Annotated in this window: 61 protein-coding genes and 1 tRNA gene (1 of these 62 cut by a window edge); 32 read left to right on the plus strand and 30 right to left on the minus strand. The window is 57.7% G+C overall.

Annotated elements, in window-relative coordinates; all coding sequences use genetic code 11:
* Nucleotides 1-267: 267 nt before the first annotated feature.
* The 3 genes from DXY29_RS11430 to DXY29_RS11440 all read right to left on the minus strand — a co-directional run bounded on the left by DXY29_RS11430 (nt 268) and on the right by DXY29_RS11440 (nt 2313).
* Nucleotides 268-465 carry a hypothetical protein gene (locus tag DXY29_RS11430; RefSeq protein ID WP_115025169.1) on the minus strand — a complete coding sequence of 66 codons (198 nt, stop codon included), beginning with the start codon at nt 463-465 and terminating at the stop codon, nt 268-270.
* A 376-nt stretch (nt 466-841) separates the two neighbouring features.
* Nucleotides 842-1042, minus strand: coding sequence for a 50S ribosomal protein L33 (rpmG, locus tag DXY29_RS11435; RefSeq protein WP_115025170.1), 201 nt, complete (start codon nt 1040-1042; stop codon nt 842-844).
* Nucleotides 1043-1785: 743 nt separating this feature from the next.
* A complete protein-coding gene (locus DXY29_RS11440) occupies nt 1786-2313 on the minus strand; it encodes a hypothetical protein (RefSeq protein WP_371411087.1) in 528 nt (175 codons plus the stop codon).
* A 40-nt stretch (nt 2314-2353) separates the two neighbouring features.
* On the opposite strand from DXY29_RS11440, the gene DXY29_RS11445 reads away from it, so the two are divergent.
* Nucleotides 2354-3064 carry a putative 2OG-Fe(II) oxygenase gene (locus DXY29_RS11445; protein ID WP_115025363.1) on the plus strand — a complete coding sequence of 237 codons (711 nt, stop codon included), beginning with the start codon at nt 2354-2356 and terminating at the stop codon, nt 3062-3064.
* A gap of 42 nt (nt 3065-3106) precedes the next feature.
* Complete coding sequence (locus tag DXY29_RS11450; RefSeq protein WP_115025171.1) at nt 3107-3358, plus strand: hypothetical protein; 252 nt, start codon at nt 3107-3109, stop codon at nt 3356-3358.
* Here the strand turns inward: DXY29_RS11450 and DXY29_RS11455 are convergent.
* Genes DXY29_RS11455 through DXY29_RS11465 form a run of 3 tightly spaced genes read right to left on the minus strand, consistent with a single transcriptional unit; the run spans nt 3321 to nt 4592 of the window.
* Nucleotides 3321-4115 carry a metallophosphoesterase gene (locus DXY29_RS11455; RefSeq protein WP_115025172.1) on the minus strand — a complete coding sequence of 265 codons (795 nt, stop codon included), beginning with the start codon at nt 4113-4115 and terminating at the stop codon, nt 3321-3323. The two genes, DXY29_RS11450 and DXY29_RS11455, sit on opposite strands and share 38 nt — an antisense overlap.
* Entirely contained in the window at nt 4093-4326 is a 234-nt protein-coding gene (locus tag DXY29_RS11460; protein ID WP_115025173.1) for a TIGR02450 family Trp-rich protein, read from the minus strand. The genes DXY29_RS11455 and DXY29_RS11460 overlap by 23 nt, the downstream gene beginning before the upstream one ends.
* A complete protein-coding gene (locus tag DXY29_RS11465) occupies nt 4326-4592 on the minus strand; it encodes a DUF3764 family protein (RefSeq protein WP_115025365.1) in 267 nt (88 codons plus the stop codon). The genes DXY29_RS11460 and DXY29_RS11465 overlap by 1 nt, the downstream gene beginning before the upstream one ends.
* Before the next feature lie 145 nt (nt 4593-4737).
* Between DXY29_RS11465 and DXY29_RS11470 the strand changes: the two genes are divergently transcribed.
* Complete coding sequence (locus DXY29_RS11470) at nt 4738-5193, plus strand: Fur family transcriptional regulator (protein WP_115025174.1); 456 nt, start codon at nt 4738-4740, stop codon at nt 5191-5193.
* An 18-nt stretch (nt 5194-5211) separates the two neighbouring features.
* Here the strand turns inward: DXY29_RS11470 and DXY29_RS11475 are convergent, their stop codons facing one another.
* From DXY29_RS11475 to stpA, 6 genes are all read right to left on the minus strand, one after another.
* Nucleotides 5212-5406 (minus strand): hypothetical protein, encoded by a 195-nt coding sequence (locus tag DXY29_RS11475; RefSeq protein WP_115025175.1) that lies wholly within the window; start codon nt 5404-5406, stop codon nt 5212-5214.
* Between the two features lie 119 nt (nt 5407-5525).
* Nucleotides 5526-5921, minus strand: coding sequence for a hypothetical protein (locus DXY29_RS11480; protein ID WP_115025176.1), 396 nt, complete (start codon nt 5919-5921; stop codon nt 5526-5528).
* 3 nt (nt 5922-5924) lie between these two features.
* Nucleotides 5925-6104: a DUF3721 domain-containing protein gene (locus DXY29_RS11485; protein WP_226422415.1), complete on the minus strand. Its 180-nt coding sequence runs from the start codon at nt 6102-6104 to the stop codon at nt 5925-5927.
* Between the two features lie 84 nt (nt 6105-6188).
* Nucleotides 6189-7133 (minus strand): arsenosugar biosynthesis radical SAM (seleno)protein ArsS, encoded by a 945-nt coding sequence (arsS, locus tag DXY29_RS11490; protein WP_170952222.1) that lies wholly within the window; start codon nt 7131-7133, stop codon nt 6189-6191.
* Nucleotides 7134-7231: 98 nt separating this feature from the next.
* Nucleotides 7232-7441: a hypothetical protein gene (locus tag DXY29_RS13120; RefSeq protein WP_136987765.1), complete on the minus strand. Its 210-nt coding sequence runs from the start codon at nt 7439-7441 to the stop codon at nt 7232-7234.
* Nucleotides 7442-7520: 79 nt separating this feature from the next.
* Nucleotides 7521-8738: a glucosylglycerol 3-phosphatase gene (gene stpA / locus DXY29_RS11495; protein ID WP_115025179.1), complete on the minus strand. Its 1218-nt coding sequence runs from the start codon at nt 8736-8738 to the stop codon at nt 7521-7523.
* Nucleotides 8739-8916: 178 nt separating this feature from the next.
* On the opposite strand from stpA, the gene DXY29_RS11500 reads away from it, so the two are divergent.
* The gene (locus DXY29_RS11500) at nt 8917-10221 is read left to right on the plus strand and encodes a Rieske 2Fe-2S domain-containing protein (protein ID WP_115025180.1); all 1305 of its coding nucleotides are present in this window, start codon (nt 8917-8919) and stop codon (nt 10219-10221) included.
* Here DXY29_RS11500 and DXY29_RS11505 read toward each other — a convergent pair whose 3' ends face one another.
* Nucleotides 10222-10674: a hypothetical protein gene (locus tag DXY29_RS11505; protein ID WP_115025181.1), complete on the minus strand. Its 453-nt coding sequence runs from the start codon at nt 10672-10674 to the stop codon at nt 10222-10224.
* Between the two features lie 301 nt (nt 10675-10975).
* On the opposite strand from DXY29_RS11505, the gene DXY29_RS11510 reads away from it, so the two are divergent.
* The 8 genes from DXY29_RS11510 to DXY29_RS11545 all read left to right on the plus strand — a co-directional run bounded on the left by DXY29_RS11510 (nt 10976) and on the right by DXY29_RS11545 (nt 19355).
* A complete protein-coding gene (locus tag DXY29_RS11510; protein WP_115025182.1) occupies nt 10976-11539 on the plus strand; it encodes a glutathione S-transferase family protein in 564 nt (187 codons plus the stop codon).
* Nucleotides 11540-12058: 519 nt separating this feature from the next.
* Nucleotides 12059-13573 carry a hypothetical protein gene (locus tag DXY29_RS11515; RefSeq protein ID WP_115025183.1) on the plus strand — a complete coding sequence of 505 codons (1515 nt, stop codon included), beginning with the start codon at nt 12059-12061 and terminating at the stop codon, nt 13571-13573.
* A gap of 70 nt (nt 13574-13643) precedes the next feature.
* On the plus strand, nt 13644-14774 hold the full coding sequence (locus DXY29_RS11520) for a phosphotransferase enzyme family protein (RefSeq protein ID WP_244279385.1): 1131 nt from the start codon (nt 13644-13646) through the stop codon (nt 14772-14774).
* A 1-nt stretch (nt 14775) separates the two neighbouring features.
* Entirely contained in the window at nt 14776-15351 is a 576-nt protein-coding gene (locus tag DXY29_RS11525; protein ID WP_115025184.1) for a DOMON-like domain-containing protein, read from the plus strand.
* 39 nt (nt 15352-15390) lie between these two features.
* Nucleotides 15391-16374: a lytic transglycosylase domain-containing protein gene (locus DXY29_RS11530; protein WP_115025185.1), complete on the plus strand. Its 984-nt coding sequence runs from the start codon at nt 15391-15393 to the stop codon at nt 16372-16374.
* A 43-nt stretch (nt 16375-16417) separates the two neighbouring features.
* A complete protein-coding gene (locus DXY29_RS11535; protein ID WP_115025186.1) occupies nt 16418-17089 on the plus strand; it encodes a hypothetical protein in 672 nt (223 codons plus the stop codon).
* Nucleotides 17090-17118: 29 nt separating this feature from the next.
* The gene (locus DXY29_RS11540; protein WP_115025187.1) at nt 17119-18444 is read left to right on the plus strand and encodes an O-acetylhomoserine aminocarboxypropyltransferase/cysteine synthase family protein; all 1326 of its coding nucleotides are present in this window, start codon (nt 17119-17121) and stop codon (nt 18442-18444) included.
* Between the two features lie 17 nt (nt 18445-18461).
* Nucleotides 18462-19355 carry a homoserine O-succinyltransferase gene (locus DXY29_RS11545; protein WP_115025188.1) on the plus strand — a complete coding sequence of 298 codons (894 nt, stop codon included), beginning with the start codon at nt 18462-18464 and terminating at the stop codon, nt 19353-19355.
* Between the two features lie 35 nt (nt 19356-19390).
* Here the strand turns inward: DXY29_RS11545 and DXY29_RS11550 are convergent, their stop codons facing one another.
* On the minus strand, nt 19391-19708 hold the full coding sequence (locus DXY29_RS11550) for a hypothetical protein (RefSeq protein WP_115025189.1): 318 nt from the start codon (nt 19706-19708) through the stop codon (nt 19391-19393).
* Nucleotides 19709-19767: 59 nt separating this feature from the next.
* On the opposite strand from DXY29_RS11550, the gene DXY29_RS11555 reads away from it, so the two are divergent.
* Complete coding sequence (locus DXY29_RS11555; protein WP_115025190.1) at nt 19768-20352, plus strand: alpha-ketoglutarate-dependent dioxygenase AlkB; 585 nt, start codon at nt 19768-19770, stop codon at nt 20350-20352.
* On the opposite strand, the gene DXY29_RS11560 is transcribed toward DXY29_RS11555, so the two are convergent.
* A complete protein-coding gene (locus DXY29_RS11560; protein WP_115025191.1) occupies nt 20343-21245 on the minus strand; it encodes an AEC family transporter in 903 nt (300 codons plus the stop codon). The two genes, DXY29_RS11555 and DXY29_RS11560, sit on opposite strands and share 10 nt — an antisense overlap.
* Before the next feature lie 180 nt (nt 21246-21425).
* On the opposite strand from DXY29_RS11560, the gene DXY29_RS11565 reads away from it, so the two are divergent.
* From DXY29_RS11565 to DXY29_RS11575, 3 genes are all read left to right on the plus strand, one after another.
* Nucleotides 21426-21641, plus strand: coding sequence for a hypothetical protein (locus DXY29_RS11565; RefSeq protein WP_115025192.1), 216 nt, complete (start codon nt 21426-21428; stop codon nt 21639-21641).
* A gap of 203 nt (nt 21642-21844) precedes the next feature.
* Nucleotides 21845-22234 (plus strand): AbrB family transcriptional regulator, encoded by a 390-nt coding sequence (locus DXY29_RS11570; protein ID WP_006849603.1) that lies wholly within the window; start codon nt 21845-21847, stop codon nt 22232-22234.
* 163 nt (nt 22235-22397) lie between these two features.
* On the plus strand, nt 22398-22673 hold the full coding sequence (locus DXY29_RS11575; RefSeq protein ID WP_136987766.1) for a hypothetical protein: 276 nt from the start codon (nt 22398-22400) through the stop codon (nt 22671-22673).
* 27 nt (nt 22674-22700) lie between these two features.
* Here DXY29_RS11575 and DXY29_RS11580 read toward each other — a convergent pair whose 3' ends face one another.
* Genes DXY29_RS11580 through DXY29_RS11595 form a run of 4 tightly spaced genes read right to left on the minus strand, consistent with a single transcriptional unit; the run spans nt 22701 to nt 26366 of the window.
* Nucleotides 22701-23444 (minus strand): amino acid ABC transporter ATP-binding protein, encoded by a 744-nt coding sequence (locus DXY29_RS11580; protein ID WP_115025194.1) that lies wholly within the window; start codon nt 23442-23444, stop codon nt 22701-22703.
* Entirely contained in the window at nt 23441-24415 is a 975-nt protein-coding gene (locus DXY29_RS11585) for an amino acid ABC transporter permease (RefSeq protein ID WP_115025195.1), read from the minus strand. Before DXY29_RS11585 ends, DXY29_RS11580 begins: the two co-directional genes overlap by 4 nt.
* Complete coding sequence (locus tag DXY29_RS11590; RefSeq protein ID WP_115025196.1) at nt 24415-25305, minus strand: ABC transporter permease subunit; 891 nt, start codon at nt 25303-25305, stop codon at nt 24415-24417. Before DXY29_RS11590 ends, DXY29_RS11585 begins: the two co-directional genes overlap by 1 nt.
* Complete coding sequence (locus tag DXY29_RS11595) at nt 25305-26366, minus strand: amino acid ABC transporter substrate-binding protein (protein WP_115025367.1); 1062 nt, start codon at nt 26364-26366, stop codon at nt 25305-25307. The genes DXY29_RS11590 and DXY29_RS11595 overlap by 1 nt, the downstream gene beginning before the upstream one ends.
* 90 nt (nt 26367-26456) lie before the next feature.
* Between DXY29_RS11595 and DXY29_RS11600 the strand changes: the two genes are divergently transcribed.
* A complete protein-coding gene (locus DXY29_RS11600; protein ID WP_115025197.1) occupies nt 26457-26780 on the plus strand; it encodes a hypothetical protein in 324 nt (107 codons plus the stop codon).
* A 15-nt stretch (nt 26781-26795) separates the two neighbouring features.
* On the opposite strand, the gene DXY29_RS11605 is transcribed toward DXY29_RS11600, so the two are convergent.
* Together DXY29_RS11605 and DXY29_RS11610 are read right to left on the minus strand one after the other, a co-directional pair.
* Nucleotides 26796-28358, minus strand: coding sequence for a SulP family inorganic anion transporter (locus DXY29_RS11605; protein WP_115025198.1), 1563 nt, complete (start codon nt 28356-28358; stop codon nt 26796-26798).
* Nucleotides 28359-28388: 30 nt separating this feature from the next.
* Entirely contained in the window at nt 28389-29678 is a 1290-nt protein-coding gene (locus DXY29_RS11610; protein ID WP_244279386.1) for an FAD-binding oxidoreductase, read from the minus strand.
* On the opposite strand from DXY29_RS11610, the gene DXY29_RS11615 reads away from it, so the two are divergent.
* Nucleotides 29643-30758 carry a sirohydrochlorin chelatase gene (locus DXY29_RS11615; protein WP_115025368.1) on the plus strand — a complete coding sequence of 372 codons (1116 nt, stop codon included), beginning with the start codon at nt 29643-29645 and terminating at the stop codon, nt 30756-30758. The genes DXY29_RS11610 and DXY29_RS11615 overlap by 36 nt on opposite strands.
* A 402-nt stretch (nt 30759-31160) precedes the next feature.
* Entirely contained in the window at nt 31161-31427 is a 267-nt protein-coding gene (locus DXY29_RS11620) for a DUF2811 domain-containing protein (RefSeq protein WP_115025370.1), read from the plus strand.
* Here the strand turns inward: DXY29_RS11620 and DXY29_RS11625 are convergent.
* The 6 genes from DXY29_RS11625 to DXY29_RS11650 all read right to left on the minus strand — a co-directional run bounded on the left by DXY29_RS11625 (nt 31408) and on the right by DXY29_RS11650 (nt 35710).
* On the minus strand, nt 31408-33051 hold the full coding sequence (locus DXY29_RS11625) for a GMC oxidoreductase (RefSeq protein ID WP_115025369.1): 1644 nt from the start codon (nt 33049-33051) through the stop codon (nt 31408-31410). The genes DXY29_RS11620 and DXY29_RS11625 overlap by 20 nt on opposite strands.
* 59 nt (nt 33052-33110) lie before the next feature.
* A tRNA-Met gene (locus tag DXY29_RS11630) sits at nt 33111-33187 on the minus strand.
* A gap of 46 nt (nt 33188-33233) precedes the next feature.
* The gene (locus tag DXY29_RS11635) at nt 33234-34202 is read right to left on the minus strand and encodes an asparaginase (RefSeq protein ID WP_115025200.1); all 969 of its coding nucleotides are present in this window, start codon (nt 34200-34202) and stop codon (nt 33234-33236) included.
* 17 nt (nt 34203-34219) lie between these two features.
* Entirely contained in the window at nt 34220-34714 is a 495-nt protein-coding gene (locus tag DXY29_RS11640) for a CGLD27 family protein (RefSeq protein WP_115025201.1), read from the minus strand.
* 11 nt (nt 34715-34725) lie between these two features.
* Nucleotides 34726-35082, minus strand: coding sequence for a ribosome silencing factor (gene rsfS, locus DXY29_RS11645; protein WP_115025202.1), 357 nt, complete (start codon nt 35080-35082; stop codon nt 34726-34728).
* On the minus strand, nt 35075-35710 hold the full coding sequence (locus DXY29_RS11650) for a DUF3318 domain-containing protein (protein ID WP_115025203.1): 636 nt from the start codon (nt 35708-35710) through the stop codon (nt 35075-35077). The genes rsfS and DXY29_RS11650 overlap by 8 nt, the downstream gene beginning before the upstream one ends.
* Nucleotides 35711-35814: 104 nt before the next feature.
* Between DXY29_RS11650 and carB the strand changes: the two genes are divergently transcribed.
* From carB to DXY29_RS11665, 3 genes are read left to right on the plus strand one after another with little or no spacing between them, the layout of a single operon-like run.
* The gene (gene carB / locus DXY29_RS11655; protein WP_115025204.1) at nt 35815-39138 is read left to right on the plus strand and encodes a carbamoyl-phosphate synthase large subunit; all 3324 of its coding nucleotides are present in this window, start codon (nt 35815-35817) and stop codon (nt 39136-39138) included.
* A gap of 35 nt (nt 39139-39173) precedes the next feature.
* A complete protein-coding gene (locus DXY29_RS11660; RefSeq protein WP_115025205.1) occupies nt 39174-39839 on the plus strand; it encodes a DUF3386 domain-containing protein in 666 nt (221 codons plus the stop codon).
* 56 nt (nt 39840-39895) lie between these two features.
* On the plus strand, nt 39896-41248 hold the full coding sequence (locus DXY29_RS11665) for a sodium:alanine symporter family protein (protein ID WP_115025206.1): 1353 nt from the start codon (nt 39896-39898) through the stop codon (nt 41246-41248).
* A 58-nt stretch (nt 41249-41306) separates the two neighbouring features.
* Here DXY29_RS11665 and DXY29_RS11670 read toward each other — a convergent pair whose 3' ends face one another.
* The gene (locus DXY29_RS11670) at nt 41307-41540 is read right to left on the minus strand and encodes a DUF6447 family protein (protein ID WP_115025207.1); all 234 of its coding nucleotides are present in this window, start codon (nt 41538-41540) and stop codon (nt 41307-41309) included.
* Between the two features lie 49 nt (nt 41541-41589).
* Nucleotides 41590-43335 carry an ABC transporter ATP-binding protein gene (locus DXY29_RS11675; protein WP_115025208.1) on the minus strand — a complete coding sequence of 582 codons (1746 nt, stop codon included), beginning with the start codon at nt 43333-43335 and terminating at the stop codon, nt 41590-41592.
* Between the two features lie 39 nt (nt 43336-43374).
* Between DXY29_RS11675 and DXY29_RS11680 the strand changes: the two genes are divergently transcribed.
* From DXY29_RS11680 to DXY29_RS11705, 6 genes are all read left to right on the plus strand, one after another.
* Nucleotides 43375-43572: an RNA-binding S4 domain-containing protein gene (locus tag DXY29_RS11680; protein ID WP_170952230.1), complete on the plus strand. Its 198-nt coding sequence runs from the start codon at nt 43375-43377 to the stop codon at nt 43570-43572.
* A gap of 30 nt (nt 43573-43602) precedes the next feature.
* A complete protein-coding gene (tpiA, locus tag DXY29_RS11685) occupies nt 43603-44334 on the plus strand; it encodes a triose-phosphate isomerase (protein ID WP_115025371.1) in 732 nt (243 codons plus the stop codon).
* Nucleotides 44312-45157, plus strand: coding sequence for a dihydropteroate synthase (gene folP, locus DXY29_RS11690; protein WP_371411091.1), 846 nt, complete (start codon nt 44312-44314; stop codon nt 45155-45157). Before tpiA ends, folP begins: the two co-directional genes overlap by 23 nt.
* The gene (locus DXY29_RS11695) at nt 45154-46137 is read left to right on the plus strand and encodes a GlcNAc-transferase family protein (RefSeq protein WP_115025211.1); all 984 of its coding nucleotides are present in this window, start codon (nt 45154-45156) and stop codon (nt 46135-46137) included. Before folP ends, DXY29_RS11695 begins: the two co-directional genes overlap by 4 nt.
* Nucleotides 46138-46273: 136 nt before the next feature.
* Entirely contained in the window at nt 46274-47095 is an 822-nt protein-coding gene (locus DXY29_RS11700; RefSeq protein WP_115025212.1) for a hypothetical protein, read from the plus strand.
* A gap of 159 nt (nt 47096-47254) precedes the next feature.
* Nucleotides 47255-48019, plus strand: a complete 765-nt coding sequence (locus tag DXY29_RS11705) for a hypothetical protein (RefSeq protein ID WP_115025213.1) — start codon at nt 47255-47257, stop codon at nt 48017-48019.
* A gap of 177 nt (nt 48020-48196) precedes the next feature.
* Here the strand turns inward: DXY29_RS11705 and DXY29_RS11710 are convergent, their stop codons facing one another.
* Complete coding sequence (locus DXY29_RS11710; RefSeq protein WP_115025372.1) at nt 48197-52207, minus strand: magnesium chelatase subunit H; 4011 nt, start codon at nt 52205-52207, stop codon at nt 48197-48199.
* Between the two features lie 114 nt (nt 52208-52321).
* Between DXY29_RS11710 and dapB the strand changes: the two genes are divergently transcribed.
* The 4 genes from dapB to DXY29_RS11730 form a co-directional block, all read left to right on the plus strand.
* Nucleotides 52322-53155: a 4-hydroxy-tetrahydrodipicolinate reductase gene (dapB, locus tag DXY29_RS11715; RefSeq protein ID WP_115025214.1), complete on the plus strand. Its 834-nt coding sequence runs from the start codon at nt 52322-52324 to the stop codon at nt 53153-53155.
* Nucleotides 53156-53165: 10 nt separating this feature from the next.
* Nucleotides 53166-53816 (plus strand): hypothetical protein, encoded by a 651-nt coding sequence (locus DXY29_RS11720; RefSeq protein ID WP_115025215.1) that lies wholly within the window; start codon nt 53166-53168, stop codon nt 53814-53816.
* 76 nt (nt 53817-53892) lie between these two features.
* A complete protein-coding gene (locus DXY29_RS11725; RefSeq protein WP_115025216.1) occupies nt 53893-54147 on the plus strand; it encodes a high light inducible protein in 255 nt (84 codons plus the stop codon).
* 41 nt (nt 54148-54188) lie between these two features.
* Nucleotides 54189-54899, plus strand: partial view of an FAD-dependent monooxygenase gene (locus DXY29_RS11730; protein ID WP_115025217.1) — the 5' portion only. It continues 435 nt past the right edge of the window; the window shows 711 of its 1146 coding nt (coding positions 1-711); its start codon is at nt 54189-54191; its stop codon lies off the right edge, out of view.

A 54899-nucleotide genomic window follows, 5' to 3' on the forward strand; every position in this document is an offset into this window, starting at 1 on the left:
GAATCAATGGTGGTGGAGTGGCAAGGCTTGAGAGCGGTGTGACAAACCACAAGTAGGTTCTCAGGCTGGTACCCCTGGAATCCACAAGTCATTCTCGGCTAGCGCCTAAACATGAAGCCTGACTGGCTGGTCAGCCAAGAACATGATAGACGAGTCAGTGCCAAACCGAAGCAACAACAGTTCCCTCACAATGCGCTTCAGTGACTGCCATTAGCTTCACCCAACCATATCCACCGATGCCACAATCCCTTTTGGGTTGAGTCAAAATCAGTCAATCTTGAGTCTTTGCGATTCATTTTCAAGCCGCTCTTTCACCAACTCCGCAAAATCACAATAGCTTATATCTTCTGTCTGCTTATCTCTCATGATCTCCTGAGCCTCCTGCATTAAATAGTCATAGGTAGTCTTATCAGTGGTTCGGTTTGCCAAGTCAATGATATGGGCAAATGCTTCGATGTTTGTCATGACTAGAATGCAGTTGCCTAGAAATTAGCCTGATTGCTGCTCAAGGGTCGTCTTAAATTCTACCAATGACCAATCATATTGATACGCAAAAATATTCAAACACCTAAGAGCTGATCAATTAATAATTCGCCAATCATTGACAATGAGCATTGCCATGGTATTCACTTAGAACCAAAAGAGAAGAGGCACGCTGGCATGAATCGAATCCACTATCCCCTCATCGCCAATTGTGCTCATGGGAGCTCATCAGCGATACCTAGACAAAGATACATCAGGAAGATAAAACTGCTTATAAGCGTGCATCTTCCTATCTCACGTTAGAGCTTTTGAATAATTCAATTACTCCAAAACCAGCACAGATAAACTCTTGCTCTTATTACTTGATTTCACGATGCAATGTCATTCTGTTGAGCTGCGGGCAGAATTTCATGAGCTCAAGCCTATCGGGAGTATTTCTCCGGTTTTTTGTAGTCGTATAACGGGATACACCTGGCGAGCGTTTTTCGGAAGTTGCAGCTGTCCTGCACTCTGTACATTCAAGAGTGACAACAATTCGAACACCTTTGCTCTTAGCCATGAAAATAAAATTGCAATCAAAACAAAATTGGCTGGACTGACTCTCCGTCGCTCATGAAGAAGAGTCAGCTGTAACCCCAGCTTGATGACCCGGATAAGTCATCGAATTGAAGGTGCCTCGCGAGAACCTTCAAATTTCATCTTGCCTCCGGCTCACGCAGGCGTTGCATAAAAATGAGAAGTTGGCATCACTCAAATGAAACCAGGTCTCGTTTCAAAGCTTCCGAAGACAAATGCGGTAACGCTGGACTGACTCTCCGTCGCTCATGAAGAAGAGTCAGTTCTGCTCCAGCGCCCGATGGCTCGCCAGAATCATCGGGTGAAGAGGCGCCGTCAAGCTGCCCTTCAAAGCAACGATGACCTTGAAAAGTGGCAATTACCGTTCCGATGAAGCAGTGACTTTGACCAAATGAGACGGGAGCAAGTTGCAAGACGACTCATCAGGGTGAGATAACGCTGGACCGACTCCCCCTACGACGAAGAAGTCAGTTGGTGTACCAGCGCCCGATGACACGATCAATCATCGATTTGGATGCTTCTCCAAGCGTCCACTACGAATATCTCTCAGTGAAATGTTCGATGGCGTTCCGATGAGTCAACGACATTGTTCAAATGAGCCAAAGCCCTGTGACGATGAATTCAATACGTCTGCTGGTTTCAAGAAGCAGTCTGTATTGCTCAACAATCTCGCTGAAAACCGAGTTGACCCGTCAAGAGTCGATTTTTGATTAAGGCCGCAAAAAGTCAGTTCACCACCTTCAGAGTGCGAATTCCCGAGGCCTTAACCCAACTTGCGAGTGCATCGATGTCAGCCCTCTTTGGAATGCAGATGCACCCTGTGCCGGGGTAACAGCGGTGGATTCCCAGAGCACTGCGAGTGGTGTCGAAGCGAGGGGTCAGGTCAAACCAAAGATCGTTACCCCAAGGTTCGGGACGTCCCAAGCTGTACTCGCCGGCGGGTAAGGGGGCAGCATTGCCGGGACTCCAGCGGCGATCAGCGGTTTGGCGCCCGGCAACACCACTGGCTGCTGGCCAACTGGCCAGGAGTCGAGAGCCTCGATGCAGCTCAACCTTCCAGATGCGGTTGCCGTCAGGGAACCGCTCAGCAGTTCGGCGGGTACTGAGCTGCAGTGCCCCTCCCTGCAGCAAGGCTGTCGTGGGCCCCTGTTGCCCCAGTAGATCAGGAGCCGCCACAGCAACGGAGCCCACAAGCACCAAAGGCAGCAGGAGTGCGTGGCGCAGCATCACGATCCGCATGAACAGTCCACCCACTTTGGGGCTGCCACGATGACCTGCAGCAGACCAGTCATTGGTGGACGTTCTCGATCTGTTTCCACGCTCCATCCTTCGGGGCACCCTGCCGGACCCTTTGCTCCAGCAGCTGATTGATCTAAGCGAAAGCGTTCTCGCCAATCCTGATTCCAGCCCCGATGCATCAGCGAAGCTGGCCGGTCAACTGCGTCAGCAACGCGAACTGCGGCCGGACCAACCCGGCGTGCAGGACCTCAGCAACAACCACCTGCTGCCTGCCTGTGATCGTTGGATCCGCCATGTGATGGACCGTCAGCCTCCCCAAGGTCGCGGCCCCTGGGTTCCCGGTCGATATCGCTTGCAGATGATTGATCTCTGGCTCAATTGCCAGACCGCAGGCGATTACAACCCCACCCACACCCATGGCGGCAGCTTTTCCGGGGTGATCTTTCTAAAGGTGCCACCCCAGATCAATGCCGATAGTTTTGATGGCCAACTCTGCTTCCACGGTCCGGAAGACTGGCATCTGCAATCGTTCCGCACCGGAATGGCGCACTACGTGCTGCCCGTCCCCGGAGAGTTCTATGTGTTCCCGGCCTGGCAACCCCATTCGGTGATGCCCTTCCGTGGTGAAGGGGAGCGCTGGTCCCTCGCTTTCAATGCCATGGCAGCACCTGGTTCTGCACCAACCGCAACGCAACAGCCCGCCCAGCAGCAGCCCCTTGGCAACGTTTCCCTCTCGAGTCAGCGCCCCACCGCCAAGGGATTCTGAGGAGAGCTGCCAGAGTCAACTGGTTGCATCTGTTCAGGATTCATGAGTCAAACAGAGCCACTCGAGCAGGCCAAAGCGATCGCATCGGCGTTGGAGCAGTTGGCCGATCAGTTGCGCCCTGAAGTGATTCGCTCAGCGAGGCTGGATCAAGAGGGACGTCGGGATCTCGACCGGATCGAGTACGCCCTGGGCACCATTGGCAAGGCCTTGATCCTGACGGACTATTCCATCGACGAAGAAAAAGACATCGACAAGCTCAAGGCCTTCCGCGAATCCCAGAAAGGGATGGGCTGACGTCAGACCAACGCAGCACTTGATGCTGAAGATCTCCATCAGACGTCAGGTCGAGAAGCCTTCCGCCTGGATCACCAGCTCGGTCGAGGGGACAAGCCTGCACTGCCTTGAAACTGCAAAGCGTGGAAGGGCAGCCCAGAAGTGACACATCAGGACGCGTCGTCCAGTGGCCTTGCCAATGCTGATGAATATGGCCAAACAAAACCGCCCGCAGAGCGAGATGGGGACGTAACACAGCCTCAAAAGAATCTTGATCAAGCAACCGGATCGCATCCATGCCGTCATCACCGATGGCGATCGGAGGATGATGAAGAGCAACCACAAGGGGCAGATCACGGCGCTCTGAACGCTGCAAACGCCGTTCCAGCCACTGGAGCTGAGCCAAGCCGAGCTGACCGGCTGCAGAAGAAACCTTGTGGCTGTTCAGCAGTACCAAGCGCACTCCTCTGACCACAAAATCAGCGGGGCCTGTCACGCACGCACGCCCCAAAACCGCATCCAGCAACAGCGGGTGATCGTGGTTACCGGGCACCAGAGCAACCTTGCAGCGCACGTGGTTGGTCAGGGCTGTTCGCAGCCGGACATAGCCACCCCAGCTTTCGTCCTGGCAAAGATCACCCGTGACCAGAACCAGATCGGGGTCCATGGCGCAGCCAACCCGCAGAGCTTGCTCCACATGTGCGAGGGCCAGCCTTCCACGCACCAAACCTTGATCAGCTGCCACCAGGTGTGGATCACTCAGTTGGAGAATTCGCATCGTCCTCAGGAATGGACTGCCAGCCGCTGCTCCAGCGATTTGGATCTTTGAGCTCGCTCCAGAGCACCCGTTCCCGATGGGATGGCTTCAGGACAGCGGCCAATTCCACCCAGCGCTGATCACCGCTCCCACCCTGCGTGATCAACTCGAAATGGCGATAACCGGCAACCGGGCTCTGGCTGGTCCAGGCCCGCGCAGGACGCCAAACCATCAGCTGGCGACGAACACCTGGCTGATGGTGCTCTCAATCACATGCCCTGAAGCCTCGATCATGTCGGTGTTGTCGGCAATGAATTGCTCCATCACACCGGGAGAGGCTTGCATCACGGCGCAGACCTTGGTGGGGTCCTCCTTGCTGACTCCCCGGTAGAGGGAAGTTATACCAGCGATTTTCTGAAGCGGCAGAGATGCGTCATAGGTGGCGACCCATTCAGCAAATGACTTGGTGATCGTGAAGGTGAGGACGTGGGTTTCCATCGACCAGAACGACATCGCTGGCGGACGTTATCACCAGAATTCGTCTTGCTTCTCGGCAACCGAGGGGATTAGATCACGACAATGAAATAGAGGCGAGACGGCACTCTCATTAAGGACTACTATTGAGAACAAGCGAGGAGAAGCTGTGACATCGTCCTCCGCGCCTGCCTCAACTGACACAACTTTGCAGCGGGGCCTGCATCAGGACGGGCGTCGACTCACCCCGCAGCGCAAACGTGTTCTTGAACTTTTTGAACACTGTGGATCCGGTTGCCACCTCAGTGCCGAGGAGGTGCACCAGCAGCTGGCGGCACTCGACATGAAGGTGTCCCTGGCCACGGTGTATCGCACCCTGCGCCTCCTGGCCGACATGGGATTGCTCCAAGAACTGGAACTCAGTGAGGGTGGACGACGCTTCGAGCTAGCCGTCGAAGATCATCGTCAACATTACCATGTGGTCTGTATCCGCTGCGGACGGACAGAAGAATTTGAAAGCGAATCCGTTCTTGCAGCAGGGGCTGCTGCCGCAGAACATGTTGGCTTTCAACTCATTGAATCCAGCCTGAATGTGCGCGCGATCTGCCCCAAGTGCCAGGGATAAGCACTTAACAGCTGATCATTAAGCGCGAAATTCCCTGTCGTAGAGATCTGTCACAAGGAGGTCAATGAGCTGCACGGAAACAAGCTCTTTTTCGCGCCTCAAGGTGTTCAACAAGACTTGAACCTGGCGGTGATGCATCAACGACACCTCACCCATCTCCAGCCATCGGGCACTGAGTAGGGATTGAAGACGCTCACGTGGAGACGATGACATCGGGTACGCCCCTCTTTCTCACACTGAAGCCAGCAGAACGACCTCTGAGAAGGTGCCTGCAACAGAAGTCTTCCGAAGCTTTTGTGAAGCGAACCCTTGGAGACCTTCCTGTGGCGGCCTTACTGAGGGTGCTCGTTACAAGGCATCCAGTAGCGATCGCCCATGCGGTGCACTCCTTTGCAGCCCAACTTGCGTGCCTGCTCCTCCGCCTCCTCTCGACTTGGATAAGCCAGATAGCGCGGGTTGGTCGTGGAGCGAATCTGAATCAAGCCCATGCTCATCGGGCCTGCTGTGATCACCCCCATGGTGTTGACACCCACCGCCACCAATCCCATCCCAACGATGGCTGCATTGATCACGCCCATCGCCACCACACCGATCGAGACCACCCCCATCGGCACCACCCCAATGCAGATGACCCCCATCGGCACGATGCCGATGGAGATGGTGCCCAGAGGAGCTACCCCGATCGCAATTCGCTTCGGCTTGCTGCCGCAGTGCCCACCTTCACTCATGAATCAGTGCGCTCCATGGTGATCCGCCTCACCGTGCTTGTCGCAGACCATCCACATCTCACCCATCTGATGCGCACCCTTGCAACCAAATCCCGGGGCAGCCGCTTCGGCTTCAGCTTTGGTGCTGAACATCGCCTGTTTGGGTTGGCCATGCGCCTCAGCCATGGCTCCCGTCGCAGACATCAGAAGAACAATGGCAGCGAAACAAATGCGATTCAGCGGCATGGCATCGACACATATCTCCCCACTATGCCCATGAAGAGAGAATCAGCCCTGAAGTGCTCCACCACAACTTGACCCTGCGCCAGCGGTACAGCCGAAACAATGCTGAGCCGTGTGGATCGACTGATCCGCCGGAACGGTTGAGAGGCGCATCAGATCACGAAGGTGACGGACGTCTCCGGAACAGGGGAGTCCGAGCTGCTGGTTGAAATCGCAGTCATAAAGATGGCCTTGCCAGTCCACACTGATCAGCTGGCGGCACATCACAGACTCCAGATTGTCGGGGTTGTGCGCATCCTCCAGAAGGGCTTGATATGACTGCAATTCGCTGTTGAGTTCCAATTGCCTGGCGAACCGTTGGATGGGCATGTTGGCCAGCGTCAGTAGACGATCAAACCGAATCCCCAACCCAGCCAATGCGGTCTTGTAATCAGCCTCCAAGGCCTGCTGGGGGGGAGGCAAAACCGGCCCAAGGGGGTTGTAGACGAGATCCAGCTGTCTGTTGGGATCACCCGTTCCGTAGCCCAGAACATTGAGCTGCCGCAGCCCGCTGATGCTGCGTTCAAACACGCCATCACCCCTCTGGCGATCAACATTCTCAGCGCTGTAACAGGGCAAGGAGGCTGTGATGCAAACTCCGTGGTCTGCCAGGAATTCAGCCAGGTCCTCCTGATCCGGTTCACTCAGGATTGTGAGATTGCAGCGGTCAATCACCGCGGTTCCACGTGATCGTGCCTGCCGCACCAAATCACGAAAGCCCGGATGCAGCTCCGGTGCTCCCCCCGTGAGATCGAGGCAGGCGATCCCATGGCGCTCAAGAATCTGAGGAATCAATGCCAGAAGATCCGCAGCCATCATCTCGGTGCGGGTCGGCCCAGCATTCACGTGGCAATGGGCGCAGCTTTGGTTGCAGCGGTACCCAAGATTGACCTGCAACGTTGTGAGCTGTCCGCGCTTCAATGACGGGAAAACGCTCTCAACGACAGTCACCGGCACCCAACAGATAACGCTGATTCTTCCAGACAGCAGATCGAAGTGGAGTTGGTTCTTGTCGACACAATCAACGGGTCTTCTCTTGATCAGCTGCGTTAACCGGCGGAGGCGAACATTCCACTGCGGCGAAACTGATGGTCGAACTTGAGGCCGGTAACCGCATCCGTACAGATAGGTTCTGAAGCCGGCAAATCAATCGTGCAGTGGGGAATCTGAGCTTCCATCACCGCATGAATCGACAAGGCGGCGATCGGAAGGGCGGTACCGCTGAGGACAGCGAGAACAGCGAAAGTTTTGGCAAACATGAGAAGTGGGTTGGTGCTGAGGCAACCCTCCTCAATTCAGCGCTGATTCCTGATGACACCGGTCAAGCGCGGTTGTGATTTAGCGCACAGGGTCCCCAGAGCGACGCGCGGAAAGCTGGCGGAACCAGGCGATGTATTGGTCCGGACCGTCGGGCATCAGCACGTCAATCCGCAGGGAATCCTCTGGATCGGTGATTCCTTGCAAGCTCCCATCGGCATGGCTGGGCCGATCCACTTCGCCATGGCTGCTGTCGACGAGAACAACGCGGTTGGGTTGACCACACCAGGCCCCGAGGTCCTGCAACAGGTTGAGGAAGCCTCGATCACTGCCGCCTCTCAGCCACCCCGTGCCATCAGCTGATGCCGTGGAGGTAACGGTGTCGCCCACCCCCACCAACAAGGGCATCCGTTCCGCGGGGATCCGCTCCTTAACCAAGGCCAACAGCGCATCGGGGGAGTGGGGAGCCGTTCTCACATTGAAGGCATCACCCAAAGGGGATTCACCCCAACGGCGCTTGATGTGCTGATTGAGCAGCACCAGAAGGCCAGCCTCCTTGATGGAACCTGTGAGCATGAATTGAATGTCGGTGGTTCCGACATCCCCGAAAGCAGCGGGTTTGATCCGTTCATCCCCTTGTGCATCACGGCCCAGGTTGGGAGCCACATGCAAAAAGAAAGACCCCTCCAACCCCTGATCTGCAGCTTCAGAAAGCAACTGATGCATCAGCTCAGACAGCATGGTCTGAAGAGCCTGCTGACAAGTCACATCACCGGGGACAAAAGCAAAAATCCCATTGAGATTGATCGTCGGTGAGACCTGGGTGTCCAACACGGCGGCTTTGGCAACCTGAGCCAGGTCGTCTCCATGCAGCTGCGGAAGCAGGGCCGGCAGCCGTTCCATCAGCAGGGCTTCCATCCTGCTGGGGGCTTGAGCAAGGAAGGTCATTTCCTCCTGCGAGACGCCGGGATGGCTTAGGTCGCCAAAGCGATCCTGCAACTGCACCCCTCCAGCCGCCAGACCCGGCAGATAACGCCCCTCACGTTTGGGTAAATCGGGATCCGCCAGGGCCTGTTCCACGAGACGGTTCACCCCGCGACGGCCCTCATGTTCACCATTGGTCAACACAGCGAATTGGCCATCCAGGGCAGCGACTGCTTCCACATAGGCAGGATCCATGCACCGTGTCAGTGGATCCTTCACGAGTTGCATGCAGACGCCATCGAGGTCCTGCACGATCAACAGGTCTTCAGCACCTGTGAGCTCTTGCAGGAACTGGTCGGGCGTCAGACGGGGCATGGAGATTCAGAGATGTCGCTTCAGACGAATGCACAACAGTGCAATTTCTTCGCGCAACTCCTTAGTTCCAAACGAGTGAGAAGTCCAGTGGCGGAGGCACGGAGCAGCGCTGATGGCAAGCGAAATACCGCGGTCAAGCCATCCGGCTAGCGAACATGGCGGCCTTGATGCTCCTGCCATGAACCCCACCTGGACCGAACAGTGGTGGCCCATCAGCTATGTGCAGGACCTCGACCCTAAAAAGCCGAGTCGATTCACCCTGCTAGAGCGGGATCTGGTGATCTGGTGGGATAACAGCAAGGAACGCTGGCGAGTGTTCCCCGATGTCTGCCCCCACCGTTTGGTTCCCCTCAGCGAAGGTCGGATCAACGACGAAGGGCTCCTTGAATGTCCGTATCACGGCTGGAGTTTCGATGGCAGCGGCCAGTGCCAGCGCGTGCCGCAAGCGCTCGAGAACACTCAGCCCAACAACCGGCGGTCCCGCTGCGCCAGCTTGCCGACAGCGACGGGGCAGGGACTGCTGTTCGTCTGGATGGGTGCCCCCGATGCCGCAGACCCAAGTCAGCTCCCCCTGGTTCCAGCTCTTGAAGACAATCCCGAAAGCTGGACGGTGCAGGACACCTTCCGGGATCTCCCCATGGATGCGGTGACCCTGCTGGAAAACGTGCTCGACGTCAGTCACGTTCCTTTCACCCACCACAAAACCGTGGGCAAGCGGGACAACGCTGCCCCCGTTGAAGCCAAAGTCACCCATGAAGACGCTGATGGCTTCGAAGCGTTCTGGGAGGAGGGGCCTCGGCGGGGCAAGCTCGGCGCCCAGTCCACCTGCTTTCGGGCTCCCCAACTGATGTGGCACGACCTAACCGCCAAGGGGTTCGGCCGCATCCTCACCGTTGTGTATGCCGTCCCGATCCGACGCGGAGAGTGCCGCCTGTTCGCCCGCTTCCCCTTCCAGTTCCAATCAGCGTTACCTCGCATCCTGATCGGATTGCGTCCCCGCTGGTTGCAGCACATCGGGAACCACAAGGTGCTGGAGGACGATCAGGTATTTCTGCACTGGCAGGAACGGGTGCTCGAGCGGGCCGGCGGTAGCTCCGCCGTGGAGCGCAGCTTTTTTATGCCCACAACTTCAGACGTCTACGTCGCTGCCCTGCATCGCTGGTTGAACGCCAACGGCGGCGAGCCCTTTGCAGGGCAACGCCTACCACCCAGGCAAACCACAACAGAGCTCATGGATCGGTACCTCAGCCACACCATCCATTGCCGCAGCTGCTCTGCAGCTTTGGCGAACATTCGAAAGGCTCGTCCATGGACCTGGGCGTTGCTCTGGGGATCCTCAACTCTCGTGGGCATCGGACAGGGCACCCCCTGGAGCAGCATCGGCTTGGTCACCGCCGCAGTGACGGGCCTGGGACTGCGACAGCTCAACCTCTGGGAGCAAGGGCTCACTGTCGGCAACGGCTTGGCTCCTCGCAACGGCTGATCAAGGCAACGGCAGCAAGCTCGGCTTCACCTTGCCCTCAATATCGACCTTGCCTCCAATCGTGATTTTGTCTGCAACAGACACATCTGCTCGCACAGCAAGCGGTTGATCAGCCGTGACGGACAGCTGCCCTTCCACTCCGCTGACCCGAGCATCGGCATTCACCGTCACTGCTCCCGCAATCGATTTCACCGACACGGGGCCTTCAATCGCAAGAGGGACATCTCCGGAGATGGTCACCTGCTCCTGCACCACCACCGGTAAAGGCGTATCTGAGCGGATGGTGACGCTGGGGGGAAGGACCAGCTTGTCCACCTGCAATCCACCCTCAATCGCAATGGGGATAGGCCGACTGAGCAGCTTTATTGCCGTGGCCGCCAAAACCAGGCTGGACAAGACGACCGCCGCAGGCCAGCGGTACGCCATCAGCAGATCACGGCTGGACACAGGCATGTGAACAATGACTTGAGCGCATTACAGCGTGTTTGGAGCAAACACGCTCGCCAAGAGGCCATCGCCACCTCTCGATCGACACATCAAGGGGAATCAAGCGACAGAGAAATTCAAAAACCATCAAACAAGGGCAATTACTGAAGACTTCGAAGTACCGGATTAAAACTAAAAATTGAATACCTTTTAAACACAATCCTGCCTAGCAAACTCACCATAACCCCCGAAACAAACCAACCCCCTAGGCAATGTAAATGTCAGGGAGCACCATAAGAGCTAGCATAGTTTTGATCGCTAACCAGTGATGACTCTTTATCTCTACGGCGGCCCCAAGACCCGTGCATCGATGCCGAAATGGTATGCGGCAGAAAAAGGGATTTCCTACAATTACGTCAACGTTGACCTGGCAGCTCGCCAAAATCTTGCACCGAGTTATTTGGAGGTGAATCCTTTCGGCAAGTTACCTGCCCTTAAAGACGACAGCAATGGATTAATGCTATTTGAGTCAGGCGCCATTCTTCAATATCTCTCCGAGAACTACACCAACGAAGTCAAAGATCCAGCAACACGAGCCTCCATCAGCCAGTGGATTCTTTTCGCCAACTCCACACTGGCGATCGCTTTATTCGTTCCCTCCAATAAGGAACGGGAGTTTCCAAGACTGATGGCGACACTGAATGACCTCTACAGCAAGAAAAAGTTTTTAGTGGGGGATTGCTGGACAGCCGCCGATTGCGCAGTCAATGCATATCTTGGCTACCTCCCCATTTTTTATCCCAACGAAGATCTCTCAGCCTATCCAGAAATCCAGTCCCTCAATCAGCGAACACGTTCCAACCAAAATTACAGGCAGATCATGGGCCTTTGACCCAACCTGAGCTGAGGTTCACTTGTTAGCGAGAGAGCAAAATTCAAAACCTCAAAACCAGCAAAATATTCACCTCAGAGCTTAAAGAGCAAGAAGCAACATAAGGTCCACATGACTGCAAAATCACCCGATAACAAATTCACAGCTTGTTATTGACCACATCAGGGCTATCGTCCCGCACGATATCGGGAGCAGCTTTCGACTCTGGCCCCAACCAAGCTCCGAAAAAAAAGACGCACATTGCTGACTTCAAGAGATTCAAATAAAACTCCAGTCAGATCATTTATCTGTTCCTACATCCTCAAGCTTGGACCAACCAAGATTCACGAAGAGAATCATCATCAATTTCAAAGCATCTCACCATCGTCCTTGGAGTGAATTGATCTCTCCCACTCCAACATCAACCCATCGCCCCAATCGCACCAAAAAAACCATGACGGAAGCCTCCGCATCGTGATTGGGAACGGTATTTGTCTGCTATGAGCAGTTTCACGCAGGGCGCTGCTTAGTCTTGCCGCCATGCGCAACTCCTTCTTCGACCAAAGCCTGGATGCCGGAGCGATAAGGCGGCGCGTGCAAGAGCTGTCGAACGGCAAGGTCGGCTTCTACAGCGTCGGGCTCTACCCCGCATCCCTGGCTTACAACTGCGCCATGCAGAACGCGGAAGGGCGTCTGCTGTTAGCCCCACGTCCAGGCCGGGACCTGCTGGGAGCCTTCCCCAGAGAAACGATTGCCAACATGGATGACGAGCACGTGGAGACAGTGCTTGAGATGGGTGGCCATCGCAGCGGCGGTGAACTGGTGGCCAACACCCTGAGCGATCTCATCGAGCGCTGCGAACTCGTGGTGCTCAGCGCCAACAGCAATCACATCGAAGAAGACCTCCACGAAGCCCGTCGTTTAAAGGAAGAGCTCAATCGTGAGCAGGTGGTGCTGGCCTGTTTAGCGGGATCCTTCAACCATGACCCGATCAGCAACAGCGCCTATGTGCTCTGTGAACAACAACCGGAGCTCGCCTTCTTCTCCGGCTTCCACCGCCATGGAGCTCTGCGAAACCCCTTCGACAGCTTCACGGCCAACTTCTGCCATCCCAATGCCCTAACAGCGATGTTGGGTGCCCAGCTGATGGACCAACTGTCCCCCAACATCCAGGTCTCCGCCGGTGTTCACAACGTTGAGGGGCAATTCATCAAAGCCGCCAAAAACATGGCGTCGGTGTTCGCCGGGTTCGGCTACGGCTTCCATCAAGACAACCCAGGCGTGTTGCCAACGCTCCTAACTCTGCTGCTGAACCAGTGCCTGGATCAGGCAGCCACCGTATCCATGGCACGACCCGATCGGCAACGGCTGTACCACCGTCAGCCCTTTCCTCTTACAGAACTGGGATACGCCGTACCAAGAATTGAATCCACCCTGGTGCGCGACGGCGATTTCGAGCGGGTACGGGACCACACCTTTAGCCAGCTCACGGCCATGGTGGCTGATGTGCGCGGCAGCATGATGCTGCCCGTTTCCGGTAGCCCAACCCGTAATTTCCAGGCCGGTCAAGTGATGGCCCAGGAGATGCGCGATCAGGGCCGCTGTCCCCATTCCATGGAGGAGTTGGAACAGTGGTGTGAAGCTGCAGGCCTGCGAAAAGGTGGACTAGAGGGCTTGAAATCTCTGCGGTATTGGCCTCAAATCGCCCGTAAATACGCGATCCCAGCCCACGACGCTTCCATGGTGAATCTGCTGTACATGGCGATTTACGGACGTGCTGGCGTCAAGGACACCGCCTACCGGGTGATGACGGAAAGCCGGGAACTCTCCAGCTACTGCCAGGAATCAGTACGGCCTAGCCACAGCCGTCGGTATGCCGAGGCTCTGCAAAACCTGGAGGTCCCTAAAGCTCTCGACCTCGTGGTGAATGCCGTCATTGCGGACAATGCCAATCAGGCCATGCGCAGAAAGATGGCCCTCGACGAGAACGGTGAGACCGGAACACCGGCCTACCTGCAATTGATGGACGTCATCGAAAGCCAGCTCGAAGCCTGAGTCGGCTGCTGTTCTGCACACCTGAACGGGGCAGAACGCAGGAAGAGCGGCAAGGTGCGGCCTGAGACCCATGCGACCGTTCATGACCGAGGCCCTGGAAGCCATCGCTGATCGCTTCCATCCTCGCGAGGGGATCAAAGCCATTCGCTCCCTTGGCTCAGGCAACGTCAACGAAACCTTCCTCGTGACTCATGAGGGACAAGACGGCGCCTTCGTCATGCAGCGGCTGAACACGAGCGTTTTCGATCGTCCCGACCTGGTGATGCAGAACCTGCAGGCCCTGGGCGATCACATGGAGCGCCGTCTCGCCTCTCCACCTCCACAACTGAAGGGACGCCGCTGGGAAGTGCCCAGAGTGGTTCCCTGTCGTCGGGAAGCCTCCCCCTGGATCGAACAAAATGGAGAATTCTGGCGCTCGATCACTTACATCGGTGCAGCGACCACTAGTGATGTCATCAGGGACAGTGCTCACGCCCAGGAAGTGGGTTATGGACTGGGGATGTTCCACCACCTGATCAGTGACCTGCCGACCGATCAGCTGGCTGACACCCTGGAAAATTTCCATGTCACACCGGCCTACCTTCAACGCTTCGATGACATCGCCGCGTCCACGAGCCGCATAGGTCCCGCCGAACGTGACGCCTGCGCGTTTGTGGAGCAGCGCCGTCAGGGCGTGGATGTTCTGGAAGCAGCTCTCGCGCGCGGCGAACTCCTTCACCGTCCCATCCACGGGGACCCGAAGATCAACAACGTCATGATTGACGAGGCCAGCGGTCAGGCCATCGGACTGATTGACCTGGACACGGTCAAACCGGGACTCGTTCACTACGACATCGGCGACTGTTTGCGGTCCTGCTGCAATCCAGCCGGAGAAGAAACACTCTCCCTGGATGATGTGGAATTCGACATGAACCTCTGTGAGGCCATTCTCAAGGGCTATCTGTCAGTTGCTGGTGGGTTTCTGAGTGACTGGGACTTGCACTATCTACCCCACTGCATCCGTCTGATCCCGATGGAACTGGGGCTGAGGTTCCTCACGGATCATCTTGAGGGCGACGTGTATTTCCGCTGCGATCGACCTGGGCACAATCTGCAACGGGCCCTGGTTCAATTCCGACTCACAGAAGCGGTGGAACAACATTTCAGCGACTTGGAACACCTGGTCAAGCGGCTGCAGCGTCAGCAGGGACCAAGCCACTGAGATGGGTCGTTCTGCAGTGATGCTGCGTCAGGCATGCCGCCTGATCCCCTTTGAACGGTCCATGCCTCCAGGGTTCCAGATCAGCGCCGAGCTCGTCTGGACGCGCGATGGCTGGCTGGAACTCAGCTATGGAGTCCTGGCCCGCGCGGCCACAGGCATCAATGCGCTGCGTCTGCCGACGGATCTGAATGATGGGCCACAACAGGGACATCGCAGGGATGATCTCTGGACCACCACGTGCTTCGAGGCGTTTCTCGCCGCCCCTGGCGAGCAACGTTATTGGGAAGTCAATCTGGCTCCCAATGGGGATTGGGCGGTTTATCGCTTTGATCACTACCGCAGTGGCCAGACCCAGCAAGAGCTCAGCACACCCCCAACGGTGCGGCTGCAACGCGGGGCGCATCAACTGCGGCTGGACGCCAGGATTGCTTTGGAACCCTGGTGGACGCCAGGGGGCTGCCCAGACCTGGCATTGACGGCTGTGATCGATAGCAATCAGGACGGTCTGAGCCATTGGGCTCTCTGCCACGGACGCAAGCCGGACTTTCACGACCGCAGCACCTTCCTTACGGCCTGAACCGCACCGGTAGTGTCAGCACAGCGCCCCTGCCTCACCATGCGCAGCCGCAACGTGTTGATTGTCTCGGCTCTCACGGCAACCCTGCTGGGGGGGCTGTGGCTTAAACCGAAACAGCCACGGGCCGAAGCGTTAGTGACCGCACCGGTGGTAACCGCGGCAGTGATGACGGCGCCGGTAGCACTTCCTGCCCAAGCGACCCAACCCAAAACACGAGACGGCAGGCAATACCCCCTTGTGCCTGCCGACACAACTGAACTGGCAACGCTGCTGGCAGCTGTTGAAAAGGCGTTACGGGACCCAGCCACGCCGGCCGATGCACTGCCCGATCTTGGGCATCAACAACAGGTGATCTACCGGGTGCTGTCCACGGACCAGTCCAGAGCCCAAGAGGTCATCAACGGCCTGCCTCCGCGCTGGCGCAACGTGGCAGAAAGGCACCTCGCAGCACGGCGCGAATTCGTGCGTATGAGCCGTGGCCGTGGACCGTCCATGCTCCCCGCCTGGCGGATCATTCAGCCCGAAGCAGCGGAAAAGCTGCTCAGCCACTACCGCAAGGCCGAGGCGGCGACGGGGATTGAATGGGAGGTTCTAGCTGCGGTAAACCTCGTGGAAACCGGCATGGGGCGCATCGATGGCGTCTCCGTGGCCAATGCCCAGGGGCCCATGCAGTTCCTGCCCACCACCTGGGCAGAACCTGGGATTGGCGCCGGGAACATCCGCGATCACCACGACGCCATCCAGGCTGCGGCGCGATATCTGGTGCGCCGTGGCGGACTTCAGGACATTCGCCGCGGCCTATGGGGCTACAACAACAGCGATTACTACGGCCGCGCGGTGCTCCTGTATGCCTCGCTGATGAGGGAGGATCCCGCGGCCTACACCGGTTTATATCACTGGGAAATCCACTTCAATGCTGCAGCCGGCGATCTTTGGTTGCCGGTGGGCTACAACCAGCCGCAGCGGATCAGTGTTCAGGAGTTTCTTCAGACCAACCCCGCCAGCAGATCACCAAACCGGTGAGCATCGACACCTACGCTGAGAACTGGCGTGATCCAGGAAGCGGGTGTCCAAGGAAACCTCCCATCGCGGTGATGAACTGAAAGGTCTCGGATGGTCCGAGATTGATGTAGCTCGCTACATCGAGCTCTGGGAGTACCGGCAGCGCTGGGGAGCCATGAATTTGGAACGGGAGGATCGTCTGTTCCTGCGCAAGGCCGAAAAAGCTCTTCCGGCGATTGTGTCCGGAAGGGCTGCGGCCAAGAAACCAATCAAAGACAAGACCTACTACCGATGGCTGCGCTTCCATCTGGAGGCAATGACCGAGGCCGAGGCGGCGATGGGCCTGACCGAAGGCGAACGCGGTGCCTGGCCCGTGCTGCTGGAGGCCGAACTCCGTCTTCTCGACCATTACGAGCCTGTGCTTGGCTTGCCGGACACGCTGAAGGCCAAAGCCCTCAGCCCAGTGCGTGAAAAGCTCACCGCCCAGGTGGCCGCCCTCGGCAACACCAAGGCCTACGACTTCCAGGCTCCCCTCATCGCACTCAAAGCGGAAGACAGCAGCAACCGGTGGAAGCACCTACGCGAGGTGGATGCCAGTGATCGCACCTACCCCCTGCTCAGTGCCGACGGCGTGGCTGGATTCCGCAGCGAAGCCCACCGCGACATCCAGGCTGTCATTCGCAGCACGTTCCCTTCTCTTGCGGAAACCGACAAACCTGAGCTCGCTGACGACTAGAACAGGGGCAGTGTCCAACGCCGAGGACGATGTCTCACCGCTTCGAGACCCTGCAGCTTCATGCCGGGCAATCGCCCGACAGCGCAACCAACGCGCGGGCGGTTCCCATCTATCAGACCAGTTCGTACGTCTTCAATGACGCCGAACATGGGGCCAACCTCTTCGGTCTGAAGGAATTCGGGAACATCTACACCCGACTGATGAATCCGACCACAGACGTGTTTGAGAAACGCGTCGCCGCCCTCGAAGGCGGAGTGGCAGCTCTAGCGACCGCCTCAGGGCAGTCGGCTCAGTTTCTCGCGATCACCAACTGCATGCAGGCGGGAGACAACTTCGTCTCAACGTCTTACCTCTACGGCGGCACGTACAACCAGTTCAAGGTGCAGTTCCCGCGGCTGGGAATCAACGTGCGTTTTGCAGAAGGCGATGACGTCGCAAGCTTTGCCGCACAAATCGACGACAACACCAAAGCGCTTTATGTCGAAGCGATGGGCAATCCCCGCTTCAACATCCCCGATTTCGAGGGCCTTTCAGCGCTCGCCAAAGAGAAAGGTATCCCCTTGATCGTTGACAACACATTGGGAGCCTGCGGTGCTCTGCTGCGACCGATTGAGCATGGCGCCGATGTGGTGGTGGAGAGTGCAACCAAGTGGATCGGGGGCCACGGCACCAGCCTGGGGGGCGTGATCGTGGATGCCGGCACCTTCAATTGGGGCAACGGCAAGTTCCCGCTGATGAGCCAACCAAGTGCGGCATATCACGGCTTGGTGCACTGGGATGCGTTTGGCTTCGGCAGTGACGTCTGCAAGATGCTTGGCCTGCCGGATGACCGCAACATCGCCTTCGCGCTGCGGGCCCGAGTGGAAGGTCTGCGGGATTGGGGGCCGGCCGTCAGTCCCTTCAACAGCTTCCTGCTGTTGCAGGGTCTAGAAACCCTGAGTCTGCGCGTTGAGCGCCACACCGAAAATGCCATAGCTCTGGCCACTTGGCTGGATTCGCATCCCGCTATCACCCATGTGAGCTATCCCGGCCTGGCGCACGATCCTTACAACGCTGCCGCCAAGAAATACCTGACAGGACGGGGCATGGGATGCATGCTGATGTTCTCCCTCAACGGCGGCTATGACGATGCCGTGCGCTTCATCGACAGCCTCAAGCTGGCCAGCCACCTCGCCAACGTGGGCGATGCGAAAACGCTGGTGATTCATCCCGCGTCCACAACCCACCAGCAACTCAGTGAGGCTGAACAGGCCTCTGCTGGTGTCACGCCCACGATGGTGCGGGTCTCCGTCGGACTCGAACACATCGACGACATCAAGGCCGACTTCGAGCAGGCCCTCGCCGTTCTCAGCTGAATGCCAACACAGCCCCCATGGCGCTGATCCTTCCTCGCAACTACCACAAAATCGCGGAGGTTGAACGCAACCGGATCTCCTGGATTGAGCCTAAACAGGCCGAACGCCAGGACATCCGGCCCCTGCGTATTGGCATTCTCAACATCATGCCGCTGGGCAAGCAGTACGAGTTCAACCTGCTGCATCCGCTGGGTCTTTCGGTGCTGCAGATCGAACCGATTTGGATTCGACTCAACTCCCATGCCTACAAGAGTTGGGATCAGAACCATCTCAACCAGCTGTATGTGAGCTGGAATGAGGCCTTGTCCCAGGGTCCCCTTGATGGCCTGATCATCACCGGTGCCCCCGTGGAGCACCTGCCCTTTGAACAGGTCAGTTACTGGACAGAGCTGGTCAAATTGATCGAGGAAGCGAGACAAACCTGCGCCAGCACCCTTGGCCTGTGCTGGGCCGGTTTCGCCCTCGCCTACCTGGCTGGCGTGGACAAGGTGTCGTTCCCTCAAAAACTGTTCGGGATCTACCCCATGCGCAGCCTCGTTCCTGGTCATTCCTTAATGGGTACCCAAGACGATGATTTCGTCTGTCCCCAGAGCCGTCATGCAGGGCTGCCGGACGCTGCCATGGAAGCTGCACAACGGGATGGACGTCTCCGTCTGCTCGCCCACGGCGAGCAGGTGGGCTACACCATTTTCGAGACCCCGGATCAACGCCAGCTGATGCACTTGGGCCACCCCGAATACAACGTCGGGCGAATCGTCGGAGAGATGGAACGTGACGGGGCCCGGGGTGATGTTCCCCCGCCTGAGAATTTTGATCCCGCCCGTCCCCAGACCCTCTGGCGGTCTCATAGGAACCTTCTGTTCCAACAGTGGCTCTGGTTCTGCTATCAGCGAGTCAGCCTTAGGGTCTGATGCACCTCAGGCAAGTCAAGCTGTCCGGGGGCCCCTCAACCGGTTCGTTCCGGGGTTGCTTCGAGGGCGGCTGGGGGCTCAATAGAAACGGAGGCAGGACGCTGAGCGGACTTGCGGTTGAGTTCCCTCTCCAGCGAGGCAATGCGTCTTTCACGAAGACAGTGGCGGCATCCGCCCAAGGTTTGGAGATGCTTTTCCGGCGTGATTGTGATCAGTTGAACCGGATGCTCTTTGCATCGGATTTGAACAGGGCTCTTGTAACTACGCCAGCGGATCAGGCTGTAGTCGAATTGATCACCAAAACGCTGAACAGCGCGCTTGAGGAATTCTTCTTCAGTGATTCGGGCTCCCATGCATTCGAATGTATGGGACAGTCTCGGGGTGGAACCGACCTCGTCATCCGACGTCACGAATGAACGTCAATCCGGCCGCTCCCGAAACGGAATGGTCCCTGCAAGAGGGGTGGCTTCAGGCAAACGAAGCAAGGCGCTGGCAAACGCTTCTTGAACAACAGCTCCTGTGGCAACAGCCAGTCGTGCAGGTCTATGGCAAGCGTCATCCAGTCCCCAGGATGACGGTGTTTCTTGCCAACGAAGGCATTCAATATCGCTATAGCGGTGCTGTTCACAAGGGCTGTGGTTGGCCCGAATGGTTCAAGCCATTGCTGATTCAGGTCAATACAGCCTGTGAGACCGAGTTCAACGGATGTCTGCTCAATCTGTATCGCCACGGGGATGACCGCATGGGATGGCACGCTGATGACGAACCGGAGATTGATCAGCGGGCTCCGATTGCCTCCCTTTCACTCGGGGCTACACGCGATTTTCAGCTCCGCCATCGCAGCACTCCCCAACGCCGGATATCGCTGCCATTAGCCGATGGTGATCTGCTCGTGATGCACCCGGGGTGTCAGAGCCAATGGATGCACAGTGTTCCGCAACGGCGGAAAGTACAAACCACGCGCATCAATCTCACCTTTCGCCGTTTTCAAAACTGAGATCGCAGCAGCACACCCCAAGCAGGCGCCGTGACCAACGCCAGCAGCGTGCTCCAGAACACCAGACCTGCAGCCCGCTCCTGATCAGCCCCCACAGACTCCGCAATCAACAGCAGTGAGATCGCCGTCGGCGCTGCCCCCTGCAGCGCAACCGCCTGAACCATCAGCGGATCGAACCGCAGCAGAGATGCAAGCAGCAGCAGCAGCAACGGATAAAGCAGGAGTTTGGCTACCAGTGGCCTCAGCAGTTGCAACGGTCGGGCCGATGGAGTGATTCCCTTGCGATGGATGCTGCCAAGGCGCATGCCCACCACCATCAAAGCCAGCAAGATCACCAAGCGGGAAGGCCACCACAAAGCGTCGGTCACCAGTTCAGACCAGGGGGTCGCCTGAATCAGCAATGCACCGATCAGCCCGCGGGTCGCTGGGCTCGCCGCAACGCTGCTCATGAGACCGTGCAGCCTTTTAGAGCCATTGACCCGCTCACCGATCAGCAGCGGACCAAGACTCCAAGTCAGCAGTGTCGCCCCAAGGTCGTAGCCAATGCTGATCGGGAGGGCCTCATCAGGCAGAAAGGCCAAGGCCAGAGGCACTCCGAAATAAGCCGTGTTTCCAGTGCAGCTCCCCAACCGCAGCGTTGGAGAGACCAGCTCAGCCAATCCCGGTAACCGCGACGCCCCCACCAGCACAAGGCCCATGGCCAGCACCGCAAGACCCGCTGCCTGCAACATGTCGCCGCTCAGGCCACCCTTCAACAGCAGGCCCATCACACTGATCGGTACCCCGAACCTCACCAACGGCGTGGCCAAGCGGGCGGCGAGGGTTTCATGGCGTCCTCCAGCCCAAAACCCGATCAGCAGGGAAGGCGCAAGCTCCAGCAAAAACCGAAGCATCGGCACATCCAGCTCACATCACGACCCTAGAAAGCTGAGGCGGCTGACGCATCAGACCAAAACCATTCATTAGGGAAAGAACGACAACTTGAACGACAAGCAGATTCCATGAAGACACCGTCCTAATTCACCCACGGACGCGCCTAATCTGCGTTCCGACATGTCGCGTGAAACCAGCTGATGAATCCAGCTTCACGCCATCGCATCGTGCGTAGCGACAGTACGGAGGACCGCCTGACGCGGCAACGTTTTGACAGCTACGACGCTGCATACGATGAGCTTGAGCGGTACTACAGCGATTTCTGCTGTTCTGATGATGATCGTGTCGACTACACGATCATCTGTGAGGGTTCAGACAGTCTCCACGACGCGAGCCTGAAACGACCGCTTGAATGATCCTGAGGTAAAACCGCTGCACAGGACTCAATATCACCCAGTCAAGGTTCATAACAAGAAAGCAGTCTCAAGGGTCAGACCACAGAGACGCATCCCTAGATGCCAAAAATCAGGCCACTAAGTCATGGAAATATTGGGTCAACTGATTGACACCCAGCCAACCAATCAGTTATGAACTAATCATCCAATGAGATGCATTCACAATGCTGACCGGTTCCGAGCTGCTTGCAAAGGTCAAAGAACTAGGGGATGTTTCCAAATCCGATCTAGTGAGAGCTTGTGGCTACGTCTCTGACAAGAAAGACGGTGGCGATCGCCTGAATTTCACTGCTTTCTATGAGGCGCTGCTTGAGGCCAAAGGCGTCAATCTGAGCAGCGGCGGTGCTGCAATTGGCAAAGGTGGCCGCAAGTTGAGCTACATCGCCAAAGTGCAGGGCAACGGCAACCTGCTGATCGGCAAGGCCTACACCGCCATGCTGAATCTCGAGCCAGGTGATGAGTTTGAAATCAAACTGGGCAAAAAAGCCATCCGTCTGATCCCCACAGGTGCAGCTGCAGAGCACAGCGAAGCCGCTGACCAGGTAGACGAGTGATCTGCAGATCCATCTTCTGAAGTTTCCCAACCTCTTCCAACCCCTCCCATCCATGGGAGGGGTTTTTTATTGAGGACTGAACAACCAATACGCTCCTGCAGAGATCAGAGGGCTGGCACAGCAATTCTTGCTCGGTATGGTGAGCCGGAATGGAGCGACAGGGTTGAAATCCTTCAAGGAAGCCGTCGCTTCGGTCTTGAGCAATACGTTCCTATTTGGTGGTTCAGTTGCCCTGTCGATCCATATTGTGCTGACCTTTTTTCGGATGCATGGTCTGGTGATGACCCTCGCTTTTGTGATGTTTTGGCTGGTCAGCGTCACCGCTTACTTCCATTGGAAGGGGCAGCAGTCGAAGCGAACCACATCCAGCAAAGTTCCATTGCCTCAAGCCAACAGCAGAAAGGCCGCTGAACCGTGGAGGGAACGACAGTCAGCCTGATGGCTGAAACGAAGTCTCTCAGCTCTTTCAGTGCTGCATCTGGTTCAGGAATCTGCGGCTGCGTTCTTCTCTGGCATTGGTGAAGAACGTCTGCGGGTCGGAGGTCTCCACCACCTGGCCCCGGTCCATAAACATCACCCGATCCGCCACCTCACGGGCAAAGCCCAGTTCGTGGGTCACCACCACCATCGTCATGCCGCCCTGGGCTAATTGGCGCATCGCATCCAGCACTTCCTTCACCCGCTCCGGATCCAAAGCGCTCGTGGGCTCGTCGAACAGCATCACCTCCGGATCCAAGGCCAAAGCCCGGGCGATCGCCACCCGCTGTTGTTGACCACCACTGAGTTGCGCCGGGTACTTCCGTGCCTGCTCCCGAATTCCCATCTGGTCGAGAAGCTCGATGGCGCGATGCTCCGCATCAGCCTTTGCTCGCTTTTGCACCTTGATCGGGGCAAGGGTGATGTTGTCGAGGATCGAGAGATGGGGGAACAGGTTGAACTGCTGAAACACCATGCCCACACGTTTGCGAATCGCCCGCACCTGACGTTCCCCATGGGTGGCATCCAAGCGTTCCCCCAGCACATCCAAGGCACCGCCATCCAGCGATTCCAGACCATTGAAGGTACGGATCAAGGTGCTCTTTCCGGATCCCGAAGGACCCATCACCACCAGAACTTCGCCGCTGTTCACTTCCAAACTGACGCCATCAAGAGCTTTCACCCCTTGGGAGTAGCTCTTGACCAACTCAGTGGCACGAATGGCAACGGTCATGGGGCAGAGCGGGCAGGATCGAGCTGAAGTTCCAGGTGCCGGGCCAGCAGAGCCATCGCCGTACACGCCAGCCAGTAAACCGCAGCAAGCCAGAGATACACCTCCAAATAGCGACCGATGAAAGCGGGATTCGCCAACAGGCTGCGGCTGATGCCCAGCAACTCGACCAAACCGAGAATGGCCATCAGGCTGGTGTTTTGCAGCAGACCCACCGCCTGGTTGGTGAGCGACGGCAGTGCCACCCGCAGCGCCTGGGGCAGCACCACCAGTTGCAGTGATTGTCGTGGTGAAAGGCCAAGCACGGCTGCCGCTTCCCGCTGGGTGGGCGGAATCGCTTGCAATCCACCGCGCACATCCTCAGCGATGTAGGCCGCTGCAAACAAGGCGAAGGCCACGACCGCCCGTAAAACCCTGTTGATCTCAAGCCCTGGCGGAAGGAACAGCGGAATCAGCAATTGTCCGAAAAACAGAACGGCGATCAACGGGACAGCCCGCATCAATTCGATGTAAGTGGAGCTGCTCCAGCGCAACACCGGAAGGTCACTGCGGCGGCCCAAAGCCAGCAGGATTCCAAGCGGCAGCGCCAAAGCGCCGCTGCCTCCCGTGAGCAGCAGCGTGAGTGTCAGCCCACCCCAACGACGCGATCCCACCGGCAGAAGGCCAAGGCCTCCTGCCAACAGCCAAAGCCCCAGCGGTGCCATTGCGATCCAGAGCAGCGGCAGCCAACGGCGAACAGGACCACGCTTCGGACCGCAGAGGGTCAGCAACGTGAGGGTGATCAATCCAGCCATCCACAGCAGCGGGCGCCAACGTTGATCCGCCGGGAAACTGCCCACCGCATAAAGCGGCAGATTCGTTGTCACCACAGACCAGTCGGCCGTGTGCAGCAACCAATGCAGCAGCGACCAGCCGGCCCAACCGAGCAGCGCCACCAGGAGGAGGGTGATCGAGCGATCCAACCAACGGTTCATCAGCGGCTCCTGTTCAAACGGCCCAGCACCGCACTGTTGAAGGCGGCCATGCCACCGCTGATCAGCAAATTCAGCAGCAGAAAGCTGAGCAACAGAAGCAGGAATCCTTCAATCGCGCGGCCGGTTTGCGTGATGGTGGTGTCACTTACGGCGTAGAGATCGGCATAACCCACCGCAATCGCCAACGTGCTGTTCTTGGCAAGATTGAGGTACTGGCTCGTCAGCGCAGGAAGAATCGCCGGTAGCGCCTGGGGCAGCACAATGCGACGCAACCCGAGACCTTCTCCGAGTCCAAGACTGCGGAAGGCCTCCCATTGGCCCCTTGACACTGCATTGATGCCACCGCGCACAATCTCGGCAATCGATGCACCGGTAAATACGGTGAGTCCGACGAGAACAGCGCAAAATTCAACGCTGAGATTCAATCCCAACAACTGAATGCCCTGATTCGAGAGCCTGATCAAGCCACCGATCGGTGCTGCAGGAAGACCGAGGAAGGCAACGAAATACCAGAACAGCAACTGCAGGAGCAGGGGAACCTGACGAATCAGCGCCACGTACCCCCCGGCCAGGCTGCGAAGCAGACGGTTGCCGCTGCTGCGGGCTGCACCTGCAGCCACACCCAAGATGGTGGCCAGCACAAGACCAGCCACGATCACCTTGAGGCTGTTGAGCCAACCGATGGTCAGCGCCCAGAGATAGCTGTCGGATGGGGCATAAGGGAGAGCGGTTTCCGCCAGAGCGAAGCCTGCCGGTCGGCCAAGCCAGCCAAAACCCAGCCCCAGCCCCGTACGGATCAAATTGACGGCCAGATTATTGACCAACAGGGCCAGCAAGCCGAACAGAACCCCGGCAACACCAACCTGAAGCAGAAGACGACGATGCCGCATCAGGTGAAGGGTGGAGCAATCATCAAACCACCCTCACCGGCAAGGCGATTGGCACCCCTTGGGATGGCCACCGCACTCTCCGGACCCAGATGGCGGTTGTAGATCTCGCCGTAATTACCGGTCGAACGAATCACCTGAACGACAAAGTCATCGGGGAGCCCGAGTTTGCGACCCAGGCCTGCATCCACACCCAGGAATCGCCGCAGAGCCGTCTGGGAAGGGTCGGCTTCAACTTGCTGCACCAAGGCGTCGACATTGGCCTGAGTGATGCCCCGCTCCTCCGCCTCGATCAGGGCATAGACCACCCATGCCATGGCATCGCCCAAGGGCTGATCACCACCAACCACGGCCGGAGCCAAAGGCTCTTTGCTGATCCTGTCGTCGAGAATTAAATGCTGCTGTGGATCGCTGAAGCCAGAACGTGCAGCCGCCAGTTGAGACCGATCCGAAGTCATGGCTTCACATCGCCCCTGGAGGTAGCCACCGACCACCTGATTGAGATCCTGATATTTAATCGGGGTGTAAGGCAGCTCTTGAGACGCGAAGGCGTCGTTGAGGTTCTGTTCGGTGGTGGTGCCTGATCCCACGCAAATGGATTTGCCGCTCAAATCAGCCAGAGAGCGCACTCCGCTGGCTGCATTCACCATCAATCCCTGGCCATCGTGGAACACCACTGGAGCAAAGCGCAGACCGTTCCCGCCCACCGCATCGCGACTGAGGGTATGGGTCGTGTTGCGGGATAACAGATCAATCTCTCCCGATCGCAATGCAGTGAATCGCTCTGGAGCGGTCAAAGGCCGGTATTGAACCTTCTCAGCGTCCCCCACAAAAGCAGCTGCCATGGCACGGCAGACATCGACATCCAATCCGGTGTAACGCCCATCAGGACTAAGAAAACTGAAACCTGGAATTTTGCCGCTCACCCCGCAGAGCAACTCGCCTCGCGCTTTAACGAGATCCAGGCGCGAACCACCCGCACTATCCAGTGAGGCGCAAGAGCTGAGCAGGGCAGACAGACCTGCCAATGCAGCGATCAGAGCACGCGAATGGGATCGGAACATCAGCGTTGGTACGGATCGGGTGGGATTGTCCCAGATCCCGGGCAAATCGATTGGAACCGACTTAATTTCGCCTTAATTAAATTCACCGCAATGAAAGTCTTGGCCGGGCTTTTGGCCGGACTGATCGCTGGAACCACTGCCCCCGCTGCTCTCTCGTGGGAGGGCAGCGATCGGGGGGCTTACAACAACAAAATGGCTCTGTTGGGGGTTCTTTTAGAGAGTGCTCAGCAACGCGCTGGTGGTGACCTTCAGACGCTTTGCCTGTTGTTGAGCATCAGCAACGACGTCACCGAAAGGTACGTGGAGACCAACCCTGAAGATGCGCAGGTTCAGCAACGCCTCCTGGCCATGCACCAAGACCTCAGTGTCTGTCTCGCCACGATGGGGGCTCCCAATTCAGCCTCAAGATTCTGAAATCAAAGCTCAAGATCAGGCATGCGCTGATTCCTGCCCCCCAATCCGCTCGAACAGATCAAGGCTTTCTTCGTTGAGGCCTACAACGCTGACGACCGAACCACCGTTGCGATATTTGCGGATGACCTGATCCAGTGCAGCCACGCCGCTCTGGTCCCAGATATGGGCCTTGGACAGATCAAGAGTGATGCGCTCGGGATGGTCGTGAAGATCAAATGCCTGAAGGAAGTAGACCTTGCTCACAAAAAACAGCTGCCCCTCAACCCGGTACAGACGCTCCTGATCACTGATCTCGATGGTCTCCACCTGAATCACCTTGGCAACTTTGCGACTGAACAGAATTCCTGCCAAAGCCACGCCAGCCAAAACACCAAGGGCGAGGTTGTGAGGGGTCGTGAGCATGGTGACGGCGAAGGTCATCAGCATCACCGACGTGTCGCTCTTCGGAATGCGACGCAAGTTGAGGAGGCCATTGATGTCAGCCGTGCTGACGGCAATGCTGATCATCACGGCCACCAAAGCCGCCATCGGAATTTGCTTCAGCCAAGGTCCAGCCAGAAGGATCATCGCCAGCAGGCTGACTCCAGAAAACAAGGTTGAGAGGCGCGTGCGACCACCGTTATCCACGTTCATCACGGACTGGCCCACAAGGGCACAGCCAGCCATGCCACCAAACAAGGACGCGACAATGTTGGCAATGCCCTGACCCCGGGCCTCAACGTTTTTGTTGGTGGTGGTGTCGGTCTTGTCGTCGAGGATGTCCTGGGTCAGGAAGGTTTCCATTAGGCCCACGAGCGAAATGGCCAGGGCGGTGGGCAGCACCAGCCCCAGAGTGTCCAGGCTGAAGGGAACACCTTCGGCGCCGAAGGGAAGACTGAAGGAGGGGAGGCCAGAGGGAAGGGTGCCCAGGCTGCTGACCGTAGGGATGTCGAAGCTGAAACCCACGCTGATCGCCGTCAGCACAACGATGGCGACCAGCTGCGATGGCACCACACGGGTCAGCCTTGGAAGGCCATAGATGATGACCAGGCCGAGCAGGACCAACCCCCAGACGACTGGGATCTGCCCGCCATGGGGCAACAGAGAGGAGGCTCCGTGATCGGCTTCTCCAGCATGGAGATTCAAACCGAGCTGAGGCAACTGGGCCTGAAAGATGAGCAAGGCCAGCGCGTTCACAAACCCGCTCAGCACCCCTTGGGGAACAAAGCGCATCTGATACGCCAATCGCAGATACCCCCAAAGGATCTGGAGCAGGCCCGTCACCAGACCAGCCACCATCAGATATTGCACCCCAAGGCCTGGCCCCCGAGCCTCACCCGTCGCCACCAGGCCTGTCATCAAGAGCGCCGTGGAGCCGGTTGCCGACGTGATCATCGCCATCCGGCCCCCAACCACAGCGATGGTCAGCGACAGGCAAAACGCTCCGAACAGACCGACCTTGGGATCCACCCCAGCGATCCCAGAAAAAGCGATGGCCTCCGGGATCATGGCGAAAGCCACCACAAGTCCGGAAAGAAGGTCTTTGCTGGGATTAGCAAACCACTGATTCACCAGGGTTGGGTTGGATCGCTTGGCCATCAGCGGATGCCGGTTAGGGGCGACCGTAAATCAGAGCGCCGGCAGGATGCCTGCCGGATCCAAGCGCTGTTTCAGCTTTCGCAACTCCAGCAACCAGGGTCCAAACGCTGCCTCCAACTCCCTTTGGTGAAACGGCAGGTGGTCATGAAACTGCGCCAGATGCACTCCAGGGCAGACCGGTTGGAGGATCTGCCAAACCGCTTGCAGCCAAGCGAGGCTGCGGCATCGGCCATCGGCATCCCCTGGCGTCCAAGCCGCCGTGATCCAAGGTTTCCACTCGGCATCGCGGTGGACAAACGAGGTAGCCGCGACTGGAACCTTTTTTGTCACCACACCAAGCTGCTGACAGGCCAGGTTGCAGCCCGGATGCGGACGGTGCTGCAGCAGATGGCGTAGCTCCGGCATCAAATGTCCCCAGGCCTCAGCAGCTGCAGGGCCCAACAAACCAACGACCTCCGAATGACAACGGGGAGGCAGCGGAGCTGATCCTCTCAACGATGGGAGCTGATGCAACCCCTCGATCCGCTGCGCTCCGGCCCATGCAGCATGACCAACCCAAAGCGACTGCACCGCGTCGGTGCTCTCCCAATGCCATTGCAGGCTGGCGCTGGAGTCCGATGCTTCCGCCTGGAGCATGAGTGCAGCGAGTTGATCCGGAGAAACCGAACGCTGCTCCACCCACAGCGGCTGAACGGGATGGGTGGTCATGCGCACCTCGCTCACCACACCCAGAAACGGTGCAGCACCACACAGGCCGCGCCACTCCAACGAGCCACCATCAGCTGCTCGTGACAGCGCAAAGGGGGTGCCATCACCCCACACACCATGAATCTCCAGCAATTGGTCGACAGCCAGCCCCACTTGTCGACTCAGCGGCCCCATGCCGCCGGTGAGCACATAACCAAGCCCGGGCAGCCCCGACAAACCGGCAGCCATCGTTCGGCCGTAAGGAAGCAACGCATCGAGCACCTCTCCCATTCGGCACCCTGCACCGATCAACACCGTCTGATCGGCAGGCTCCCAATCAAGACGTTTGAAGTGGGTTTGAACATCCACCGTCCAGTTGTCGGCGGCGGCGGCGCGAGATGTGGTGCCACCCCCACAGAGTCGTAATGGCCGCGGACCACTCCAATCCCGAATGCAATCACTCAAGGTTTCCGGCCGTGGAGATACCAGGCCGGAGCACCTCGCATCAGCCGCCTGCGCATTGATGAAAACGGGACGGTCTGAATCCATCGCGATGCGACCGATATCGTCAATCCATTGGAACAGCAGAGCGACCTTTTGGCCGAACAGCACGCGGAAACCGGCAACGAGCATCTTGGCGTTCTGATCTGCGGCCACGGGAGTCGCAACCGACTGGCCGTTGAAGAGTTCGCCCAGATGGTGGAAGCCCTACGGCCTCGGCTCGCCCCGATGCCGGTGGAACACGGCTACCTGGAATTTGCCCGCCCCATCCTTCGGGATGGTCTTGAAGCGCTCCGCGAGAAAGGCGTCACCAAGGTGCTGGCCATTCCCGCCATGCTTTTCGCCGCGGGGCATGCCAAGAACGACATCCCCTCCGTTCTCAACACCTACACCGCTGAAACTGGTCTGCCGATCGATTACGGCCGTGAGCTGGGCGTGGATCGCCTGATGGTGTCGGCTGCCGGAGCAAGGGTTCAGGAATGTCTCGACGCCGCCACGAGCACCGTCCCGCTGACAGAAACCCTCCTGGTGGTGGTGGGTCGAGGTTCATCCGATCCAGACGCCAACTCCAACGTGGCCAAGGTGACGCGCCTACTGGTGGAAGGGTTTGGCTTCGGCTGGGGAGAAACGGTGTATTCCGGCGTGACCTTCCCGCTGGTGGAACCAGGGCTACGCCATGCGGTGAAGCTGGGTTTCAAACGTGTTGTGGTGGTGCCCTACTTCCTCTTTTCAGGGGTTTTGGTAAGCCGAATCCGCCAACACACCGCTCTGGTGGAAGCGGACCACCCTGAGGTGGAGTTTCTCTCGGCGGGGTACCTGGGCGACCACACACTGGTGGTGGACACCTTCAAAGAGCGGGTCGAGGAAGTGTTGCGTGGCGACACTGCCATGAACTGCTCGCTCTGCAAGTACAGAGCCCAGGTGCTGGGCTTCGAACAGGACGTGGGGCGTGCGCAGGAAAGCCACCACCATCACGTGGAAGGACTTGCGGAAAGCTGCACGCTCTGCGAATTGGAGTGCACAGGGGCTTGCCAACCCGACGGCCTACCGATTGCCCATGACCACAGCCATGAGGCAGATCACAACCATGGGGCAGACCACAGCCATGGGGCAGACCACAGCCATGACCACCATCACCCCCCTTATCCCCATGCCGATCACCCCTTGGGGCCCACCACGCTGAAGCGCACCAGCGACGCTCCTAAAGATTGAATCCATAACCCTTAAGCAAAACCGTTCCTCGGTCACCAATGACACGGTTCTTGAAAGCGACAGGAGCGACGGAGCAAAGATCAGATTTGCTTATCGAACATCCTTTACAGGGGTTCGCCCGCTTTCTCCACAGGAAACACAGCTCTTTTCCACAGGCTGAAGGTGGCTTGCCTGACGTGACGGTCAACCTGTGAATTTCCACGGGAAGGGCGCCATCGGGTTGACAGTCCGCTCTAACTCCCTAGGCCAAGCCATCTTCGTCGCCCTTCATGCGTCCAACCCAAGTCTCTGACTGCTGTCTCATCTCGTCTCATTCGTAATTCAGCAAATGGAGACGGCTTTGACGCAAATGGCGGTTGTGTGGCTTTCTTAGTGGCGTTGGACATGGGCGAGCTAGACAAAATGGATCGAAATCATCTCGAGCGATGCCATGAGATGGGGACAACGGAACGCGGAACCTCTGCAAAAGCCAGCTACGTGAGCCTGGAGACTGAAATTCCCGAGGTGCTCTATCGAGGCATGAAGGATTTCATCGGTGAGAACCCCACCTGGGATCAATACCGCGTCATGAGTTCCGCCCTTGCCCACTTTCTGTTTCAGAACGGCAGTGACGACCGCGCCGTGACCGAGCGCTATCTCGACGATTTGTTTATCCGCCCCGACCACTAAGGGCCAACAGACACGCCCGACGGCTGAGGGCCATCATGGTGAGCGTTGGGCTCTGCCAGGCCGAGGAGGGCCAACAGGCACCGTCAACCACCAGCACATTGGGGACGCGCCAGAGCCGGTTGAAGGAATCGAGGACGCTGCTTGTCTCGTTCGAGCCCATCGCAGCCCCTCCAACCTCATGGATGTAATAACCCGGTGGTGCTGCGCCGTCAGACAGAGCAACCGCCCCATCCAAGAAAGGCTCAACGAAGGGGAGATGGAAAAGGTCCTTAATCGGCTGGGCCTCACCTCCGGCAGCGTCGATACAGGCCTTGATGGAAGCGCGCATGTGCGTCACCATCGCCAGCTCATTGCGACTCCAACGACAGGAAATCAAGGGAACACGCACGCCCCAGCGATCCCTGCGCTCACTCAGCGTCACTTTGTTCTCAACTCTCGGGAGGACTTCACCGTGGCCAATGAGGAACCCGGTGATGCAGGACGGGCGACGCCTCAACCATCGAGGTGGGTCAAACCGCCCAATACCTCCCCAGAGTCCATAGCCTCCCTGAAATTCAGCAGATGAAAGGTGCCGCCCAAAGGGCACAAAGAAACTTCCGGCCCCCGTGAGAGGTGGCTGCGCTGCATGGACTTGCTCGGGGAAAGCAAAAAACTGCGACGTAGAGACGTGATCCATCAAGCGTGTACCGAGACGTCCTGAAGGGTCGTCAAAACCGTTGCTCTGCTCTCCACGACGGGAACGCAGCAGGATGGATACGGTCTGAATCGTCGAAGCAGCCAAGACCACGAGATCCGCCTTCAACTCCTTTCTGTTGCCATTGGCTTGATCAACGGCAACCACACCAGTGGCTTTATCGCCGCCTGCATCCACCAGTAGACGCTCCACCAGATGCTCAGACAGCAGCTGTGTGCGTCCTGTAGCCATGGCACGAGGAAGGCTGCTGCCGCGACTGCTTGAGCGAGGCCATGCGGGATCCCGCCCCTGCGGCGCCGGACCAAAGCCCCTTGAGGGAATCACGGGGTAACCCAACCGATGCCGCACAACCTCGGCAAAGCGCTGCTCTGCCGGCGTCGCCGCCAGAGCCGGTTGCGTGTCTCCATCCGGCAGATAATCCAAACCATCGCGCCCACCATGAACGCCGAGCCAGCGCTCCAGTTCGGCGTAATGCGGCATCAGGTCACGGCTACGCAGGGGCCAACCAACCTGTTCGCCGTCAACGTTGACACCGGCCAGATCCTCATCGGAAAGACGCAGGGTGATGCCACCCCAGGTCAGGCTGCGACCGCCAACCTGCAAACCTCGCGTCCAGAGAAAAGGCTGGTCCGTCGGGTGGTCGTAAGGGTGGATTCTCTCGTCGGCGTACAGCCGAGGGTTTGCTTTCCAGTAGCCAGGATGCTGGGACTGCCGGCGATGACTGCCGCTGGTCAGTCCCACGATCCGCCGCAACAGATTGCCCGGCTCAGACCCGAAGGCTTCCGTGCTGGTGAGGTCAGGGCCAGCCTCCACCACAAGCACCCGCGCGCCGCCCTCAGCCAGCGTCATGGCTGCCACACCTCCACTCGCTCCCGAGCCAACGACGATGGCGTCCCAGGGGCCATCGCAGTTCATAGAGCGACTGCTCATGGAACGACCACAGACAAAAAAAGATCCCCCCTGAGGGAGATCTTTCATTCAATCAGAGTTGGTGGCGGGGGGGAGATTTGAACTCCCGACCTTCGGGTTATGAGCCCGACGAGCTACCAGACTGCTCTACCCCGCGGCGACCTGAAAATCATACATGTCGGTGTCACGCATGACTGCAGAGGTCAGGTGTGCAAGGCGCCATTCACGGTGAGCTTGACGCTCGGGTTCACGACCAGCACCTGCTCGTCCAGCTCGTCGAGCCCCATGGGCGTGAGCCAATCCAGTTGACGCAACACATGCAATGCAACCGCCTGCTTGGCACGACGGGAGCCGTCTTCAACCTTGATGGCTACCCCAAGACCTTCACCAATGCGGCTCAGACATTGAATGCCCTCAGCTCCACCTTTACTCAAGACCTGACCATGGCTGCGGCGCATCAGCTCGGTGTCGAAACGCCCCTCGCCTGCCACCAGGTCGGGATGACTCAGCATGGCCCGACTGATCTGTTCAAGTTCAGCATGCTGTGAGGCCCCGAGATGGGCATACAGAAGCGCCATCTGGGCCAACTGCAGCACCAAGGTCGGAGCGCCGCAATCATCCCGTTCTGCAACCAATTCGTCGGCAGGCAGGCCTATCAGTTCAGCAACCCGACGGTTCACTTCAACCTGCAGCGGATGGTCGTTCTGCAGATACGACTCGAGCGGCCATCCCATCTTCCGACTGGTGGCCAGAAAAGCAGCGTGTTTGCCGGAACAATTGTGCTGAAGCGGACTGTCAGCACCATCCGGAACCGGACATTGAAGTGAAGCGCTGTCCAACTCCGCTTTCCACAGCAACCGGAAGGCTTCCCGCGCATGGGCATTGGTGCCCGCATGGGACGCGCAACTGATGGCGATGCCCCGGTCATCGACATCCATCTGGCCGGCGGTGCCACTGCTGAGAAAGGGCAGAGCCTGAAACGGCTTGAGCGCCGAGCGCATGAAACTTTCCAAGCCAGGATTCCCAGCCGACATCAGCACCCGACCACGTCCATCGCAGACCACCGCATGGACACGATGCACCGACTCCGTGATGGATCCCCGCCGAAGACAAACCTCAAGGGGCGCTGACCCGGACCGGGCTGCAGGGCTGAAGCCCGAGGGCAAAGTCATCGGTCACCCCGAGTGGTTCAAAGAGCCTGACAGAGACTGGCACCAGCAAGCATCAAACCGGCCGAGGTGGCCATTGCACGGCCTAAACGCCCAAGGATTGGTCGAACCTCATGCCGAGCTACAAGCAAATCTCGTTCTCGCCATGACAAGGGTTTTTCCCAGGTCTGCCCGTCGTACCAGCCGGATTCCTCGTAGTCGACGGATTCACGCAGCAGACGCTGCATGACGTAGGTCCATCCCAGCCATTGGCGCACAAGGAGCAGCAAAGGCAGAACGAGAGCCGCAACTGCGGCTGCAGCCACGAGCCTGGGCGGATCCTGCTTGAGAGTCCAACTGCCACTGGCGATCAAACTGCACACCGGCAGCATCAACAGCCAGCTGCCGGCAAGGTGTTGCATCAAACGAGGATCCTGGCCTGCCGGCCAAGAAAAAAACCACGACTCACAGAGCTGCTGAAACTCCTCAAGAGGCCGCTGCTCCGGAGGAACGGGGCAGGACACCGCTTCTGGCATAGGGAAAGCGGCTAGTGAGCTGACGGTAAGAAGGTTCTACTTTCACCGTGACTCCAGAAAGCCTCAAGGTCGTAGTAACCGCGCTCATCGGGCATCAGCACATGAACGATGACATCGCCGTAATCCAGAAGAGCCCAGCGCCCTTCATTGAGACCTTCCTTACGCAAGGGCAAGAGATCTGCCTCAGCCTCCAGCCTGTCTTCAACAGACCGTGCAATGGCACGAACCTGGACGTCGGATTGACCACCGGCGATCACCATCCAATCGGCCAGGCTGGAGACCTCATCAACGCGAATCAGACGGATGTCGGTGGCCTTGCGGTCATCGCAAGCGTCGGCGACCAGCTCGGCAAGCTTTTGACTATCCATAGACATTTTCGCTAGTGACTGAGCTGCGCGAGCCCTCTTGCTGAGCCATTTCGGCCCTGGCCTTGCTGGCGCTTTTCCGCAGGGCTTCCAGACGGTCCTCGTAGTAGCTGCGACGACTCTTCTTGCGGGTCTTTTCGACCAACTCTTTCAGTGCTCCCCCCAGACTCCGATAGGCGTTCGGAACGCTGTAACCAAACCGGCAGGCCAGATCAATCGCACGCTCATCGGCACTGATGGCGTCCTGAAGACGCTTTTCCGAATTGTTCTTCAGGTAGAGCCTGTATCCCGCGAAGCCAGAAAGGCCAAGGGCCATGAGCAGCAGCAGGCCGTCCTGAACCCACAATTCACCGATGGCACCGCCGAGGCCGATGGCCAGGGCGGCCATCTCCCACCCATCCCTGGGAATGGTGTCGTTCTGAATGCGACCAACCTCGTGCCAGAACAGCAAATTGCGGTGGTCCAACGCGAGGGAATCCCATTCGTCGAGATCCACCTGGATCTCCACTTCATCCCGACCGATCTCTTCAAGGGTGATTAAGGGAGGATCAACTGCAGCAGCTGATTCCACAAACACCCAGCTCTGCATTTCCGGTGGCAGCACCCCCTTCAGGCGCTGGAGCTCACTCATCGCAAATCTGGTGCTGATATTCCATCACCGTAGCGAGGCCAAGCTCGGGGCTCAGGGCTTGGCCGCGTGAGAGGCTTGAACTGTTTGGCCTAGGACGATTTCCCATGCCCAGGCGGTCTGACCTGAGTCGCATTCTCCTGGTGGGGTCAGGTCCGATTGTGATCGGCCAGGCCTGCGAGTTCGACTACTCCGGAACCCAGGCCTGCAAAGCCCTCAGAGCCGAGGGATATGAGGTCATTCTGATCAATTCCAATCCGGCGTCGATCATGACCGACCCGGAGATGGCGGATCGCACCTACATCGAACCGCTCACGCCGGACATCGTCACCCGGGTGATCGAACAGGAGCGACCGGATGCTCTTCTCCCCACCATGGGCGGTCAGACCGCTCTGAACCTGGCAGTCACCCTGGCTGAAAACGGCACCTTGGAGCGCTTCGGCGTCGAATTGATCGGTGCCGACCTCAAGGCGATCCAAAAGGCGGAGGACCGTCTGCTGTTCAAGCAGGCCATGGAGCGCATCGGTGTGAAGGTCTGCCCATCAGGGATTGCCTCATCTCAGGAGGAAGCCGAAGCCGTTGGGGCCGCAATCGGCAGTTTCCCCCGGATCATCCGGCCTGCCTTCACCCTCGGCGGAAGTGGGGGGGGAATTGCCTACAACCCCGAGGAATACGCAGCGATCTGCAAGAGCGGGCTTGAGGCGAGTCCGGTCTCCCAAATCTTGATCGAGCAATCGCTACTGGGCTGGAAGGAATTCGAGCTCGAGGTGATGCGTGATCTGGCGGACAACGTGGTGATCGTCTGCAGCATCGAAAACCTGGACCCGATGGGGGTGCATACAGGGGATTCGATCACGGTGGCCCCAGCCCAAACCCTCACGGATCGGGAATACCAACGGCTGCGCGACCAATCGATCGCCATCATTCGCGAGATTGGTGTTGCCACAGGCGGCAGCAACATCCAGTTCGCCATCAACCCGGACAACGGCGACGTTGTGGTGATCGAGATGAATCCAAGGGTGAGTCGATCCTCTGCTTTGGCGAGTAAGGCCACCGGCTTCCCGATCGCGAAGATCGCCGCACGTCTCGCCGTTGGCTACACCCTCGACGAAATCCTCAACGACATCACCGGCAAGACGCCAGCCTGCTTTGAGCCGACGATCGATTACGTCGTCACCAAAATCCCGCGCTTCGCCTTCGAAAAATTCCGGGGCAGTCCGGCGGTGCTCACCACGTCGATGAAGTCGGTGGGCGAAGCCATGGCCATCGGCCGCTGTTTCGAAGAGTCGTTCCAGAAAGCCATGCGTTCCTTGGAGACAGGGCTCTCGGGCTGGGGAGGCGACCGGGAGGAACCGAACCACAGCGACGGTGAGCTCGATCGTCGGCTGAGGACCCCCTCACCAGAGCGCATCCTCAGCGTGCGAACGGCGATGGTGCGCGGACGCAGCGATGAAGAGATTCATCGAATCAGCAAGATTGACCCGTGGTTCCTGGCAAAACTGCGGCGGATCATCGAGGCGGAAACAAGGCTCATCAAGGGCAAAAGCCTCGAGCAGCTCAATGCCGAGAGCCTGTTTGAAGCCAAGCAGCTGGGCTTTTCAGACCGACAGATCGCCTGGCAGACCAAAAGCGATGAATTGTTGGTGCGTCAGAGACGTCATCAGCTCGATGTTCGCGCCATCTTCAAAACCGTCGACACCTGCGCTGCGGAGTTCGCCTCATCCACCCCGTACCACTACTCGACCTATGAACGTCCGCTACAGACCCTGCAGGCGGATGGGTCCCTAAAGACCCTTCCAGCCTCTTCTGAAGTGACGCGTCGCCAGGACAGTCGCAAGATGATGATCCTGGGCGGAGGCCCCAACAGGATCGGGCAGGGCATCGAATTCGACTACTGCTGCTGTCATGCCTCCTTTGCCGGGCAGGAGCAAGGGATCACCACAGTGATGGTGAACAGCAATCCCGAAACGGTGTCCACCGACTACGACACCAGTGACAGCCTTTACTTCGAACCACTCACGTTGGAGGACGTTCTCAATGTGATCGAAGCGGAACGTCCCGATGGAGTGGTGGTGCAGTTCGGTGGACAAACCCCCCTGAAACTTGCCATTCCCCTGCTGCGCTGGCTCGAGAGTGAGGAGGGACGCGCGACAGGCACCAGCATCTGGGGCACCTCCCCTGAATCGATCGACCGCGCCGAAGACCGCGAGCAGTTCGAGGCCATCCTCCGCGATCTGAACATCCGGCAACCCCGCAATGGCCTGGCGCGCAGTGAGGAGGAAGCGCGGGCCGTGGCCACCAGAGTGGGCTATCCAGTCGTCGTTCGGCCGTCCTACGTCTTAGGTGGACGAGCCATGGAGGTGGTCTTCGACGAAGAAGAACTCAACCGCTACATGCGCGAGGCCGTTCAGGTGGAGCCCGACCATCCGGTTCTGATTGACCAATATCTGGAAAATGCCGTTGAAGTAGACGTTGACGCCCTCTGCGATCACAACGGCGCTGTCATCGTTGGGGGTCTGATGGAGCACATCGAACCGGCTGGGATCCATTCCGGTGACTCAGCCTGCTGTTTGCCCTCGGTCTCCCTTGGTGAAGCGGCGCTGAACACCATTCGCGACTGGAGTCGCTCCTTGGCACAAACCCTGGAGGTTCGTGGACTGATCAACCTCCAGTTCGCCGTTCAGCGCAACACCGATGGTTCGGAAGTCGTCTACATCATTGAAGCCAACCCCCGCGCCTCCAGGACGGTCCCCTTCGTCGCCAAAGCCACAGGACAACCTCTGGCACGATTAGCGACCCGTCTGATGGCGGGCGAAACCCTCAGCGACATTGGCTTGACCCGCGAACCGAAGCCGCCGCTGCAGTCGATCAAGGAGGCCGTCCTTCCCTTCCGGCGATTCCCTGGAGCTGACACGGTGCTGGGGCCAGAAATGCGCTCCACTGGGGAGGTGATGGGATGCGCCGACAGCTTCGGAATGGCCTACGCCAAAGCCGAACTCGGCGCAGGTGAAGCGCTGCCCACCCAAGGAACAGTGTTCCTCTCCACCCACGACCGCGACAAGCAAGCATTGGTGCCCATCGCCGCTCGGCTGATCGAACTCGGGTTTGATGTGACAGCAACCTCAGGAACCGCTCAAGCGCTCGCCAACGCAGGACTGAAAGTGCAATCCGTGCTCAAGGTGCACGAGGGTCGACCCAATATCGAGGACCAGATCCGCTCCAATCAGGTCCAGCTGGTGATCAACACACCGATTGGCCGTCAGGCAGCCCATGACGACAAATATCTACGCCGGGCAGCGCTTGATTACGCCGTACCAACCGTGACAACCCTCGCAGGCGCACGGGCTGCGGTGGAAGCAATCTCCGCGCTCCAGCAACAGCCAAGGCTCAGCATCCATGCACTGCAAGACGTCCACGCCATGCAGCGTTAAACCACCGGTAGGGTTGCAGAAGCCACTTCACTGCTGTGACAGCCTCCGTTCCCGTCAAGCCTGGATGCGACCTGCGTGATGTTTTTCGTCGCGCCTACGAGAACCGCTACACCTGGGCCCCTGGTTTTTCCGGCTATCGCGGACGCTGCATCTGGCAGCAGGACGATCAACGGGTCGAAGGCCAATTCGAAATCGGCGCTGATCTGAAGGCCAAGGTTGAGGGAATTGAGAACGAAGACATTCTGAAGGCGGTGAATTCACAACTTTGGGAGGTGGCGATCCATCGCGTTCGTCGCAGCTTCGATCAGACCCACGGGGAGAACACCTTCACGGCCGGTGACACCAACGAGGTGGGAACCGAAGTTCTGATCGGCGGCAAGGGAGCAGGTGACAAATACCGCATCAAGGATGACGTGGTGACCATGGTTCACCGACACATCCACGGCACCGTCGTGACGATCTACACCACCGATGTCACCCACACGGGCTCGGGATACCTCAGCCACACCTACACAAGTCAATACGCCGACCCAGCAACGGGAGAAGCCCGGGGCGGCCGCAGCAGCTTCAAAGACACCTTCGCTCCTCTTCCAGGGGATGGTCCCTGGGTGCTGACTGAGCGGGTCGTGACCACCGAAGCCCACGGCGACACCCCAGCCGGACGTCAGACCTTCCGCTTTGAAGATCTCGAATCACTCTGAGTTGATTGCCGGTACCAGCCGGCTATGAGACCATCCGCCCAAACTTGTTGAAAGGCATGGGCGGAGTCGAGTCGACCATTCAGGCCATCAATGGCCCGATCAACAGTGTCGTTTGGGGATGGCCCACCGTCATTTTGATTGCCGCGACCGGCATTCTCTTGATGGTGGGGTTGCGGTTCATGCCGCTGCAAAGGCTGGGATATGGCATCTCGATGATGCTCCGCCCTGCTGCATCACAAACCGAAGGGGAGATCACGCCCTTTCAGGCGCTGATGACATCCTTGTCCGCCACGATCGGCACAGGGAACATCGCCGGTGTTGCAGGGGCGATCGCCGTTGGCGGGCCTGGAGCCGTCTTCTGGATGTGGATCATCGCGATCTTCGGTATCGCAACCAAATACGCCGAAGCGGTGCTTGCGGTTCAATTCCGTGAAACCGACGGGGAAGGCAACCATGTCGGTGGCCCGATGTATTACATCCGCAATGGGCTCGGCAGCGGCTGGAGCTGGATGGCGGGCCTGTTTGCTCTCTTCGGCATGTTGGCTGGCTTTGGCATCGGCAATGGGGTTCAGGCCTTTGAGGTTTCGTCTGCCTTGAGCCTGATTGGCATTCCGAAGCTGGTCACCGGAATCGTTCTGGCAGCACTTGTTTTTGCCGTTGTGATCGGAGGCATCAAGCGCATCGCCCAAGCGGCTTCAGCCATCGTTCCCCTGATGTCGATCCTCTACGTAGCGGCATGCTTATTGGTGCTGCTTCTCAATCTGGGGGGCGTACCTGAAGCCTTCGCAACGATTTTCTCCAACGCCTTCTCCGGCAAAGCAGCTGCCGGTGGTGCTCTTGGTCAGGTGGTGCTGATGGGTTTCAAACGGGGCATCTTCTCCAATGAAGCAGGCCTCGGCAGCGCACCAATCGCTCACGCTGCCGCAAGAACCGATGACCCCGTTCGACAGGGCACGGTGGCCATGCTGGGCACCTTCATCGACACCCTGATCATCTGCACGATGACCGCTCTGGTGATCATTACCACCAAAGCCAATCTGATCCTCGATGCAGCTGGCGAAAAACTAAGCGGCGCAGACCTCTCCATCGCTGCCTTCAACACCGGAATCTCCGGCAGTGGCGTGGTGGTCACGCTGGGGTTGGTGGTCTTTGCCTTCACCACCATTCTGGGCTGGAGCTTCTACGGCGAACGCTGCACCACGTACCTGTTCGGTGAGTCTGCCGTGATGCCGTTCCGTCTGGTTTGGGTGGCTGTTGTTGTGATCGGCGCTGTGGCCGGTGACCGTGGCGTGATCTGGTCGATTGCCGACACGCTGAACGGGCTGATGGCCCTCCCCAACCTTGTTGCCCTTCTGCTTCTCTCGGGAACAGTGTTCAAACTCACCAAGGCTTACAAGTTCAGCGACTGATGCCGCAAAGATTCATCCAAAAAGGGGGCTCCTGGCCCCCTTTTTTATTGGCAGGCAATCAGTCCTGACCATCAGGCAGCGGGGTAACGGACTGAAGCTTGTCATTCAGCTGCGTGGCGAGGCTCTGACGTCCTACAGCCAGAACCTTGAGGGTGTCTTCATGCATCCGCAGCTGAGCATCGGCGACCTGCATGCCACGCACAAGCTCCTTGAGCTCATCAGGGAGTGTATTGAGGTCGTAGCGCTTGCCCTCAAACGTCAAGACAGGGTTGTTGGCTGCAGAGTCAGTCATCGTTCATCGCCGGGATTGCGTGGAACCGGCGGCCAGATCGTAGATGGATTCAGGACGTCTGCCGATCCCTTATGAACTGGCGTTCGCACAACTCGCGGTAACGCCCACCACGCTGCATCAGCTCATCGTGGGTTCCTCGATCAACAACAGCACCTTTCTCAAGAACCACAATTCGATCCGCCTCCTGCACCGTTGCCAAACGATGAGCGATGACCAACACCGTTCGTCCTTTCATCGCCTGCTTGAGACCGAGTTGAACCGCAGCCTCCGCCTCAGCATCGAGAGCACTGGTGGCCTCATCAAGCAGCAACAGCGCTGGATTGCCTAAGACCGCACGAGCAATGGCGATTCTCTGCAGTTGTCCACCAGAAACGTTGGTCCCTCTTTCTTCCAACTGGGTGTCGTAACCACGAGGCAAGGAACGGATGAACTCATCTGCATTGGCCAAACGCGCGGCATGACGAACCTCGTCGTCCGTCGCGCGACGTCCAAACCGGATGGCTTCCGAAATCGTTCCAGAGAACACGGTGGTTCTCTGGGGAACCAGGGCCACCTGCTGACGCAGCTCACGGGCACGCATCAGGCTGATGTCGGTGCCATCGAGACGAATCTGGCCCTGTTGCACCGTGTTGAAGCGCAGCAGGAGCGACAGCAGGGTGCTTTTGCCAGCACCTGAGGGCCCAACGATGGCCAACACCTGGCCCGCATCGACCCACAGATCCAGCTGTTGCAGCACCGGCTCGGCAGGGTCATAGCCAAAGCTCACCTGGTCAAAGACCAGATCCCCCTTGAGAGTGCCGATGGATTGCGCCTCCGCTGGATCAGCGGCCTCTTGTGGTTCTCTTTCGATCTGACGCAGACGTCGCAGCGATGCCTGTCCCTGCTGGAATTCGTTGAAGTTGTTGGTGACGTGCGCAATGGGATCGATCAGCACGATCAGTCCCGTCAAATAACTGCTCAGCCCGGCAATGCTCAGATCACCGGTCTGGATTCGCCAGGCGCCGAGCGCCAACACCGCAAACAGGCCCACCACCTCGATGATGCCGACCACCGGATGCTGGAGAGCCACAAGGCTGTAGGTGCGGTGACGGGCCTGCCGGTGCTGGTCAATCTCCGTCTCGAAACGGTCCTGCAGCCAGGGCTCAGCCGCGAAAGCTCGCACCAAAGGCAAGCCCTCAATCGCCTCACCCAGCAAACCGGCCAATTCGCTCACCTTTTGCTGACTGCGTTCGGTGGCTGCCATGACGCGAGCACCAAACAGGCTGATCAGCCAGACGATCACAGGCGCAAGCAACAGGATGGCAAGCGTCAGCTTCCAGTCGAGCCAGAGCATCATCCCCAGCACCGCGAGGAGCTGCAGCACGCTTGGGACTGTGTCGTGGATGGTCTTGTAGAGGACTTCACTGACGCGATCAGCGTCTTCCGTAAAGCGGTAGGTGAGATCACCGGCCGAGAGCTTCTCAAGCGCACCGAGCTCAACGGTCTGCAAGCGACGGAACAGATCCCGACGTAACCCCTGGCTCACCAGCAGAGCAGGACCGGCCAGCAGAGAGTCCTGGCCGAACTGAGCGATTTTCTGAACAGCAAAGATCAGTAACGCCAAGCCAATCAGGTGAAGCACTCGGGTGAGATCACCCGACCCCAATGCGGGAAACAGATCTCCTGCCAGCTGAACGAGGAGCGGAAAACTACCGACGTAGACGACCATGCAGCAGCCCCCCCAGAGCAGTTCACGCAGGTGGGGGCGGAGCAGCGGCAGCAGTCGGCGGAAACCGGCCTGGGATGGTGTCAGCATCGCGGCACAGTATCAATGGTGGGCTTAAAACTCTCTCCGATGAAGCTGGATCAGTTCCTGAAATGGAAGGGTTGGGTGTCCACAGGTGGTGAAGCGAAACAGCGCATTCAGATGGGTGAGGTGGAAGTCAATGGAAGCGTTGAAACCCGGCGAGGACGCCAACTTTCCTCGGGAGATCGGGTTGTGCTTGCTGGGGAGGAGTCCGTTGTGGGGAGCGAAAACGCGGCCGGGCCGTAAGTTGGCTGCCATTCCATGGGGAAGCAAGGCGTGCGAAGACCGGTGATCGCTGGCAACTGGAAAATGCACATGACGTGTGCCCAGTCGCGGGAGTTCATGGCGGCCTTCCTGCCGTTAATCGCTGACACCCCTGACGACCGCGACCTGGTCTTGGCACCACCGTTCACGGCGGTATCCACAATGGCGGATCTCAGCCAAGGCTCCCGCCTTTGTCTCTCCAGCCAGAACGTGCACTGGGAAGGCCAAGGAGCTTTTACTGGCGAGATCTCCCCTGCAATGCTCAAGGAGCATGGGGTCACCCACACGATCGTGGGCCACAGCGAACCAAGAAAATATTTCAGTGAAAGCGACGAGCAAATCAACCACCGAGCCAGGTCATCCCAATCGAACGGTTTAATTCCGATCGTTTGTGTCGGTGAAAGTGATGAGCAACGCGAACGCGGCGAAGCCGAACGGGTGATTCGACGCCAAATCGAGCAGGGTCTGGAGGGACTCGACGCCGAGAAGTTAGTCGTGGCCTACGAACCGATCTGGGCGATCGGAACAGGCAAAACCTGCGAAGCCGAGGAAGCAAACCGTATCTGCGGTCTGATCCGGAGCTGGGTCGGCTCCCCTGATCTCGTGATCCAGTACGGAGGGTCCGTCAAACCCACCAACATCGATCAGTTGATGGGCATGAGCGATATCGATGGGGTGCTTGTGGGGGGCGCTTCCCTGGAACCCGAAAGCTTTGCCCGCATTGCGAATTACCAAACCGCTTGACTCAGGGGCCTGGCCCCAGGGCTGGCGCCAACGCACGACGGTGATGGGGGTCATCAACATCACCCCCGACTCCTTCAGTGATGGAGGAAGGTTCCTTGCAAGCGAACGTGCCCTCGCTGAAGCGCAGCGGCAACTGAACAACGGGGCCGACGTGTTGGATCTGGGCGCCCAGAGCACCCGACCTGGCGCGGAGGAGGTGGGTGAAGAGGAGGAATTGCGCAGGCTCCTGCCAGCACTGAAAACCATCCGGGAACGGTGCCCAGACGCCCTGATCTCCGTCGACACGTTTCTCGCTCCGGTTGCCGCCAGGGCACTGGAGGCAGGTGCAAGCTGGATCAATGATGTGAGCGGTGGCAGACGCGACCCCGATCTGCTGCGGGTGGTCGCCGATGCCGGGTGTCCAGTGGTGCTGATGCACAGCCGCGGCAACAGTCAAAGCATGGATCAACTCACGAGCTACTCCGATGTCGTAGCGGATGTGAAAGGAGCGTTAGTGGAGCGCAGTGAGGCCGCCATCAAGGCGGGCGTCCAAGAAAGCCAGATCATCTGGGACCCAGGCCTTGGTTTCGCCAAGACTCACGAGCAGAACCTGCAACTGCTGCGGGATCTGGAACAACTGACCCGGGGGCCTCGACCTGTGCTGGTCGGCCCTTCACGCAAACGCTTCATTGGTGCCGTGCTCGACGAACCGAGACCAAAGGCGCGGCTCTGGGGAACCGCTGCGGTTGCCTGCCGTTGTGCTCAGGCCGGTGCAGCCGTGCTGAGGGTGCACGATGTGGGTCCAATCAGCCAGACACTACGCATGGCTGCCGCACTCTGGTGACTGTCACGATCTTCGTGCAGATTGCGGCTTACCGAGACCCAGATCTTCCGGCCACACTTCACAACCTGATCGAGAGGGCAGCCCAGCCAGAACGCCTGCGCTTCGGCATCTGCCTGCAACTTGCCGATAACGATCCGAACCATTGGGGGACCAATGCGTTTCCGGATCATCCTCAGATCAGCGTCTGCTCGTTTCGTGCTTCTGACAGCCTGGGAGCCTGCTGGGCGCGACGACAGGCTCAGAGTTTTTACGGCGGGGAAGATTTTCTGCTCCAGATCGACAGTCATATGCGCGCTGTGGAGCACTGGGATGAGCTGCTGCTCATGACCTGGGCGGAATGCAGCGATCCAGGTGCAGTTCTGAGTGTTTACCCCAATGGCTTCCAGCCACCGTGCTTCCTACAGACGTCAACACTGCCGGTCATGGGAGCCGACGGCTTTGACGACAACGGCATTCTCAGGTTCCAAGGCATCAGTCGTTTCCGATTGCCAGAACAACAGCCTGAGCGTCCAATCCCCGGGGCATTCATCGCCGGAGGATTCCTTTTCGGGCCTGGGTCGATCGCCAGCAGAGTGCCCTACGACCCAGGGCTCTATTTCTATGGGGAGGAAGTGGCCATGTCGGCACGGCTGTGGACCTCAGGCTTCAATATTTACGCCCCGAACCGTCTGCTGCTTTTCCATCTCTACAAAACGGAAGCCACACCGGTCGAGCCATCAGCCAACCATTGGAGCGATCACGACAACTGGTTGGAGCTGAACCGAAAATCCTTGGTGCGGGTGCACACGCTCCTGCAAAGCCTTGATCGCGCTCCTCAGCAACTGAGGCCGACGGCCCGTGACGTGACTGACATCCACGACTACTGGCTTGGAGAGCAACGCTCCCTGCATGACTACGAGCGATGGGCGGGGGTGAATTTCAGGACGTCAGAGATCAGCGAAAGTGCTGAGCGTGGTCATTTCAGCACAACGCAAAACTGAAGATGCATAAAAACTGACCACTCCCAATCAGCACACAGAAGTGAAGACCTGAGGAGCAAGCAAAAGCGGAGAACCGCTCCAAACTAGACATTAAGAGGAAATTAAGCTAAGGTTAGATTGAGGTCTAGATCGCTAGATGCAAATAGCAGAAACGGCTGAGCAAAAAAGAGCAAAAAAGAAAGGGCACAACGAAAAAGATTTAAAAACCTGCTTCATCATCGCGGGCTGTTCTGGAGCAGGGAAATCAACCATCGTCAAACATTCCCATGCTCTTGACGTAAAGCTCTTCGGGAAAGAATTCCATGAGGATTTCAAGAAAACAAGGAGTGGTAGCCCCCATCAAGAATTTGATAAATATTCCGATGCAATCAGAAATGGGGCAACCTTCGAAGGAAGGCACATTAAAAATCTAAAGGACGAAAAAGACCCACCAAAGCATATCCTTATGCATGTCGATCTTAAATCTTTAATCCGCACTCTTGGTCACCGTGCTGCATCAGAAAACGATAAAAGAAAAATCAAATCGCTCACCAAATTCCCCACACCCCACGAAGACAGAGTGAATCCGAAGGTCTGTGACTTATTAGTATCTAGCTTTCTCAAGCATCAATTTTTTTCAAGGTTTGACGCTATTGTTATCAACACAGTCTACACAGATTGCGATAAAAATTACGTGCAAAAAATGAAAAGAGATCGACCAAACGAAAAAATCAAAAGACACAAAAAAAGTGAAATATTTTCTAGGGAGCATCACGCCATGTACGAGGCGTGGGAACGAAATATTTACCTGCTTAAACCTTCCAGAATATCATTTACCACAGTCTGTGAAGACGGAGGGCTTTACTCTAACAATAAATGCATCTGCCCAGACTGGACTTCAAAAGTAAGCCCGAACAATGATCTAAATTATTTCAACAAAATTCTCGCCTATTTCAGGAAATCCGAAAGCAAAAACTAATTCTTTAATGTGAGCTGCAATTGTTGCTATCCAGGCTGACCACTAGCACATTCAAAACACAAAGCACATACCAGAGGAGCAAGCAAAGGCATAGAGCCCATCAAAACTAGACATTAAGAAGGAATTAAGCTAAGATTAGGATTAGGCCTGGTTTGCTAGATGCAAATATCAGAACCAATAAATCAGAAGAATAAAATTGAGTACAGATCAACTGCAAAAGATTTAAAAACCTGCCTGATTATTGCTGGATGCTCAGGGGCAGGGAAATCAACAATAATCAAACATTCTCACACTCTTGACGTAAATCTCTACGGCCAGAAATTCCACGAAGATTTCAAGAAAACAAGGAGTGGCATCCCCCATCAAGAATATGATGATTACATCGAAGCAATTAAAAATGGATCAACCTTTGAAGGCAGATTTATTAATAATTTAAACAACCAGAAGCAGCTCTCGAAGCATATTCTCATGCACATCGATCTAAAACTTTTAACCGCTATTCTTGGACATCATGCCTCAGACGAAAGCGACAGAAGAAAAATTGCATCGCTTACAAAAATTCCAGTACCTCGCAAAAAAAGAGCAGATCAAAAAATTTGCGATTTAATGGTGTCCAGTTTTCTCAAGCATCAATTTTTTTCAAGGTTTGAAAATATCATCGTCAACACAATATACACCAATTCAAGCAAGGCTTACATTCAAAAAATGAAGCGAGATTGCCCTGAGAAAAACATCAAATCCCAAAAAGAGTTGAAAATATATGCAAGGGAGCATCGTGCGATGTATAGAGCATGGGAAAAAAATATTTACCTTCTCAAGCCTTCAAAAATATTTTTTACCACAGTTGGCGAAGACGGAAACCTTTACTCCAACAACAAGTGCATTTGCTCTAATTGGACAATCAAAACAGGATTAAACCATTAACATTTGATAGAAGACAAAAGGCTAACAATTACAGGAATTAGCCAATAAAAGTCATCCTATCGATGCTTAATGCATTTCATTCATTCAACTATCATGCAAGGTAGAACTAAAAATAGCGCAAAGCTATTCAAGTATATATAGATCTAAGTTTGGCTTAATTGCATTAAAACAACGAGATTAGTCTGTAACAACACCCTCAATACGATCCTCCACTTCTTGATAAAGCTCCTGCAACTGCTCGATGTTTTCGTCTGAGGTCTCCCAATAACCCCGACCATGCACCTCGAGAAGCGTGCCCACAATTTGGCGGAAACTATTGGGGTTCAGTTCCAGCAGACGCTTGCGCATCTCCGGATCATTGATGAAGGTTTCATTGGCTTCCTCGTAGACAAAATTGTCGACGGCGCCACTAGTGGCACTCCAGCCCAGAGTGAAGTTGAGCCGTTTTGAAACCTCACGCACACCCTCATATCCGGAATTAAGCATGCCCTCATACCACTTGGGGTTCAGCAACTTTGTGCGTGAATCCAATCGAATGGTTTCGCTCAACGAGCGAACCTGGGCGTTGGCCGTGGTGGTATCAGCGATATAGCTGGTGGGAGCTTTGCCGTCGTCACGAAGTCCGGCAATCAACTTTGTGGGGTCGGAATCGAAGTAGTGGCTCACATCGGTGAGGGAGATCTCAGCAGAGTCCAAGTTCTGGAAGGTGACATCCGCGGTCTTCATCACGTTCTCGAACACCTCCCGCTTCTGGTTCATCTCGCCAGGATTGTCGGCATTGAAGGCAAAAGTCTTACGAGAGAGATACATCTCCTGAAGTTCGCCCTCCTCTTCCCAGGTGCTGTTTTCAACAGCCAGATTCACGTTGGAGCTATAGCTGCCGCTGGCATTGGAAAACACCCGGCAGGCTGCATCCCGAAGACTGGTTCCTTCCTTCTCCGCCTGCTCCAGGGCATGCTTGCGCACGAAGTTCTGCTCCAGGGGCTCATCGGCCTCGGCCGCCATTTTCACGGCCTGATCAATCAGGGCCATCTGGTTGATGAACAGATCACGGAACACACCGGAGCAGTTCACCACCACATCAACACGGGGGCGTCCGAGTTCTTCCAGAGGAATCAGCTCGAGTTTGTTGACTCGACCAACGGAATCCGGCATCGGCTTGACACCAACGAACCAGAGGATCTGAGCCAGGGATTCGCCGTAGGTCTTGATGTTGTCAGTTCCCCAGAGCACACAGGCAATGGTCTCGGGCCATGTGCCCTGCTCCTCGCGCTGACGGTCAATCAGCTTGTCAACAACACCCTTGGCTGCTGCGACCGCAGCGCGGGTAGGAATCGCCTGCGGGTCCAGTGCATGGATGTTCTTGCCACTGGGCAGCACGCCAGGATTACGAATCGGGTCGCCACCAGGACCCGGAAGGATGTATTCGCCATCAAGAGCCTTCAACAGACTCTCCATCTCCATGTCGGCACACACCTGCTCGAGACAGAAGCGCAGGTAAGCAAAGAGCTTGTCGAGCTCGGTGGCGTCGATCTGAACGAAGCCAGCGGTGCAGCAGGCCCGCAGCCAGGGGGAGGGCAGCTTGAAACCAAACTTGGCCAGGAGGTCGTAGAACCAGCCAAAGCTGTTGCGCAAGCTGACCCGGCCGTCACGACCGGTGAGCGTACGGACCATGGCTCCGATCGCAGCTCGGGATGTCTCCGTGATCGTGCGATTGAGCTCAACGTCGGCGAGCACACCCTCGTCATTGCCTTTGTAGACATCCTCGATGGAACGACCTATCGCTTCAGCCAACAATCCGGGAAGCGAACGGAGGCCATCCTCCTCACGCTCCAGAGCAGCGATGTTCACCAATGTGGCAATGGCTTCCTCTGCAGTGGGAGGTTTACCGATGGTGTGGAGACCACAGGGCAGAAGACGGCTCTCGATCTCCATCAACTGTCGGTAGACGGCACCGACCAAGGCATCGCGCCCTTCCAGGTCGATGGAAGAGGCGTCGTCTTCGGGCAGGTCGACATCCTTATCGAGGTTGCACTGACGCGCCGTCTCAATGATGGTGTTGACGATTTGAACGCCGCGGCCACCTTCACGCAGCTGTTGGTAGGAACCAACAAGCTCACCCAACTCCTTCAGACCCCGGTAGAGGCCTGCATTTTCAGCCGGTGGGGTGAGGTAGCTGATGGTCGAGGCGTAGCCACGACGCTTGGCGATGGTGGCTTCCGAGGGGTTATTGGCGGCGTAGTAATAGAGGTTTGGGAGGGCACCGATCAATGAATCGGGGTAGCAGGTTTCACTCATGCCCATCTGCTTGCCGGGCATGAACTCCAGGGAGCCATGGGTGCCGAAGTGGAGCACCGCATCGGCCTTCCAGATCTTCTGCAGATAGGTGTAGTAGGCAGCAAATCCATGGTGGGGACTTGCACTACGGGAGTAGAGCAAGCGCATGGGGTCGCCTTCGTAGCCGAAGGTGGGCTGAACGCCGACAAAGACATTGCCGAAGTGGCGACCGAAGACCAGCAAATTTTGGCCATCGCTGTTGAGATTGCCGGGAGGCTTGCCCCAGTTCTCTTCAAGCCTCTCGGAGTAAGGGGTCAGGCGTTCGTATTCCTCAACGCTCATCCGATGGGCAATGGAAAGCTCCGGCGAGCCCTGCATGGCATCGGCGTCGTTGATCACCGCCTCCAGCAGATCACGAGGCGTCGAAGGCAAGCCCTGCACGTCGTAGCCCTTCGCCTTCATCTCCTGCATCACCCGATGGATGGAACCGAAGACGTCGAGATAGGCCGCCGTTCCGACATTGCCCTTGTCGGGAGGGAAGCTGAACACCGTGATCGCCAGCTTCTTGTCGATCCGGGGCTTGATCCGTAGCGACGACCAACGAATCGCGCGCTCAGCGATGGCATCAACACGATCTTGAAGGGTATGTGCCTTGCCGGTGGCATCGTCGCGGCCGGAGAGAACGATCGGCTCGATCGCGCCATCCAATTCAGGGATGGCGATTTGCAGGGCCACCTGCACAGGGTGAAGGCCGAGGTCGCTCTGTTCCCACTCCTGGGTGGTTTGGAACACAAGAGGAAGCGCGACCATATATGGACGATTGAGCTTCTTCAGGGATTCAATGGCTTTCGGGTGGTCCTGGCGAGCAGGCCCTCCGACCAGTGCAAAGCCCGTCAGGGAGACGATCCCATCCACCAAGGGCTGCTCGGGATTCAGGGGGTCGAAGAAGAAGGCGTTTACCGGCTTGGAGAAATCGAGACCACCGCAGAAGATCGGGAGGACTCGCGCACCGCGAAACTCCAGTTCCTGAATGATGGCGACGTAGTGGGCATCGTCACCGGTGACGATGTGGCTGCGCTGCAACACCAGACCAATCACGGGCCCCTTAAGGGCTTTCTCAGAAAGATCAGTACGACTTGACGTCCAGTTCAGATACTCCTTGAGGTCCTCAAACATCGAAGGGGCAAGGGGGTGCCAAATGCCAAGGTCAGGGAAGACCTCGGGCTCCGCCACCTCCATCGCTGGACGTTCATCTCCTTCCGCTGCAGGAAAGACGTACTTGTCCGCCAGCATCAGCAGGAAATTGCGCAGGTTGTCGGGCGTCCCCCCCAACCAGTACTGAAAGCTCAGCATGAAGCTGCGGGCATCCTGCGCTTTTTCAACCGGCAGGTACTTGAGAACGGTGGGCAGCGTGTTCAGCAGCTTGAGCATGGCGTCTTGGAAACCGGCGCCACCGGCTTCCTTCCGCTTCTTCATGAAGCCAGCAATGGCGCTCTTGCTCTGACCAAGCTGCGCCATGGAGAAGCTGCCCAGCTTGTTGAGCCGCATCACCTCGGGCATGGACGGGAAGACCACCGCTGCTTTCAGGCGATCTCGGTGAGGAGCCACTGCATCAACAACCTTTTGTGCCAGGTCCTCGATGAAGATCAGCGAGGCGATAAACACATCCGCCTCGGCCACGTCTGCACAGAACCCGGCGTAGTTGTCCTCGTCTCGCAGTTCCTCGATCAAGTAGCCGCTCAGCTCGATTCCGAGATCTCCACCAGAGGCGTTAAGCGCAGTAGCTGCCTGGGTTAGGGCGTTTTGATACTGGGGCTCAAGCACCACATAAACCGCCTTCATCACGGATTTGTGGTTCTGACCCTCCACAGGAGCAACGCGGCGATCGGCGGAGCGGACCTGTGTGAACATCAGCGCTTTGAGCAATGTGAAGAACCTTACGGTGACCGCCCCTTGGGCGCGAGGATTTTGGATCGGCCGTTACACGAGCCGCCCCATAGGCTTTGAAGCGTCTGCTGCGCTTTCATGACCGCTCCTATTCCCGTCGTTGTCGCCGGCGCCCTGGGGCGCATGGGAGCCGAAGTCATCAAGGCTGTGGTGGGAGCCCAGGACTGCAGCCTGGCTGGAGCAATCGACAACACTCCTGGCAAAGAAGGCGTGGATGTTGGGCTGGAATTGGGGTTGGGCGAGCTGGAGGTGGCCGTCACAGCCGATTTCGAAGGTTGTCTTTGTGCTGTGAGCCAGTCGGTACGTGACAGCGGCAGCGGTGCCGTCCTGGTGGACTTCACGCACCCCTCGGTTGTGTACGAGCACACCAGGGCAGCGATTGCCTATGGCGTTCATCCCGTGATCGGCACAACCGGGTTATCCCCTGAGCAACTCAACGACCTCACCGAGTTTTCCTCGAAAGCGTCCGTGGGTGGAGCCGTGATTCCCAACTTTTCTGTGGGCATGGTGCTGTTGCAGCAAGCGGCGGCAGCCGCGGCGCGGTTTTACGACCACGCAGAACTGACGGAGTTGCATCACAACCGGAAGGCGGATGCACCCAGCGGCACTTGCATCAAAACCGCTGAGCTGATGGAAGAACTCGGCAAGACGTTCAATCCGGACGAGGTGGAGGAGCACGAGTCCCTGACGGGTTGCCGCGGCGGGCAACGGGATAGTGGCCTGCGGCTTCACTCCGTACGCCTGCCAGGGCTAGTGGCGCATCAGGAGGTCATGTTCGGCGCCCCCGGGGAGACCTACACCCTCCGTCACGACACGATCGATCGTTCTGCCTACATGCCAGGCGTGCTGCTCACAGTGCGCAAAGTAGGGAGCCTGAGCAGCCTTGTTTATGGCCTCGAGCGTCTGATCTGAGGGCGACACCATGCTCATTCCCCTCCGCCCCGGTGAACTGCAACGCCTGATTCCAGCCGTTGCAACCGGCAACCAATTCCGCGTCTCCCTCGGCAAGCCCCAGGAGGTGCTGCAACGCCTGATGGTCGCCGCCATCGGCGGGGTGATCACCCTGCTGATCAGTCAGAGCCAGATGTCCAGCCGCTGGGGCCCCTTCTGGCTGGTGACAGGCGTGGTGTTTCTGCTTTACGTGCTCTGGGGACCGATCCTTCAGGCAGGTCAACGCAATGCCACCCTGCGTCGCTACCCGGCGGCAGCCCTCTTCGAAGGAGAGGTGGCAGACGTGATCACCCGAGAGCGCATCGAGAACCGCCACGAACAGGCCGATAGCCGCGGCCGGCTTGAACTTGTGGAGAACCGACGCACCTGGATGCTTCTTGAACTCGAGGACGAGGAGGGTTATCTCGGTCGGGTTGCTTTTCCGATGGACAAAAAACATCAATCGATTCGCCGGGGCAGCCTGATCCGCTGTCTGGTGCTGAGTGAGCGCAAGGATTTCTCAAAAATCGGTGCTCTCAGCGATGCCTGGCTGCCTGGCTTGAAGATGTGGGTGGGTGAATACCCCTTCTTGTTGAGACCCGCCTTTGAAGAGCTGTGCCAGCTCCGCATCAACCGCCGTTAAAACGGCCGGCAAGCAAGCATCAGTGAATATTTCTTAAAATTGGTTTACACTTCGTAGCAATTCACCAGTGGTCCCCATGTCCCAGGCCCCCTCCTCCAACGCTGCGGTCATCCGTGGAGCAACGGTCACAACGGAAGACGGTGGCCGTCTCAACGCCTTTGCATCCGAACCCCGCATGGAAGTGGTTGAAGCTGAACAAGGCTGGGGGTTCCATGACCGCGCCGAGAAGCTGAACGGCCGCATGGCCATGCTCGGCTTCATTTCTCTGCTGGCCACTGAGTTGGCACTGGGCGGCGAATCCTTCGTTCACGGGCTGCTCGGCCTGGGTTAATCCTCTCGCGCTCCGGAGGGATGGCTGGCCAGACTTGATGAATGGCTCCATCCCTTCCTGAAATACGCGTTCTGGGTGCTGGTCCAACCGGTGCCCTCACAGCACTTGCCCTCGGCCTCAATGGTCAGCGTGTCGTCCTGTTTGACCCGTTGACAGCTTCCGAACTTCAGGCAAGAAGCCGGGCCTACGCAATCACACATTCCAGTCGTCGGCTGCTGACGACCCTCGGGCTCTGGGAGGACCTCTCCGATGCCTTGGTGCCCTTCCGAGAACTGGATTTACGGGACGGTGCCACGAATTCTCGGGTCCTGTTCGGCCAGGCCGATCTCGCTGCCGCCAACAGGAACCACGATGGAATTGGTTGGATCCTGGATCACCGTCCATTGATGGAGCTGTTGCTGGCCCGACTGCAGGGCCACAACAACGTTGAATTGCATCTGGCAGAACCATGCCCTGACCCAAGCCCAGATGCCCTGGTCGTTGCGGCTGATGGACCTGCTTCCCCCACCCGAGAATCCTGGGGAATCCGTCACTGGCAGATGCGTTATCGCCAGGGTTGTCTCACTGCCAAGGTCGTTCTGCGGGGACTCACCCACGACAGAGCCTGTGAGTTGTTTCGGCCGGAAGGACCGTTCGCTGTCCTGCCTTTGGGGCAGGGACGCTTCCAGGTGGTGTGGAGCGCACCCTGGCAGCGTTGCCAACAGCGCAGCACGCTGAAGCGCAGTCAGTTTCTGGATCAGCTGGCCGCCGTT

The organism is Synechococcus sp. UW69, assembly GCF_900474185.1.
Taxonomy (GTDB): Bacteria; Cyanobacteriota; Cyanobacteriia; order PCC-6307; family Cyanobiaceae; genus Parasynechococcus.

Bases quoted from the DNA above. Each gene is read 5' to 3' on its own strand.
- DXY29_RS13120 (WP_136987765.1), bottom strand. From the start codon at position 7,441: ATGTTTGCCAAAACTTTCGCTGTTCTCGCTGTCCTCAGCGGTACCGCC.
- DXY29_RS11455 (WP_115025172.1), bottom strand. From the start codon at position 4,115: ATGCGAATTCTCCAACTGAGTGATCCACACCTGGTGGCAGCTGATCAA.
- DXY29_RS11500 (WP_115025180.1), top strand. From the start codon at position 8,917: ATGAACCCCACCTGGACCGAACAGTGGTGGCCCATCAGCTATGTGCAG.
- DXY29_RS11650 (WP_115025203.1), bottom strand. From the start codon at position 35,710: ATGAGTGAGCTCCAGCGCCTGAAGGGGGTGCTGCCACCGGAAATGCAG.
- DXY29_RS11555 (WP_115025190.1), top strand. From the start codon at position 19,768: ATGAACGTCAATCCGGCCGCTCCCGAAACGGAATGGTCCCTGCAAGAG.
- DXY29_RS11610 (WP_244279386.1), bottom strand. From the start codon at position 29,678: ATGCTCGTTGCCGGTTTCCGCGTGCTGTTCGGCCAAAAGGTCGCTCTG.
- DXY29_RS11640 (WP_115025201.1), bottom strand. From the start codon at position 34,714: ATGCCAGAAGCGGTGTCCTGCCCCGTTCCTCCGGAGCAGCGGCCTCTT.
- DXY29_RS11505 (WP_115025181.1), bottom strand. From the start codon at position 10,674: ATGCCTGTGTCCAGCCGTGATCTGCTGATGGCGTACCGCTGGCCTGCG.
- DXY29_RS11430 (WP_115025169.1), bottom strand. From the start codon at position 465: ATGACAAACATCGAAGCATTTGCCCATATCATTGACTTGGCAAACCGA.
- rpmG (WP_115025170.1), bottom strand. From the start codon at position 1,042: ATGGCTAAGAGCAAAGGTGTTCGAATTGTTGTCACTCTTGAATGTACA.
- DXY29_RS11530 (WP_115025185.1), top strand. From the start codon at position 15,391: ATGCGCAGCCGCAACGTGTTGATTGTCTCGGCTCTCACGGCAACCCTG.
- DXY29_RS11565 (WP_115025192.1), top strand. From the start codon at position 21,426: ATGAATCCAGCTTCACGCCATCGCATCGTGCGTAGCGACAGTACGGAG.
- DXY29_RS11710 (WP_115025372.1), bottom strand. From the start codon at position 52,207: ATGTTCACACAGGTCCGCTCCGCCGATCGCCGCGTTGCTCCTGTGGAG.
- DXY29_RS11560 (WP_115025191.1), bottom strand. From the start codon at position 21,245: ATGCTTCGGTTTTTGCTGGAGCTTGCGCCTTCCCTGCTGATCGGGTTT.
- dapB (WP_115025214.1), top strand. From the start codon at position 52,322: ATGACCGCTCCTATTCCCGTCGTTGTCGCCGGCGCCCTGGGGCGCATG.
- DXY29_RS11465 (WP_115025365.1), bottom strand. From the start codon at position 4,592: ATGGAAACCCACGTCCTCACCTTCACGATCACCAAGTCATTTGCTGAA.
- DXY29_RS11580 (WP_115025194.1), bottom strand. From the start codon at position 23,444: ATGACCGTTGCCATTCGTGCCACTGAGTTGGTCAAGAGCTACTCCCAA.
- DXY29_RS11520 (WP_244279385.1), top strand. From the start codon at position 13,644: ATGCGACCGTTCATGACCGAGGCCCTGGAAGCCATCGCTGATCGCTTC.
- DXY29_RS11590 (WP_115025196.1), bottom strand. From the start codon at position 25,305: ATGCGGCATCGTCGTCTTCTGCTTCAGGTTGGTGTTGCCGGGGTTCTG.
- DXY29_RS11665 (WP_115025206.1), top strand. From the start codon at position 39,896: ATGGGCGGAGTCGAGTCGACCATTCAGGCCATCAATGGCCCGATCAAC.
- DXY29_RS11625 (WP_115025369.1), bottom strand. From the start codon at position 33,051: ATGAGCAGTCGCTCTATGAACTGCGATGGCCCCTGGGACGCCATCGTC.
- DXY29_RS11525 (WP_115025184.1), top strand. From the start codon at position 14,776: ATGGGTCGTTCTGCAGTGATGCTGCGTCAGGCATGCCGCCTGATCCCC.
- DXY29_RS11475 (WP_115025175.1), bottom strand. From the start codon at position 5,406: ATGTCATCGTCTCCACGTGAGCGTCTTCAATCCCTACTCAGTGCCCGA.
- DXY29_RS11540 (WP_115025187.1), top strand. From the start codon at position 17,119: ATGTCTCACCGCTTCGAGACCCTGCAGCTTCATGCCGGGCAATCGCCC.
- DXY29_RS11635 (WP_115025200.1), bottom strand. From the start codon at position 34,202: ATGACTTTGCCCTCGGGCTTCAGCCCTGCAGCCCGGTCCGGGTCAGCG.
- DXY29_RS11485 (WP_226422415.1), bottom strand. From the start codon at position 6,104: ATGTCTGCGACGGGAGCCATGGCTGAGGCGCATGGCCAACCCAAACAG.
- DXY29_RS11600 (WP_115025197.1), top strand. From the start codon at position 26,457: ATGAAAGTCTTGGCCGGGCTTTTGGCCGGACTGATCGCTGGAACCACT.
- DXY29_RS11510 (WP_115025182.1), top strand. From the start codon at position 10,976: ATGACTCTTTATCTCTACGGCGGCCCCAAGACCCGTGCATCGATGCCG.
- DXY29_RS11460 (WP_115025173.1), bottom strand. From the start codon at position 4,326: ATGGTTTGGCGTCCTGCGCGGGCCTGGACCAGCCAGAGCCCGGTTGCC.
- DXY29_RS11705 (WP_115025213.1), top strand. From the start codon at position 47,255: ATGCAAATATCAGAACCAATAAATCAGAAGAATAAAATTGAGTACAGA.
- carB (WP_115025204.1), top strand. From the start codon at position 35,815: ATGCCCAGGCGGTCTGACCTGAGTCGCATTCTCCTGGTGGGGTCAGGT.
- DXY29_RS11605 (WP_115025198.1), bottom strand. From the start codon at position 28,358: ATGGCCAAGCGATCCAACCCAACCCTGGTGAATCAGTGGTTTGCTAAT.
- DXY29_RS11480 (WP_115025176.1), bottom strand. From the start codon at position 5,921: ATGAGTGAAGGTGGGCACTGCGGCAGCAAGCCGAAGCGAATTGCGATC.
- DXY29_RS11680 (WP_170952230.1), top strand. From the start codon at position 43,375: ATGAAGCTGGATCAGTTCCTGAAATGGAAGGGTTGGGTGTCCACAGGT.
- DXY29_RS11720 (WP_115025215.1), top strand. From the start codon at position 53,166: ATGCTCATTCCCCTCCGCCCCGGTGAACTGCAACGCCTGATTCCAGCC.
- DXY29_RS11670 (WP_115025207.1), bottom strand. From the start codon at position 41,540: ATGACTGACTCTGCAGCCAACAACCCTGTCTTGACGTTTGAGGGCAAG.
- DXY29_RS11550 (WP_115025189.1), bottom strand. From the start codon at position 19,708: ATGGGAGCCCGAATCACTGAAGAAGAATTCCTCAAGCGCGCTGTTCAG.
- stpA (WP_115025179.1), bottom strand. From the start codon at position 8,738: ATGCCCCGTCTGACGCCCGACCAGTTCCTGCAAGAGCTCACAGGTGCT.
- DXY29_RS11620 (WP_115025370.1), top strand. From the start codon at position 31,161: ATGGATCGAAATCATCTCGAGCGATGCCATGAGATGGGGACAACGGAA.
- DXY29_RS11545 (WP_115025188.1), top strand. From the start codon at position 18,462: ATGGCGCTGATCCTTCCTCGCAACTACCACAAAATCGCGGAGGTTGAA.
- DXY29_RS11585 (WP_115025195.1), bottom strand. From the start codon at position 24,415: ATGAACCGTTGGTTGGATCGCTCGATCACCCTCCTCCTGGTGGCGCTG.
- DXY29_RS11450 (WP_115025171.1), top strand. From the start codon at position 3,107: ATGAGTCAAACAGAGCCACTCGAGCAGGCCAAAGCGATCGCATCGGCG.
- DXY29_RS11515 (WP_115025183.1), top strand. From the start codon at position 12,059: ATGCGCAACTCCTTCTTCGACCAAAGCCTGGATGCCGGAGCGATAAGG.
- DXY29_RS11700 (WP_115025212.1), top strand. From the start codon at position 46,274: ATGCAAATAGCAGAAACGGCTGAGCAAAAAAGAGCAAAAAAGAAAGGG.
- DXY29_RS11725 (WP_115025216.1), top strand. From the start codon at position 53,893: ATGTCCCAGGCCCCCTCCTCCAACGCTGCGGTCATCCGTGGAGCAACG.
- DXY29_RS11570 (WP_006849603.1), top strand. From the start codon at position 21,845: ATGCTGACCGGTTCCGAGCTGCTTGCAAAGGTCAAAGAACTAGGGGAT.
- rsfS (WP_115025202.1), bottom strand. From the start codon at position 35,082: ATGGATAGTCAAAAGCTTGCCGAGCTGGTCGCCGACGCTTGCGATGAC.
- DXY29_RS11675 (WP_115025208.1), bottom strand. From the start codon at position 43,335: ATGCTGACACCATCCCAGGCCGGTTTCCGCCGACTGCTGCCGCTGCTC.
- DXY29_RS11595 (WP_115025367.1), bottom strand. From the start codon at position 26,366: ATGTTCCGATCCCATTCGCGTGCTCTGATCGCTGCATTGGCAGGTCTG.